The 47,773-nt window shown below is 63.6% G+C and carries 46 protein-coding genes; 33 read left to right on the forward strand and 13 right to left on the reverse strand.

Annotated elements, in window-relative coordinates:
- Positions 1-812 (reverse strand): oxidoreductase (locus tag ACYP01_RS17745; RefSeq protein WP_459681526.1); only part of this gene is annotated, 812 nt, incomplete at its 3' end.
- 195 nt (positions 813-1,007) lie between these two features.
- On the opposite strand from ACYP01_RS17745, the gene ACYP01_RS17750 reads away from it, so the two are divergent.
- From ACYP01_RS17750 to holA, 11 genes are all read left to right on the forward strand, one after another.
- Positions 1,008-2,294 (forward strand): glutamate-5-semialdehyde dehydrogenase, encoded by a 1,287-nt coding sequence (locus tag ACYP01_RS17750; protein ID WP_459681528.1) that lies wholly within the window; start codon positions 1,008-1,010, stop codon positions 2,292-2,294.
- Between the two features lie 40 nt (positions 2,295-2,334).
- The gene (locus ACYP01_RS17755; RefSeq protein ID WP_003944506.1) at positions 2,335-3,246 is read left to right on the forward strand and encodes an AAA family ATPase; all 912 of its coding nucleotides are present in this window, start codon (positions 2,335-2,337) and stop codon (positions 3,244-3,246) included.
- 8 nt (positions 3,247-3,254) lie between these two features.
- Entirely contained in the window at positions 3,255-4,718 is a 1,464-nt protein-coding gene (locus ACYP01_RS17760; RefSeq protein ID WP_064689238.1) for a vWA domain-containing protein, read from the forward strand.
- Between the two features lie 18 nt (positions 4,719-4,736).
- The gene (nadD, locus tag ACYP01_RS17765) at positions 4,737-5,453 is read left to right on the forward strand and encodes a nicotinate-nucleotide adenylyltransferase (RefSeq protein ID WP_003944462.1); all 717 of its coding nucleotides are present in this window, start codon (positions 4,737-4,739) and stop codon (positions 5,451-5,453) included.
- Positions 5,454-5,499: 46 nt separating this feature from the next.
- Entirely contained in the window at positions 5,500-5,946 is a 447-nt protein-coding gene (gene rsfS, locus ACYP01_RS17770) for a ribosome silencing factor (RefSeq protein WP_003944502.1), read from the forward strand.
- A complete protein-coding gene (locus ACYP01_RS17775) occupies positions 5,943-6,617 on the forward strand; it encodes a histidine phosphatase family protein (protein ID WP_019749053.1) in 675 nt (224 codons plus the stop codon). The genes rsfS and ACYP01_RS17775 overlap by 4 nt, the downstream gene beginning before the upstream one ends.
- Positions 6,604-7,386, forward strand: a complete 783-nt coding sequence (gene octT / locus ACYP01_RS17780; protein ID WP_459681533.1) for a diglucosylglycerate octanoyltransferase — start codon at positions 6,604-6,606, stop codon at positions 7,384-7,386. Before ACYP01_RS17775 ends, octT begins: the two co-directional genes overlap by 14 nt.
- 4 nt (positions 7,387-7,390) lie before the next feature.
- A complete protein-coding gene (locus tag ACYP01_RS17785) occupies positions 7,391-8,233 on the forward strand; it encodes a DegV family protein (RefSeq protein WP_003944515.1) in 843 nt (280 codons plus the stop codon).
- An 81-nt stretch (positions 8,234-8,314) separates the two neighbouring features.
- Positions 8,315-9,196, forward strand: coding sequence for a helix-hairpin-helix domain-containing protein (locus tag ACYP01_RS17790; RefSeq protein ID WP_054187681.1), 882 nt, complete (start codon positions 8,315-8,317; stop codon positions 9,194-9,196).
- Positions 9,193-11,553: a ComEC/Rec2 family competence protein gene (locus tag ACYP01_RS17795; RefSeq protein WP_459681536.1), complete on the forward strand. Its 2,361-nt coding sequence runs from the start codon at positions 9,193-9,195 to the stop codon at positions 11,551-11,553. Before ACYP01_RS17790 ends, ACYP01_RS17795 begins: the two co-directional genes overlap by 4 nt.
- Positions 11,550-12,527, forward strand: a complete 978-nt coding sequence (holA, locus tag ACYP01_RS17800) for a DNA polymerase III subunit delta (RefSeq protein ID WP_095969746.1) — start codon at positions 11,550-11,552, stop codon at positions 12,525-12,527. The genes ACYP01_RS17795 and holA overlap by 4 nt, the downstream gene beginning before the upstream one ends.
- Before the next feature lie 672 nt (positions 12,528-13,199).
- On the opposite strand, the gene rpsT is transcribed toward holA, so the two are convergent.
- Entirely contained in the window at positions 13,200-13,460 is a 261-nt protein-coding gene (gene rpsT / locus ACYP01_RS17805; RefSeq protein ID WP_003944567.1) for a 30S ribosomal protein S20, read from the reverse strand.
- 197 nt (positions 13,461-13,657) lie between these two features.
- Here rpsT and ACYP01_RS17810 point away from each other — a divergent pair, with 197 nt between their 5' ends.
- Genes ACYP01_RS17810 through ACYP01_RS17825 form a run of 4 tightly spaced genes read left to right on the forward strand, consistent with a single transcriptional unit; the run spans position 13,658 to position 17,983 of the window.
- Positions 13,658-15,283, forward strand: a complete 1,626-nt coding sequence (locus ACYP01_RS17810) for a circularly permuted type 2 ATP-grasp protein (protein ID WP_003944471.1) — start codon at positions 13,658-13,660, stop codon at positions 15,281-15,283.
- A 56-nt stretch (positions 15,284-15,339) separates the two neighbouring features.
- Positions 15,340-16,311, forward strand: a complete 972-nt coding sequence (locus tag ACYP01_RS17815) for an alpha-E domain-containing protein (RefSeq protein WP_003944483.1) — start codon at positions 15,340-15,342, stop codon at positions 16,309-16,311.
- A gap of 8 nt (positions 16,312-16,319) precedes the next feature.
- Positions 16,320-17,150: a transglutaminase family protein gene (locus ACYP01_RS17820; RefSeq protein WP_007731033.1), complete on the forward strand. Its 831-nt coding sequence runs from the start codon at positions 16,320-16,322 to the stop codon at positions 17,148-17,150.
- A gap of 59 nt (positions 17,151-17,209) precedes the next feature.
- Positions 17,210-17,983 (forward strand): aquaporin, encoded by a 774-nt coding sequence (locus ACYP01_RS17825; protein ID WP_003944482.1) that lies wholly within the window; start codon positions 17,210-17,212, stop codon positions 17,981-17,983.
- Positions 17,984-18,013: 30 nt separating this feature from the next.
- Here the strand turns inward: ACYP01_RS17825 and ACYP01_RS17830 are convergent, their stop codons facing one another.
- Positions 18,014-18,547 (reverse strand): type II toxin-antitoxin system PemK/MazF family toxin, encoded by a 534-nt coding sequence (locus tag ACYP01_RS17830; RefSeq protein WP_037131563.1) that lies wholly within the window; start codon positions 18,545-18,547, stop codon positions 18,014-18,016.
- A gap of 72 nt (positions 18,548-18,619) precedes the next feature.
- Between ACYP01_RS17830 and lepA the strand changes: the two genes are divergently transcribed.
- The 3 genes from lepA (at position 18,620) to ACYP01_RS17845 (ending at position 22,509) form a co-directional block, all read left to right on the forward strand.
- The gene (gene lepA, locus ACYP01_RS17835) at positions 18,620-20,512 is read left to right on the forward strand and encodes a translation elongation factor 4 (protein WP_003944564.1); all 1,893 of its coding nucleotides are present in this window, start codon (positions 18,620-18,622) and stop codon (positions 20,510-20,512) included.
- A 6-nt stretch (positions 20,513-20,518) separates the two neighbouring features.
- Positions 20,519-21,448, forward strand: a complete 930-nt coding sequence (locus tag ACYP01_RS17840; RefSeq protein ID WP_378504698.1) for an NAD(P)H-dependent flavin oxidoreductase — start codon at positions 20,519-20,521, stop codon at positions 21,446-21,448.
- Between the two features lie 80 nt (positions 21,449-21,528).
- A complete protein-coding gene (locus tag ACYP01_RS17845) occupies positions 21,529-22,509 on the forward strand; it encodes an ABC transporter substrate-binding protein (RefSeq protein WP_459682219.1) in 981 nt (326 codons plus the stop codon).
- Between the two features lie 57 nt (positions 22,510-22,566).
- Here ACYP01_RS17845 and ACYP01_RS17850 read toward each other — a convergent pair whose 3' ends face one another.
- Entirely contained in the window at positions 22,567-24,525 is a 1,959-nt protein-coding gene (locus ACYP01_RS17850) for a glycoside hydrolase family 15 protein (protein ID WP_003944557.1), read from the reverse strand.
- An 82-nt stretch (positions 24,526-24,607) separates the two neighbouring features.
- Here ACYP01_RS17850 and ACYP01_RS17855 point away from each other — a divergent pair, with 82 nt between their 5' ends.
- The 6 genes from ACYP01_RS17855 (at position 24,608) to ACYP01_RS17880 (ending at position 28,960) form a co-directional block, all read left to right on the forward strand.
- Positions 24,608-24,814: a hypothetical protein gene (locus ACYP01_RS17855; RefSeq protein ID WP_003944489.1), complete on the forward strand. Its 207-nt coding sequence runs from the start codon at positions 24,608-24,610 to the stop codon at positions 24,812-24,814.
- 123 nt (positions 24,815-24,937) lie between these two features.
- A complete protein-coding gene (locus ACYP01_RS17860) occupies positions 24,938-25,027 on the forward strand; it encodes an Ms4533A family Cys-rich leader peptide (protein ID WP_309599318.1) in 90 nt (29 codons plus the stop codon).
- 196 nt (positions 25,028-25,223) lie between these two features.
- Positions 25,224-26,255, forward strand: a complete 1,032-nt coding sequence (locus tag ACYP01_RS17865; RefSeq protein WP_003944569.1) for a sulfate ABC transporter substrate-binding protein — start codon at positions 25,224-25,226, stop codon at positions 26,253-26,255.
- 7 nt (positions 26,256-26,262) lie between these two features.
- On the forward strand, positions 26,263-27,111 hold the full coding sequence (cysT, locus tag ACYP01_RS17870) for a sulfate ABC transporter permease subunit CysT (RefSeq protein WP_003944556.1): 849 nt from the start codon (positions 26,263-26,265) through the stop codon (positions 27,109-27,111).
- Positions 27,108-27,914, forward strand: coding sequence for a sulfate ABC transporter permease subunit CysW (gene cysW / locus ACYP01_RS17875; protein ID WP_003944503.1), 807 nt, complete (start codon positions 27,108-27,110; stop codon positions 27,912-27,914). The genes cysT and cysW overlap by 4 nt, the downstream gene beginning before the upstream one ends.
- On the forward strand, positions 27,911-28,960 hold the full coding sequence (locus ACYP01_RS17880) for a sulfate/molybdate ABC transporter ATP-binding protein (protein ID WP_007731046.1): 1,050 nt from the start codon (positions 27,911-27,913) through the stop codon (positions 28,958-28,960). Before cysW ends, ACYP01_RS17880 begins: the two co-directional genes overlap by 4 nt.
- 125 nt (positions 28,961-29,085) lie before the next feature.
- On the opposite strand, the gene ACYP01_RS17885 is transcribed toward ACYP01_RS17880, so the two are convergent.
- The 7 genes from ACYP01_RS17885 to ACYP01_RS17915 all read right to left on the reverse strand — a co-directional run bounded on the left by ACYP01_RS17885 (position 29,086) and on the right by ACYP01_RS17915 (position 36,327).
- The gene (locus tag ACYP01_RS17885; protein WP_003944544.1) at positions 29,086-29,982 is read right to left on the reverse strand and encodes a universal stress protein; all 897 of its coding nucleotides are present in this window, start codon (positions 29,980-29,982) and stop codon (positions 29,086-29,088) included.
- A gap of 55 nt (positions 29,983-30,037) precedes the next feature.
- A complete protein-coding gene (locus ACYP01_RS17890; protein WP_054801921.1) occupies positions 30,038-30,814 on the reverse strand; it encodes a DUF998 domain-containing protein in 777 nt (258 codons plus the stop codon).
- 94 nt (positions 30,815-30,908) lie between these two features.
- Entirely contained in the window at positions 30,909-31,664 is a 756-nt protein-coding gene (locus tag ACYP01_RS17895) for a sirohydrochlorin chelatase (protein WP_007731050.1), read from the reverse strand.
- A gap of 4 nt (positions 31,665-31,668) precedes the next feature.
- Positions 31,669-32,955: a sulfate adenylyltransferase subunit 1 gene (locus tag ACYP01_RS17900; RefSeq protein WP_020969973.1), complete on the reverse strand. Its 1,287-nt coding sequence runs from the start codon at positions 32,953-32,955 to the stop codon at positions 31,669-31,671.
- Complete coding sequence (gene cysD, locus ACYP01_RS17905; RefSeq protein WP_007731054.1) at positions 32,955-33,890, reverse strand: sulfate adenylyltransferase subunit CysD; 936 nt, start codon at positions 33,888-33,890, stop codon at positions 32,955-32,957. The genes ACYP01_RS17900 and cysD overlap by 1 nt, the downstream gene beginning before the upstream one ends.
- The gene (locus ACYP01_RS17910) at positions 33,887-34,600 is read right to left on the reverse strand and encodes a phosphoadenylyl-sulfate reductase (protein ID WP_054831423.1); all 714 of its coding nucleotides are present in this window, start codon (positions 34,598-34,600) and stop codon (positions 33,887-33,889) included. Before ACYP01_RS17910 ends, cysD begins: the two co-directional genes overlap by 4 nt.
- On the reverse strand, positions 34,597-36,327 hold the full coding sequence (locus tag ACYP01_RS17915; protein WP_007731056.1) for a nitrite/sulfite reductase: 1,731 nt from the start codon (positions 36,325-36,327) through the stop codon (positions 34,597-34,599). Before ACYP01_RS17915 ends, ACYP01_RS17910 begins: the two co-directional genes overlap by 4 nt.
- 502 nt (positions 36,328-36,829) lie before the next feature.
- Between ACYP01_RS17915 and hemW the strand changes: the two genes are divergently transcribed.
- Positions 36,830-38,056 (forward strand): radical SAM family heme chaperone HemW, encoded by a 1,227-nt coding sequence (gene hemW / locus ACYP01_RS17920; protein ID WP_054831429.1) that lies wholly within the window; start codon positions 36,830-36,832, stop codon positions 38,054-38,056.
- Between the two features lie 35 nt (positions 38,057-38,091).
- Positions 38,092-38,712, forward strand: coding sequence for a CG0192-related protein (locus ACYP01_RS17925; protein ID WP_459681548.1), 621 nt, complete (start codon positions 38,092-38,094; stop codon positions 38,710-38,712).
- A 26-nt stretch (positions 38,713-38,738) separates the two neighbouring features.
- On the opposite strand, the gene ACYP01_RS17930 is transcribed toward ACYP01_RS17925, so the two are convergent.
- Positions 38,739-39,062, reverse strand: a complete 324-nt coding sequence (locus ACYP01_RS17930) for a type II toxin-antitoxin system VapB family antitoxin (protein WP_003944521.1) — start codon at positions 39,060-39,062, stop codon at positions 38,739-38,741.
- A gap of 157 nt (positions 39,063-39,219) precedes the next feature.
- Here ACYP01_RS17930 and hrcA point away from each other — a divergent pair, with 157 nt between their 5' ends.
- The 5 genes from hrcA to ACYP01_RS17955 all read left to right on the forward strand — a co-directional run bounded on the left by hrcA (position 39,220) and on the right by ACYP01_RS17955 (position 44,412).
- Positions 39,220-40,263, forward strand: a complete 1,044-nt coding sequence (gene hrcA, locus ACYP01_RS17935) for a heat-inducible transcriptional repressor HrcA (RefSeq protein ID WP_003944583.1) — start codon at positions 39,220-39,222, stop codon at positions 40,261-40,263.
- An 80-nt stretch (positions 40,264-40,343) separates the two neighbouring features.
- Entirely contained in the window at positions 40,344-41,495 is a 1,152-nt protein-coding gene (gene dnaJ, locus ACYP01_RS17940) for a molecular chaperone DnaJ (protein WP_003944460.1), read from the forward strand.
- Positions 41,496-41,497: 2 nt separating this feature from the next.
- Positions 41,498-42,259 carry a 16S rRNA (uracil(1498)-N(3))-methyltransferase gene (locus ACYP01_RS17945; protein ID WP_003944495.1) on the forward strand — a complete coding sequence of 254 codons (762 nt, stop codon included), beginning with the start codon at positions 41,498-41,500 and terminating at the stop codon, positions 42,257-42,259.
- 123 nt (positions 42,260-42,382) lie between these two features.
- Positions 42,383-43,621 (forward strand): L,D-transpeptidase, encoded by a 1,239-nt coding sequence (locus ACYP01_RS17950; RefSeq protein WP_003944568.1) that lies wholly within the window; start codon positions 42,383-42,385, stop codon positions 43,619-43,621.
- Positions 43,622-43,635: 14 nt separating this feature from the next.
- Positions 43,636-44,412 carry an alpha/beta hydrolase family protein gene (locus ACYP01_RS17955; protein ID WP_065352637.1) on the forward strand — a complete coding sequence of 259 codons (777 nt, stop codon included), beginning with the start codon at positions 43,636-43,638 and terminating at the stop codon, positions 44,410-44,412.
- Here ACYP01_RS17955 and ACYP01_RS17960 read toward each other — a convergent pair.
- A complete protein-coding gene (locus tag ACYP01_RS17960; RefSeq protein WP_065352636.1) occupies positions 44,404-46,008 on the reverse strand; it encodes an MFS transporter in 1,605 nt (534 codons plus the stop codon). The two genes, ACYP01_RS17955 and ACYP01_RS17960, sit on opposite strands and share 9 nt — an antisense overlap.
- Positions 46,009-46,136: 128 nt before the next feature.
- On the opposite strand from ACYP01_RS17960, the gene ACYP01_RS17965 reads away from it, so the two are divergent.
- Positions 46,137-46,832, forward strand: a complete 696-nt coding sequence (locus ACYP01_RS17965; RefSeq protein WP_007731067.1) for a TetR/AcrR family transcriptional regulator — start codon at positions 46,137-46,139, stop codon at positions 46,830-46,832.
- A 112-nt stretch (positions 46,833-46,944) separates the two neighbouring features.
- Positions 46,945-47,773 (forward strand): PhoH family protein (locus ACYP01_RS17970; protein ID WP_459681554.1); only part of this gene is annotated, 829 nt, incomplete at its 3' end.

Consider the following 47,773-nt stretch of genomic DNA (forward strand, 5'->3'; position numbering starts at 1 on the left):
AGATCGACGCCGTAGTCGGAGAGGATGTTGGCGAGGGCAACGGTCTGATCCGCGGTCCAGCTGTCGACCTCGAGCCCACGCTCTTCCGTCAGCCAATCGGTCGCCGAGACCCGGACGAAGAGCGGTAGCTCGGCCGGCCACACCTCGCGGACTGCGCTCAGGATTTCGAGGAGCAATCGGATGCGGTTCTCGAAGCTGCCTCCGTAGCGGTCCGTTCGCTTGTTGCTCTCGGGGGAGAGGAACTGATGGATCAGGTATCCGTGGGCCGCGTGAATTTCCACGACCTTGAATTCGGCCTTCAGTGCGCGGGTAGCCGCCGCTGCGAAGTCCGCGACGACCTTCTCGATGCCTTCCGTGGTGAGCTCGACCGGATCGGCAAGGTGACCGAACGGAGCCGCGCTCGGGGCAACCGTCTGCCACGAGAGTCGGTCGTCGGCGGGCAGACTCTTGCCGCCGCGCCACGGAACCTGCGTCGACGCTTTGCGTCCGGCGTGGGCCAGCTGAATTCCGGGCACTGCGCCGAAGTACGCGAGTTGCGCGTTGATCTCGGCGAAGGCTTGCGCCTGCGTGTCGTTCCAGATCCCCAGATCAGCTGCCGATATGCGGCCTTCGGGATTGACGGCCGTCGCCTCGGTGAGAATCAGGCCGGTGCCGCCGATTGCACGGCTCACCAGATGCGTGCGATGCCACTCGTTGGGCACTCCGACCTGGTCGCCGATGACGTCAGCGGAGTACTGGCACATCGGTGCCATCCAGACGCGGTTCGGGATGGTGACGCCGCGCAGGGTCAAAGGCTCGAACAACACACTCACGGATGGCTCCTGACTCGAAGAAGAAGGTCGGTGGGTGCAACAGTGTCGCGCGCCGGAATTGTTCCCCGGCGGTCCGCCGAAATGTTCGCAGGCGGTCCGCCTAAATGTTCGCAGGCGGTCCGCCGGAATGGTCCCGGGTGGTCACAGCCTCGTTCCGCCGAGCAGGCCGTCACGGTGGGTGGTTAATGTGTATTCATGACCGCTGTGACTTCCAACGCAGAAACCGTCGACTCGAACGCGTCCGACACCAAGTCCGTCGTGCACGACGCCGCACGCCGAGCCCGTAAGGCTTCGCGCGTCCTGGCTCTGCTGACCACGGCGCAGAAGGATGCTGCGCTCAACGCCGCAGCCGACGCGGTACTCGCGGCAAGTGATCGGATTCTCGCGGCCAACGCTCTCGATATCGACACCGCGAAGGCGGGCGGCACCGAGGAATCGCTGCTCGACCGTCTTCGTCTGACCGCTGAGCGGATCGAGGGCATCGCGTCGGGTTTGCGTCAGGTTGCCGGACTACCCGATCCGATCGGTGAAGTGCTTCGTGGATCTACTTTGCCGAACGGTTTGGAGCTACGCCAGCAGCGCGTTCCGCTCGGTGTCGTCGGCATGGTGTACGAGGCTCGCCCCAACGTTACCGTCGACGCTTTCGGGCTCACTCTCAAGTCGGGAAATGCTGCGCTGCTTCGTGGTTCGTCCTCGGCGGTCAAGTCCAACGAAGCGTTAGTGGCGGCTCTGCGCGCGTCGTTGATTGACCAGGGACTGCCCGAGGATTCCGTTCAACTTCTGCCGAGTGCGGATCGGTCGACGGTCACGCACCTCATCCAGGCCCGCGGCCTCGTCGATGTAGTCATCCCGCGCGGCGGTGCCGGCCTGATCAGCGCCGTAGTTCGCGATGCCACTGTCCCCACCATCGAGACCGGTGTCGGTAACTGCCACGTCTATGTTCACTCGGCCGCCGATCTACTGATGGCCGAGAAGATTCTTCTCAACTCCAAAACCCGTCGGCCCAGTGTCTGCAACACGGCAGAGACGGTGCTGGTCGACGCCGCTATTGCCGAGACGGCCGTGCCGAAGCTGCTCCAAGCGCTCCAGATGCACGACGTCGTCGTGCACGGTGATCTGCCGGGACTGGTTCCCGCGACCGAGGACGACTGGTCGAAGGAATACCTCACCCTCGACGTCGCCCTCAAGGTCGTCAAGGACTTGGACGCTGCCGTCGGGCACATCGACCAGTACGGGACCGGCCACACCGAAGCCATCGTGACGTCCGATCTCTCGGCTGCCCGCGAGTTCACCGCTCGAGTCGACGCTGCGGCAGTGATGGTCAATGCGTCGACTGCCTTCACCGACGGTGAGCAGTTCGGGTTCGGCGCCGAGATCGGCATCTCCACCCAGAAACTGCACGCGCGTGGCCCCATGGGGCTACCGGAACTGACGTCCACCAAGTGGATCGTCTGGGGCGACGGGCATACCCGACCCGCCTGAAAAGTTCACCAGACTTGCCCCACCTCTCAAGGAGTTAACCGTGGACCGAGCACTTCCCGACACGACGCCGTTCTTCTCGACCGTCGACGACGTGATCGAACGGCTGGCCGAAACCGGCTATCTGTCCGACAAGGCCACCGCGACGGCAGTCTTCCTGGCCGATCGTCTGGGCAAGCCGCTGCTCATCGAGGGCCCGGCCGGTGTCGGAAAGACGGAACTCGCCCGCGCAGTCGCCCAGACCACGGGCGCAGAACTGGTGCGTCTGCAGTGCTACGAGGGCGTCGACGAGGCTCGTGCGCTGTACGAGTGGAACCACGCGAAGCAGATTCTTCGGATTCAGTCGGGCGGGGCGAGCGGAGCGAGGGGTGATGTCGCGGTCGACCACAGCTGGGACTCGACGAAGGCGGATGTCTTCTCGGAGGAGTTCCTGCTCGCACGTCCACTGCTCAAGGCCATTCGCCGCGAGGACCCGACGGTGCTGTTGATCGACGAGACGGACAAGGCAGACGTCGAGATCGAAGGTCTGCTCCTCGAAGTGCTCAGCGACTTCGCGGTCACGATCCCCGAGCTCGGAACGATCACCGCCACCCGCAAGCCGTTCACGGTGTTGACCTCGAATGCCACTCGTGAACTCTCGGAGGCTCTGAAGCGTCGTTGCCTCTTCCTGCATCTCGATTTCCCGGACGCCGACCTCGAGCGTCGCATCCTCGCAAGCCGTGTGCCGGAGCTTCCTGAAGCGATTGCCGAGCAGCTGGTCAACACCATTCGTGTTCTTCGCGGAATGCAGCTCAAGAAGGTCCCTTCGGTATCCGAGACCATCGACTGGGGACGCACCCTTCTTGCTCTGGGCATGGACACTCTCGACGACGATGCCGTTCGCGCCACGCTCGGCGTGATCCTCAAGCACCAGTCGGACCAGGTGCGTGCTGCCGCTGAACTTCGGCTGAACTGAGGTCTGACATGGCTCCCGCAGCATCGACGTCGCCGCTCTCACCTGGCGGCCTGGCAGCGCCGCACGGGATTCCCGGTCACCTCGTCGATTTTGTCGAGGCTCTGCGACGACGCGGAATCATGGTCGGCCCGTCCGAGACAGTCGACGCCGGTCAGGTCATGTCTGTTCTCGACCTGCTCGATCGTGAAGCGCTTCGTGAAGGGCTGGCATGCTCGCTCCTGCGCAGGCCGACCCACCGGGCGACGTTCGACGCCGTCTTCGACCTGTGGTTCCCCAAGGCGATCGGTGACCGTGCGGTCGGCGACGTCGACGTCACACTGCCGCGCAAGCCAGACGGCTCGATCGACCTGCAGGCATTGCGTGAGCTGATCGCCGAACTGCTGACAGACGGCAGTGACAAGGCGATGGAGATGACCGAACTCCTGACCGCCGCGATGGTCGAGGAACTCGGGCAGTACCAGTCGAGCAACGGCCCGTCGTTCTCCGCCTACCAGGCGCTGCGCGACGTCGCCCCGGAGACGTTGCTCAACAAGATCCTGCAGGGCCTGCTCGGCAACCAGGAGGGTTCCGGGTCAGAGGGCAAGGACAACTCCGACTATCAGTCCGAGGTCGCCAAGCGCACGGCAGCGCAGCGCATCGCGGACTTCCGCAAGATGGTCGAGAAGGAAACGCGTCGACGCACAGCCGAGAATTTGGGCAAGGAGCGGGTCGCCACGTACGGCGTTCCGAAACTCGCCGAGGAAGTCGACTTCTTGCGAGCGTCCGATGCCGAACTCACCACGCTGAAGAAGAACGTCGCACCTCTGGCTCGCTTGTTGGCCAGTCGTCTCGCCGTGCGTCGTAGCCGCTCTCGCGCGGGTTCGATCGACCTACGTCGTACGTTGCGCAAGTCCATGTCGACGGGCGGAGTGCCGATCGATCTGGTGCAGCGCAAGCCGAAGCGGGCGCGGCCCGAACTTGTGGTGATGTGCGACGTGTCCGGCTCGGTGGCGGGGTTCAGCCATTTCACTCTGCTGCTCGTGAACGCTTTGCGTGAGCAGTTCTCGCGTGTGCGGGTGTTCGCGTTCATCGACACGACCGACGAGGTCACGCGGTTCTTCGACTCGAACGCAGACCTCGGATCAGCGATGTCACGGATGGTGCGTGAGGCCGAACTGATCACCTACGACGGCCACTCAGACTACGGACACGCCTTCGGAGTGTTCCAGGAGAAGTTCGCGCAGTCGATCACCAGTCGCACGTCGCTACTGGTACTCGGCGACGGTCGCAACAACTACCGCGATCCCAACCTTCAGTCGCTGTCGCAGATGGTGGCAGTAGCCAAGCACGCGCACTGGCTCAACCCCGAGCCGAAGGGGCAATGGGGAACGGGTGACTCCGCGGCGAAGGTCTACAACGAGGTCATCAGCATGCACGAGTGCCGCTCGGCCCAGCAGCTTGCCGACGTCGTGTCCCGTCTGCTGCCGGTCTGACCCGTAAGCTCGACACTCGTGCAGAAGGGACTATCGGTGGAACGTGCTCGACGCCTAGGAGTGATGGGTGGCACCTTCGACCCCATTCACCATGGCCACCTCGTTGCGGCCAGTGAGGTCGCCGACCGGTTCGGACTCGACGAAGTGATCTTCGTCCCCACCGGACGGCCTTGGCAGAAGCAGGGGAAGGGCGTCAGTCCTGCCGAGGACCGGTACCTCATGACGGTCATCGCCACCGCCTCCAACCCGCGGTTTTCCGTCTCTCGGGTCGACGTCGACCGTGAAAAAGTGACGTACACCGTGGACACGCTGCGAGACCTCCGGGCCTACCACCCTGACGCCGAACTCTTCTTCATCACCGGTGCCGATGCGCTGGCCAGCATCCTTTCCTGGCAAGATTGGGAAGAGTTGTTCGCATTGGCGAAGTTCGTCGGGGTATCGCGACCGGGTTTCGATCTCAATGCAGAGCACCTGGCCGGTCACCTCGACACCATGCCCGCCGACGCGGTCACGTTGATAGAGATTCCGGCACTTGCCATTTCGTCGACCGAATGTCGGCGTCGGGCAAGTGAAGACCGCCCCGTCTGGTACCTGGTGCCGGACGGAGTGGTGCAGTACATCTCGAAGCGGAACCTGTATCGACCTGTCGACGCGGAGCGGCGCGACGGAGCTACAACGATGTCGGAGCCCGCACCGGGGAAGTCGGAAGCCGTCCCGGGCGCCGAATCGAGCTAGCCGAGCACAACAAGTACTTTCTGAAGACGAAACTGGAGAACATCGAGTGAGCGCAAACACCGAAGCCATCGACATGGCACGCATCGCGGCCTTGGCAGCCGACGAGAAGCTGGCCACCGAAGTGGTGGTGCTCGATGTGTCCGAACAGCTGGTCATCACGGACTGCTTCGTCATCGCATCTGCGACGAACGAGCGTCAGGTCAACTCGATTGTCGAGAACATCGAAGACCGTCTCCGCGAAGCGGGACACAAGCCGGTCCGCCGTGAAGGCACCCGCGAGGGCCGCTGGGCACTGCTCGACTACGCCGACATCGTCGTCCACGTCCAGCATGACGAGGAGCGCAACTTCTACGCTCTCGATCGTCTGTGGAAGGACTGCCCGACGGTCGAGGTCGAAGGCCTCGGACAGAACCGTCCCGGCCCCGCCGACGCCAACACGGTGTTCGAGACCGACACGGTTTCCGAGCCGGACGCGCAGGATCCCTCGCTGTGACTTCGTCGGCGCCCAGTGCGGCGTCGAACCCTGTCCGCCGGCTCATCCTGCTGCGTCACGGACAGACCGAATACAACGCCGACTCTCGGATGCAGGGGCAACTCGACACCGACCTGTCGGAGTTGGGGCGCACGCAGGCCAAGAGTGCAGGTCCGGTGATCGCCGATCGCAGGCCGTTGACGATCGTGTCCTCGGATCTGCGTCGCGCGTATTTCACAGCCGTCGCTGTCGGTGATGCCGCCGGACTTCCGGTCCTCACCGACACGCGTCTGCGTGAGACACACCTGGGGGAATGGCAGGGCCTGACTCATCATGACGTCGACGAGCGCACTCCCGGTGTGCGATCTGCGTGGCGAGCGGATGCCACGTTGGCGCCGCCCGGCGGCGAAAGCCGAATCGACGTCGCGAATCGCAGCCTCCCCGTAGTTCACGAATTGCTCGACACGCACCCGGACTGGGCCGAGCGGCCCGTGGTTCTGGTGGCGCACGGAGGCTTGATCGCGGCACTGACAGCGGCATTGCTCGACCTACCCGTCGATCGCTGGGCCGTCCTCGGCGGATTGGGAAACACCAGTTGGGTGCAACTCAGTGGACATGGTGACGTCAAGTCGATCGAGTGGCGACTCGACGTATGGAATGCTTCTGCGAGTGTCGCAAATGACGTCCTCTGAAAGTGCCGACGGGCAGCGCCCCGTCCTCCTCGTACTCGCGGATTCGCTGTCGTATTTCGGCCCCAAAGGCGGCCTCGCGGCAGATCATCCACGCATCTGGCCGAACATCGTGGCCGACGAACTCGGCTGGGACGTCGAGTTGGTCGCCCGTATCGGATGGACGTGTCGCGACGCGTGGTGGGCACTGATTCAGGATCCTCGTGTGTGGGCGGCGGTGCCGCGGGCCGGCGCCGTCGTGTTCGCGGTCGGCGGGATGGACTCGCTGCCGTCCCCATTGCCTACCGCGCTCCGCGAGACCATCCGCTACGTTCGGCCACCCGCGCTTCGACGCGTGGTGCGCGAGGGTTATCAATGGCTGCAGCCGCGGCTTGCACCTCTGGGCCGCCCGGTCGCACTTCCGCCCAAGCTGAGCGTCGAGTATCTGGAAAGCTCGCGAAATGCGTTGGAGTACATGCGGCCGGAACTGCCGATGATCGCGACCCTGCCGTCAGTGCACCGCAGCGATGCCTACGCGAGCGTGCACGCCGGCCGGCCTGCCGCGGTGTCCGCGATCACCGAGTGGGCTACGGAGAAAGACGTTCCCGTAGTCGATCTCGCGGATGCAGTGCGTGACAACGTCTTTTCCGAGAACGGCAACCCCGACGGTATTCACTGGGGTTGGGACGGTCATGTCGGTGTAGCCCGCGCGATGATCGCTGCGATTCGCGGGGTGGAGTCGAAGAAAGTGGTTTCGCCGCAACTGGTATCACCGCCGAGCGAAGTCGGGTAGCAGAATGCCGGTCGTCGTCGTCACGGATTCCTCCGCCTGCATCCCGCAGGAGTCGGCCGACGCATGTGGGATTCAGGTGGTTCCGCTCCATGTGCTCCGTGACGGCTGCGACTTGCGTGAGGGTGTCGACGCAATGCCGAGCGACCTGTCAGGAGTGACAACGGCCGGAGCGTCGCCCGCCGAGTTGTCCGAAGCGTATGCACGCGCCCTGGACATGAGCGACGGTGACGGCGTTCTCGCCGTGCACATTTCACGGCAACTCTCGGGAACGTGGGAAGCCGGACGAGTCGCAGCCCAGGAATTCGGTGGCGCCGTCCGGATCGTCGATTCACAGTCCGCCGGTATGGGTTTGGGCTATCCGGCTCTCGAAGCTGCACGCTTGGCCGAGAAGGGCGCTTCACTCGAAGAGGCGTACGGCCGGGCGGTCGACGTAGCGAGCCGTGGGCGCTGCTACATCGTCGTCGACAAACTTGATCAATTGCGTAGGGGCGGACGAATCGGAACCGCGGCCGCACTGCTGGGCACTGCATTGGCCATGAAACCGATCCTGCATCTGGTGGACGGCAAGCTGGTGCTCGGCGAGAAAACACGTACCACCACCAAAGCTCTTGCGCGCTTGGTGGATTCGGCAGTCGAACGCGCCGGTCTCGGTCGTGTGGCGATAGCCGTGCATCACATGCGCGCGCGAGAGCGTGCGGACGGGATAGCCGAACAGTTGGCCGAGCGCATTCCCGATGTAGCGGAATCCGTCGTCACCGACTTCAGTGCGGTTATCGGAGCGCACGTCGGTGTCGGCGCGATCGGTGTTGTGGTGTGCCCGTTGCCGGAGATCGACACGAGCGCCTGATCGTTTCTCCACAATCCGCGAGTTCTCCACAGATACAAATTGTTCGTCGTTGGCGGCGAGGTCTCTCGTTAGCGTCCAGTCATGAGGATCAGCGAGGAGCGCGAGCGGGCGCGTGATCGCCTCGCGGCGATGGACGGCAACTACCGGCGGCGACACGAGGACGTCGACGAATTCGAGGATTCAGGGTCTTTCGAGAGGTCCCCCGAGTGGCTTCGGGACTTCGACGAGGACGACTACGACGCTCAGCCCGACTCGTCACGGTTCGACCGATTGCCCGAACACTGGCGCGGTACACGTTGGCGCCCGAGTCGGTCGGCGACCTGGGTGTTGGCGATCGTTGCAGTTCTGGCCACGGGAATCGGCTTGTTCGCCGTGTGGTGGGATTCTCCGAGCATGCAGGCGGTCCCACCGTTGCCCTCGCCCCAGAATGTCACGGAGAAGAATGTGACTGCCGGCGATGGTGAATCAGCCAGTCCTGTACCGACCGGCGTCGTGGCAGAGCAGCCGCCCGAGGCTGTGGTGGTCAGTGTCGTCGGGCTCGTGCGCACGCCTGGGCTTGTCAATCTTCATTCGGGCTCGCGCATCGCCGACGCGCTTGCTGCGGCAGGTGGCGTGCTCGACGGAGCGGAGACGGTGGGCCTGAATCTGGCTCAGAAACTTGTCGACGGCGATCAGATCGTGGTTGGTGCGGCCGATCAGTCCGGTGGTGTTTCTTCGAGTACCACTGCAGGAGGGACCAGCCCCGCAGCTACAGGGGAATCCGGCGGGGCTGGGCTGGTGAACCTCAATACCGCCACCGAGGCCGAACTGGACGAGCTTCCCGGGGTAGGGCCGGTAACGGCTGCGGCGATCATCTCCTGGCGCACATCCAACGGAAAATTCACGGACATAGAACAATTGGGGGAAGTCGACGGGATCGGCCCGGCAAGGTTGGCCAAATTGCGAGTGCTGGTGTCGGTGTGAACGAACCGGAAGCCTCGCCGGTCCTCGACGCTCGACTGCTTCTGTCGGCGGTCGCGGTGTGGGGGAGCAGTGCGGTGGGGATCCTGTTCGGCCCGGTCGCCGCGTGGGTACTGGCGGTGGCGTGTGCGGTTCCAGCGGCACTCCTCACTTACGTGGTTGTGCGCCGGACATCAGCGGGGTGGGTACGAATCATGTTGGTTGCATTGCTGTTCGGTGCCGGGTGTAGTGCCGTCGGCGGGTGGCGGGCGTCCGAGGCGGAGAGGCACCCACTGACCCGAGCCTCTCTCGAGGGAGCTTGGGTGAGTGTCGAAGTGGAACCCTCGGAGGATCCGCACGCGGTCTCCGGCGCGGTGGGTCAAGGTCAGGTCGTCTTCAGGGCAACCGTCAATTCGGTGACTGCCCAGAACCGCAGGTACTCCGGAGGCGGCTTGGTCACCATCCGGGCGCCCAGTTCGTCGTGGCTCGAAGTTGTTCCAGGGCAGAGCCTCACGGTTCGTGGCCGGGCGAGTCAGCCATGGCGTAGCGATTCCACGCTCGCCGTGATCACGTCCGAAGGGCCTCCCGTCGCGGTGGGAGAAGTGCCCTGGTATCAGCGATGGGCAAGTGTGGTGCGCATTCGTTTCGCGGCTGCGTGCTCGGCTGCACTCCCGCCGGATCAGGCGGGTCTGCTGCCTGGCCTCGTCGTCGGAGACACGTCGGCGCTGTCGCCGGTGGTGAAGGACAACTTCACCGTTGCCGGACTTTCCCATCTCACCGCGGTGTCCGGCGCCAACATCAGCATTCTGCTCGGGGCCGTTCTGCTGTTGGTCAGAGCCGCGGCGCTCAGTCCACGGGTCGGCGCCGCTTTGGCGGTGGTAGCCCTCGTTGCCTTTGTTGTCGTCGCGAGGCCGTCGCCGAGTGTTCTACGCGCGTCGGTGATGGGCTTGGTAGGCCTGCTCAGTCTGGTCACTGGTCGGCGCAAACAGGCGCTGCCTGCGCTTGCCGCCGCCGTCATCGTTCTGGTAGTCGTGAGGCCCGAGCTGGCCGTCGACTGGGGATTTGCGCTGTCGACTACTGCGACGGGCGCGCTGGTGATCATTGCTCCGGTGTGGGTGGACGTGCTTCGCCGAAGAGGCTGGCCCCGTTGGTTTTCGGAGATGACAGCTGTCTCGGGTGCTGCGTTTGTCGTGACTGCACCGTTGGTGGGCGCCATGGCGGGAACCTTCAGCGTGGTCACGATTGCCGCGAACATGGCGGTGGCGCCGGTGATCGGAATCATCACGGTGTTCGGTGCGGTGATTGCCTTGTGTGCGCTGATCTGTCCACCGATCGCGGTGTTCGTCGCGCCATTGGTGCGGCCGCCGATGGGGTGGCTGCTGTGCGTGTCCGAGCGGGCGGCGGCGCTTCCCGGAGCGTCGGTGGTAGTGCCGTCAGGACTCATCGGTGCCCTCGTCGTCGTGGGAGTCCTACTGGCGACGACCCTGACGCTGTGGAATCGGATTTCGAGATGGGTGCTCGGCGTTCTCGTTCTGGGAGTTGTTCTGGCCCTGATCTTTCAGCACGTGTTCGGGGGTGGCCGTATTGCTCCGGGGTGGGCACTGGTGATGTGCGACGTCGGCCAGGGGGACGGTCTTGTGCTCTCGACTGGAGACGGCAGGGTGATCGTGATCGATGTCGGTCCTGATCCCACGTCGATGGATCGTTGCCTGAACATGTTGGACGTCAACGACATCGCGTTGCTGATGATCAGTCATTTTCATGCCGATCACATCGGTGGATTGGAAGCAGTCCTGAGTGGGCGTTCGGTCGCTGTGATCGGAGTCGGGTCGATGTTGTTGCCGGAGTCAGGTTTTCGAGCGGTGAAGGATACCGCCGACTCGCAGGCCGTTCCGGTTGTCTCGTTGCGCGCAGGTATGGAGTTGACGCTGGGATCGGTGAACGTGGAGGTTCTCGGACCGTTGCTTCCGGCTCCCCGCGATGCGGGGGACGGCGCGGACGCCGCGAACGATCAGTCGCTGGTGGTGATGGCGCACACGGGCGCGGGTCGAATTCTGTTGACGGGCGACGCCGAAGTTGCGGGGGAGGAGGCCATGCTCCGATCGGGAGCGGACGTGAAGGCCGATGTGTTGAAGCTGCCCCATCACGGTTCTCGGACCACGTCGTCGGCATTTCTGGAAGCGGTGCGTCCGAGGTTGACGATGATCAGCGTCGGCGTCGGCAACAGTTTCGGGCACCCGAATGCGGAGGTTCTCGATGAACTGGATTCATTGGGCGGGGCGGTGGTTCGGACCGACGTCGACGGCACCGTCGCTGTGTACGGCGGGGGCGGCGGGTCTGTGTCGATCGTGTCGGTTCCTCGTGGGACCATCTTCGGGTGAGTAATCCGTCTGGAGTCGATCCGCTGCATCTTGTTCTCGGGGACGACGAGTTCCTGATCGACCGCACGGTATCGCAGCTCATCAGAGCCGTCCGCGGTGACCGCGGCCAGGGTATTTCGGATCTCCCGGTGACCAAGATGCGTGCGGGCGACACCAATGCTCCCGAGTTGGCCGAGTTGCTCAGCCCTTCTCTTTTTGCCGAAGACCGTGTGATCGTCTTGGAATCGGCTGCAGAAGCAGGCAAAGATGCCGTAGCGCTTGTCCTGGAGGCTGCACGCGAGCCGGCAGAAGGTGTGGTTCTGATCGTCGTGCACTCGGGCGGCGGTCGCGCGAAAGCGTTGGCGCCGGCCCTCGAGAAGCTCGGCGCGACGGTTCATGCGTGCGGAAAACTGAACAAGAGTCAGCTTGTCGACTTCGTCCGGGGTGAGTTTCGGACCGCAGACGTCAGGGTTGCGCCAGATGCGATCGCCGCGATGATCGAAAGCGTCGGCTCCAACCTCCGCGAACTCGCGTCGGCCTGCTCGCAATTGGCGGCAGATACGGGCGGCAAGATCGACGTGGATGCAGTCCACAAGTATTACTCGGGCAAGGCCGAGGTTTCCGGATTCGACGTGGCCGACAAAGTCATCGTCGGCGATACCCGGGGTGCGCTCGAGGCGCTCCGATGGGCAGATCAGATCGGAACAGCCCATGTTCTGCTCGCGGATGCCCTCGCCGACGCAGTCCACACCATCGCGAAGGTCGGCCCGTTTGCACGGGGCGGTGACCCGTTCCGGTTGGCGTCGGATCTCGGAATGCCGCCGTGGAAGGTCAAGAAGGCGATCAAGGAGGTCGGCGGCTGGGATCCCACGTCGATCGGCGCTGCGATGCAGATCGTCGCCGCCCTCAATGCCGACGTGAAGGGTGCCGCAGTCGACTCGTCCTTCGCCCTGGAGATGGCAGTGCGGAAAGTGTGCGCGTTGCGGAAGAACTGAGTACAACGTGGCCTACTGCGCGTCCGGCCAGAAGTAGTCCGACGACAGTGGCGGCCGTGGCCTCACCCGCCCGGTAGTCGAGGCGTTTCACGCAGGCTTGCTCCAACTGAGTATGCGGAATGGCCTGAGGCCGTGTCGTTGGTTCACCTGTTCTGATGTCGGTCACCCGTAGTGAGTCGTGCGACACCGGATTCACCACACTGCCGCAGACAATGGTTTCTTGTCCGATGCTGTCCACCGGCACCTTCACGGTGGTGAGTAGCGCTCGTCCAACGGCGAGAACCGCCAGAATCGCAACGAGTGAACACATCACGCCGAAGAAGATCCGGAATTCGCTACGTTGCCTGCGCTTACACCATCCGTAGCTTGCGGCACCTCCGACGACTGCAACCGTCAATGATTCCCACCAACGAGGGATTCCCAGGGCGGCCACTACGCCGAAAGCGACGACCGCCCAGAAGACAGTCGTGAACAACCAGCTGCGAGGGCGCTTCCCGTGCCCGTTGATCGCCATCATCAGATGGTTGCTGCCCGCTCCACATATTCGCTGCAAGACATGGATGGCGGGTCTTCGCACTGACCCGATTGAATACGCAAAATAGCCGCCTGGTCTTTCGACCTGGCGGCTATCGAGACGAACCAGTGTGACGGCGAACCGTCACAGTGGAAACGTCAGAGCTTGTTGGCAGCCTGCGAGAGTGCAGACTTCTTGTTGGCAGCCTGGTTGGCGTGAATGACGCCCTTGCTGGCTGCCTTGTCGAGCTTGCGGCTGGTGGAGACGAGGAGCTCGTTGGCCTTGTCCTTGTCACCGGCTGCCGCAGCCTCGCGGAATGAACGGATCGCGGTACGCAGCGAGGACTTCACCGACTGGTTACGGAGTCGGGCCGCCTCGTTGGTACGGATTCGCTTCACCTGGGACTTGATGTTGGCCACGCGTAAAATCCTTGTCGTCTTTAGCTGGTTACGGTCGAGAAAGCTGTGGGCGCACTGATGCACCGACTGGCAAGATTACCAGCCGAGGGCCCAAGAACCCAAACCGTCGCACGTTGCGTCTGTCGAGAAGGGTACACCGAGCGCCCGATTTCTCGCCGCGCTGCCGAATAGCCCCACTTGTAGCAGCATGTTGCCCTATGACGCCGCCGCCTTCGAAAAGTTCGAGTAAAACAGGTTCGACCACCACCCGAGCGCGTCCTGCCGCAGTGTTCGACGGATATTCAGACATCGGTCGCTACGAGTTGGCTTTCGACGAGATGTTCGAGCCCGACGGCTCGGTGCGTGGTCCGTACAAGGGTGTGTACAAAGCCCTGGCGCCGACGAGCAGCGCCGACCTTGCCGCGCGTGCCGACGCACTCGGACGCGCATTCATCGACCAGGGCGTGACGTTCTCGCTGTCCGGGCAGGAGCGACCGTTTCCGTTGGATCTGGTGCCGCGCGTCATCGCCGCGCAGGAGTGGTCGCGGCTGGAAAAGGGCATCAAGCAGCGAGTGAAGGCGCTCGAGTTGTTCCTCGCGGACATTTACGGCGAGCAGCGAATCCTGCGCGATCACGTGTTGCCGCGCCGCCTGGTGACCTCGTGCGAGCACTTCCACCGTGAAGCGGCCGGCATCGTGCCGCCCAACGGTGTGCGAATTCACGTCGCGGGTATCGACCTGGTCCGAGACGAGGCGGGAGAGTTCCGAGTCCTCGAGGACAATCTGCGATCTCCGTCCGGTGTCTCCTATGTGATGGAAAACCGTCGCACCATGACTCGGGTGTTCCCGGATCTGTTCATGTCCCACAAGGTGCGGGCGGTCGGTGATTACGCAACACACCTGCTGAGGGCGCTGCGTGCGGGTGCTGCACTCAACGAAGCGGACCCGACAGTGGTTGTTCTCACACCGGGTATCGCCAATTCCGCCTATTTCGAGCATTCGTTGCTCGCTCGTCAGATGGGTGTGGAACTCGTCGAAGGTCGCGACCTGTTCTGCCGCGACAACATGGTGTACATGCGCACTACGGAAGGCGAGCGCCAGGTCGATGTCATCTATCGCCGCATCGACGACGAGTATCTCGACCCGATGCACTTCCGTCCGGATTCGATTCTCGGCGTCGCAGGCCTACTGAATGCGGCGCGGGCGGGCAACGTGGTGATCTCGAGCGCCGTCGGCAACGGAGTCGGTGACGACAAACTCGTCTATACCTACGTTCCGCAGATCATCGACTACTACCTCGGTGAGAAGCCGCTCTTGCAGAACGTCGACACGTTCCGCTGTTGGTTGGACGAGGAGTGCGAGCAAGTCCTCGACCGCGTCGCCGAACTGGTCATCAAGCCGGTGGAAGGGTCCGGCGGCTACGGAATCGTCTTCGGACCCGACGCGAGCCCCAAGGAACTGGCCGCGATCACCCGCAAGATCAAGGCAGACCCGCGCGGGTGGATTGCGCAGCCACTCGTGCAGTTGTCCACGGTGCCGACCAAGATCGACGATGTTCTCTCGCCGCGCCACGTGGACTTGCGGCCCTTTGCCGTCAACGACGGTGAGGACGTGTGGGTGTTGCCCGGCGGCCTGACCCGGGTGGCACTTCCGGAAGGTTCGCTGGTGGTCAACTCCAGCCAGGGCGGCGGAAGCAAGGACACGTGGGTGCTTGCGAGTCGCACCTCTGACGAAGACCCAGAGTTGTCAGGCGAGGAACTGGTGTCCGAGCCCCCGGAATCCGCGGAGCCGGTGCAGGGTCCCGAACTGAGCACCTCGCAGCAACAACAGCAGCAGCAACAGTGAACACCTCGGAAGTGCCCAGCTACCAAGAACTATCAGTGAACGGAGCGTGGTGACCGATGCTTGCTCGCAACGCAGAGTCCCTCTACTGGATCGGCCGCTACGTCGAGCGCGCCGACGACACTGCTCGGATCCTCGACGTCGCCGTCCATCAATTGCTCGACGACGCCACCGTCGACCCGGACCGCACGTCGCGTCTGCTCCTGCGTGTCCTCGGCATCGAGGCGCCGGAGGGCAAGCTCGACGTGCGCTCGCTCACCGATCTGGTTGCGTTCAGCCGCAACCAGGTTGGTTCGATCGTCGACTCGCTGGCAAGTGCTCGTGAGAATGCTCGCGGGGCGCGTGAGGTCACGTCGAGTGAGATGTGGGAGTGCCTGAACACCACGTACAACGGACTGGCCGAGCGTGAACGTGCCTCACGCAGGCTGGGGCCACACGAGTTCTTCCGCTATGTGGAGGAACGCGCAGCGATGTTCGCGGGCCTGGCGGATTCCACGCTCAGTCGCGACGACGGCTATCGGTTCCTTCTGCTGGGCAGGTCGATCGAACGTGTCGACATGATCGTGCGGATGCTTCTGGCGCGCGCCGGTGACCGCCCGTCGTCGCCGGCATGGGTCAGCGTTCTTCGCTCGGCGGGCGCACATGACACGTATCTGCGTACGTATCGCGGAGCGCTCGACGCCAATCGCGTCGTCGAGTTCATCTTGTTGGACAGGCTCTTTCCGCGCTCGGTGTTCCACTCGATCAGGCAGGCCGAGAAGTGCCTGCAGGAGCTCGACCCGCAGCCGGGCAGTCGCGTCGGAATCCGGGCGGAGGCGCCGCGGCTTCTGGGCCGCGCACGCAGTGAGCTCGAGTTTCTGCCGCAGGGCGTGTTGCTCGAGGATCTGCAGGGACGGTTGCTCGGTTGGCAGGAGACATGCCGCGAACTGGGTGAGGCAATTGCATTGCAGTACTTCCACGCTGCGCCGTGGGTCGCGTGGACGGATGCCGGCGCCGCGTACGCGGAGTCGACGGTGGAGGGAGAGCTGTGAGCTGGCGGATGAGGGTCGTGCACACCACGGGATATGCGTACGACGCCCCGGTGACGTCGTCGTACAACGAAGCGCGATTGACACCTCGCGGCGACACCAGGCAGACGGTGATACTCACGCGCGTCGAAACCCAGCCGGCAACGCGTTCCTACCGATACACCGATTACTGGGGCACCGCGGTGACCGCCTTCGACTTGCACGCCCCGCATACGGAACTCGAAGTGACCGGGCTGTCGGTGGTGGAGACGGAACCGTTCGTTCAGCCCGAGGAAACCGTCGACTGGGATGAATTGTCGGGAAACGCGATTAAAGATCGATTCAACGAACAACTGAGTTTCACGAGATACGTTCCGCGTGATCGTAAGCTGGCGACAATTGCCAAGGAATTGCGCAAAGATAAATCACCTGAAGATGCAGTAGTGGCTGCGTCGCAATGGGTTTACGGCGAAATGTCATATGTTCCCGGTACGACCGGAGTGCATACGTCGGCGGTGGAGGCCTGGTCGGCCAGGAAAGGTGTCTGCCAGGACTATGCGCATCTGACCTTGGTGTTGCTTCGAACGATGGGGATACCGTGTCGATACGTTTCCGGCTATCTCCACCCCAAACGTGATGCGGCAGTCGGGGACACGGTGGTCGGGGAATCGCACGCGTGGATCGAAGCGTGGACCGGCGCGTGGTGGGGATACGACCCGACCAATGCGATAGCTGTGAATGAACAGCATGTCTCGGTCGGAATAGGAAGGGACTATTCGGATGTGCCGCCTTTGAAGGGAATCTTTTCCGGTGGACGCTCCACAGATCTCGAAGTTGTTGTGGAGATCACCAGGCTTGCGTAAAGTCCGGCAAATCTAGGCGCGTGAGCATTACTACCGTTCGATGAGAAGAAGGTGGGAATATGTCTCCAACTGCACAGGAATTGACTGAGATCGAACCGATCTCGGATGTGAAGAAGTATGCGGCCGAAGCGGTGGGAACATTTGTGCTCGTGTTCTCCGCAGTCGGAACTGCCGTCTTTGCAGGTGCGAAAGTCGGCAACCTCGGAGTTGCCTTCGCATTCGGCCTGACCCTGCTGTTCCTCGTATATGCGATCGGCCCGATTTCCGGTTGCCACGTCAACCCAGCCGTGACTCTCGGCCAATTCGTGATCGGGCGAATCTCAGCCGTCAATGCGGCGATTTACGTTGTCGCGCAAGTGATCGGCGGCTTGGTCGCAGGCGTCGTGATCTACACGGTGGCCAACAGTCTCCCGGCGTACAACCGTGCTGCTGACGGTTTGGGTGCAAACGGTTGGGGCGCACACAGTCCGTCTGCCGAGAAGAATCTTCTCGGAAACGTGGTTTCCGACGGCTACGGCATCGGTGCCGCCATGATCATCGAGATCCTGCTGACAGCACTGCTGGTATTCGTCGTTCTCGCGTCGACCGACCAGATCTCCGACGTGCCTCTCGCCGGGGTGTCCATCGGCTTCACCCTGGCCGTCATTCACCTGATCTCGATCCCGATCGACAACACCTCCGTCAACCCCGCTCGAAGCCTCGCTGTCGCGCCGTTCCAGGACGGTGCACTCGGTCAGGTGTGGTTGTTCATCGTGTTCCCGCTCATCGGCGGTGCGCTCGGTGCACTCATCTATCGAGCACTCTTCGGACGGTTCAACCGTATGGACAGCTGATCGACACTGTTTCCATCGTCCGGGTCGGCTTCAGCTCCAGCTGAAGTCGGCCCGAAGTTTTGCCGCGACCGCGTCGAACTTCTTGTGATCCATGACGGCGCCCTCGCGCCGGATCCCGCTCTCGGGAACGTCGAGCACCCGGTCGAGCCGGACCCAGCTGGGCCTTCCCTCTCCGTCCCATGGACCCGAACCGATTGCGAGCCAATCGCGCTCACCCTGGCGTTTACTCTGCGAAGACAACATCAGGCCGAGCAGCGTGTCGCCGTCGCGGCCGACAACCAGCACCGGGCGGTCTTTGCCCTGGGTCGGATCCTCCTCGTAGGCAACCCAGGTCCAGACGATTTCGCCCGGATCGGCCTTGCCGTCGAGGTCGGGGGAGTACTCGACCTTGCGGGCGCGATGTGCGGTCGGAGACGTCCGCGCGGCGATCGGGCGGCCGGACGGACCCGGCTTCGAGGCAGACGACTGGGACGTGGACGACTGCAGCTGGCGCAGCAACGCAGGGCCCTTCTCCACCGCGAGGGCGCCGAGGGTTCTGCCGATCTGCTTCCACATGCTTGCCATAGCGTTCGAGCATAATCACCCGCCCGTGGGAACCCCTGGTACGGCGGCGCCGAGACTTGGATATCCTGAGGGTTGACAGTGGCCCGGATCCGGGCCGGTGCCGGTCCGACTAAGGGGTCTCCCATCAGCAGCTTCGCCGACAAGACGTTCACGGATCCTGCGCAGATCCGGAACTTCTGCATCATCGCGCACATCGACCACGGTAAGTCGACGCTGGCAGATCGCATGCTTCAGCTCACCGGTGTGGTCGAAGAGCGGGCGATGCGTGCGCAGTACCTGGACCGCATGGACATCGAGCGTGAACGCGGCATCACCATCAAGGCTCAGAACGTTCGTCTGCCCTGGACCGTCGACGGCGAAGAGTTCGTCCTCCACCTCATCGACACTCCCGGCCACGTCGACTTCACGTACGAGGTCTCCCGTGCGCTCGAAGCATGCGAGGGCGCAATTCTGCTGGTCGATGCTGCTCAGGGCATCGAAGCTCAGACGCTGGCGAACCTCTACCTGGCGATGGAGAAGGATCTCAAGATCATTCCGGTCCTCAACAAGATCGACCTCCCGGCCGCGGATCCCGACCGCTATGCCGAAGAGATCGCGCACATCACGGGCTGCGAGCCCGGTGATGTCCTGCGCGTCTCGGGTAAGACCGGTATGGGCGTCAAGGAACTGCTCGACGAGGTGATCAAGCAGGTACCTGCGCCTGTCGGCGATGCTGACGGTCCCGCCCGCGCGATGATCTTCGACTCCGTCTACGACGCCTACCGCGGCGTGGTCACTTACGTGCGTGTGGTCGACGGTCGGATCCGTCCCCGCGAGAAGATCACGATGATGTCCACGGGCACTACACACGAACTGCTCGAGGTCGGCATCATTTCCCCCGAGCCGAAGGCCAGTATCGGTCTGGGCGTCGGCGAGGTGGGCTACCTCATCACCGGTGTGAAGGATGTCCGTCAGTCGCGCGTCGGTGACACCGTCACCACCACCCGCAACGGCGCGACCGAACCGCTGGTCGGCTACCGCGATCCCAAGCCGATGGTCTACTCGGGCCTCTACCCGATGGACGGCTCGGACTACCCCGTGCTGCGCGATGCCCTCGACAAGCTCCGTCTCAACGACGCGGCCCTGGCGTATGAACCCGAGACGTCGGTTGCCCTCGGATTCGGCTTCCGCTGCGGCTTCCTCGGCCTGCTCCACATGGAGATCACCCGCGACCGCCTCGAGCGTGAGTTCGGCCTCGAACTGATTTCCACCGCGCCCAACGTCGTCTACCGCGTCGTGATGGAGGACGGGGCCGAGGTCATCGTCACCAACCCGTCGTACTGGCCGGAAGGCAAGGTTCGCGAGGTCTACGAGCCCGTCGCCAAGTGCACCGTCATCGCCCCGAGTGAATACGTCGGCGCCATCATGGAGCTGTGCCAGTCCCGTCGCGGTGAGCTCGGCGGCATGGACTACCTCTCCGAGACTCGTGTCGAGTTGCGATACGAACTGCCCATGGGCGAGATCATGTTCGACTTCTTCGACGCCCTCAAGTCCCGCACCAAGGGTTATGCCAGCCTCGATTACGAGGAGGCAGGTGAGCAGCAGGCCGACCTGGTGAAGGTCGACATCCTGCTGCAGGGCGAGGCCGTCGACGCGTTCTCCTCGATCGTGCACCGTTCCAACGCCGGCGCTTACGGCGGACGCATGACGTCGAAGCTTCGTGAGCTGATTCCTCGCCAGCAGTTCGAGGTTCCGATCCAGGCCGCGATCGGCGCGAAGATCATCTCGCGCGAGAACATTCGCGCAATCCGCAAGGACGTTCTTGCCAAGTGCTACGGCGGCGACATCAGCCGTAAGCGCAAGCTGCTCGAGAAGCAGAAGGAAGGCAAGAAGCGCATGAAGACCATCGGTCGCGTCGAGGTGCCGCAGGAAGCATTCGTGGCGGCCCTGACGTCGGAATCGGTCGGCGAGAAGCCCAAGAAGTAGGAGCGCATGGTCACCACCTGGTTGTCCCGAGAGTTCGGAGTCGAAATCCCGGTTCTCGGGGCGCCCATGGGTGGTCGCGCGGGCGGCGCGCTCGCCGGAGCTGTATCGGCGGCCGGTGGGTTGGGTCTGCTTGGCGCGGCCCGGTACAACACGCCGGAGTGGATCGAGGCCGAAGCCGAGGTGGCCCGCTCGATCGGCGGAAAGTTCGGCGTCGGCCTGATGACGTGGTCGCTGCCCGAGAACGAGTTGATGCTCGACGCCGCGATTGCCGTCGAGCCGACCATGATCACCTTGTCGTTCGGTGATCCCGCCTCGTATGTCGGACGAATCCACGATGCGGGCATTCCCGTTGTGTCACAGATCAATACGCTCGAAGACCTTCGTATTGTCGAGGCCGCGGGCGTCGACGGCGTGATCGCGCAAGGCGGTGAGGCAGGCGGTCACACGGGCCGAATCGGAACCTTGCCGCTGCTGCAGGAGATCCTCGAAACGACATCACTTCCAGTACTGGCGGCCGGCGGAATCGGGACCGGCCGCGGTTTGGCCGCAGTCCTGGCGGCCGGCGGGGAAGGCGTGATGATCGGAACGGCGCTGCTCGCCAGCCCGGAGACGGTCGGGCCGGACTATGCCCGCGAGCGCGTCGTCGAAGCCGGAAGTGCCGACACGATTTACACCTCGGTGTTCGACCGAGCGCGCAGTCAACCGTGGCCGCAGCGGTGGGGTGGCCGCGCGGTGGCCAACGAGTTCACTGCCGCCTGGCACGGAGTCGATGCCGATGAGGAAATGCTGGCAAAGGCGTACGACCCGTCGGATCCGCACAGCGGAGTCGTCTACGCCGGAGAAGCTGTCGGACTCGTACACGGAACCCATCCGGCCGGCGACGTGGTTCGACGCATCGGCGCCGATGCGGAGCGTCTGCTCTCTCGTTTCGCCTGAAAGCAAGGTCGGACACAGCCGGGCCCCATATGAGAAGGTAAGCCTCTGCTAACTAGTGGAGGAGTATTTTCGTGCGTGCGATGAAGTTTTCGGCGGTGGCTCTCTTGGGAGCGCTGGTCGTAGGTATCAGCGGATGTTCGTCCTCGGACGCCGACGAGATCGCGGACGGTCGGGTCACCACGATCGACCACAAGTTCGGCGCCACCACGATCACCGGGACGCCGACGCGCATCGTCGCGGCCGACACCCAGTGGCTCGACGCTCTGCTCGAACTCGGAATCCAGCCGGTGGGGTACCTGGCTGCCGGCCCGATGGGCGACGAGCGTGGTCTGTTCCCGTGGGAGAGTGGCGTGGACGCGTCGGCGAAGGAACTCGATCGCTCGGCGATCCAGCAGTTCGGTGTCCCGCTCAAAGCTGAAGAAATTGCGGCCTTGGCTCCCGATCTGATTCTCGGCGGGTTCTCCGTCGCCGATCAGGACGATTTCGACCAGTTGAGCAAGATCGCTCCGACAATTGCCGGTCTGTCCGACGTCCAGGTCGATCCGTGGCAGGACCAGGTGGAGATTCTCGGCCGGGTTCTCGACAAGGAGTCGCGAGCCGACGAGATCGTCGAGGCGACAAACGGGCAGATCGATGCGCTCGCACAGCGGTTGCCGGGGCTGAAGGGTAAGACCGCTCTTTTGTCGCAGTACGTCTTCCCGACGTCGCAGTTGGTGATCGTCGCTGATCCCAAGGACGGTGCTTCGGGACTGTTCACGCGTCTGGGAATGTCGTTGCCGCCCAAGCTGGTCGACGAGGCCGGTGTGACCGGTGGCCGGCTGATACTCAGCCCGGAACGGGTAGACGCTCTGAGCGCCGACGTCGTGGTGTTGCTGCCGAACGGCGGAACGCTGGAAGACATGATGAAGCTGCCGGGGTTTGCCGACCTGCCTGCAGTCAAGGGTGGCGGATTGGCCATCGTCGACTATCCGACTGTTGCCGGCCTGAACACTCCGTCGTCGCTGTCGCTGAAGTACTCGCTCGAATCGATCACGCCGCAGCTCGAAGCGGTGGCCGGCTAGACCTGCTGTGCGCCTTTATTAACCGCGGGCGGTTAATAAAGGCGCACAGCAGGGGGTCTAGGTCGCGTTGTGCGCGGGCTGGAAAGCTCCGGCTTCGGCAGCTTCCTCGGCGCGGATCACGTGGACCACGGCGTTGATCAGCGCCAGGTGTGTGAACGCCTGCGGGAAGTTACCCAGATGGCGACCGGTGTGCGCGTCGATCTCCTCCGCGTACAGCTTGAGCGGGCTCGCGAACCCGAGCAGACGCTCGCAGAGATGCTTTGCCCGATCCAGTTCGCCGATCTCGACGAGGGCGGAGACGAGCCAGAAGGAGCAGATGGTGAACGTGCCCTCTTCTCCGCTCAATCCGTCGTCGGTGGTGTCGACGCGATAGCGCAGGACCAACCCCTCTTCGGTGAGCTCGTCGGCGATCGCCAGCACCGTCGCCCGGATGCGCGGATCATCGGCCGGCAGGAAGCGCAGCAGCGGTGCCAACAAGAGCGACGCGTCGAGTGAATCGTGGCCGTACCGCTGCGTCAGAACTCCACGCGAGTCGACTCCGTGCGCGAGGATGTCGGCCTTGATCTCGTCCGCGATGGCCGTCCATTGCTGCGCAAAGCTCTTCTCGCCCTGCATCTCCGCCAGCTTGGCGCCGCGATCGAGTGCGACCCAGCACATGATCTTCGACGACGTGAAGTGCTGTGGTTCACCGCGCACCTCCCAGATCCCACGGTCGGGTTGGCGCCAGTGCTTGATCGCTTCTTCGACCTGCTTCTTGAGTAGCGGCCACAGCGCTTCGGGGACACGCTCGCGGGTACGGATGTGGAGATACACCGAGTCGAGCATGGTGCCCCAGATGTCGTGCTGCTGTTGATCGAACGCCCCGTTGCCGATACGCACCGGACGGGCGCCGTCGTAGCCGGACAGATGGTTGAGTTCGGATTCCTCGAGCGTGCGCTCGCCGCCGATGCCGTACATCACCTGCAAGGGATGCGGCTGACCGTTGTCCGAACTCGACACGTCGTAGATGAAGTTGAAGAAGTCGTTGGCCTCACGGTCCAACCCGAGCGTGTAGAGGCCCCACAGTGCGAAGGTGGAATCGCGAACCCACGCGTAGCGGTAGTCCCAGTTGCGTTCTCCGCCTGGTGTTTCCGGTAGCGAGGTCGTCGAAGCCGCAAGCAGGGCTCCGGTCGGTGCGTAGGTGAGCCCCTTGAGTGTGAGCGCACTGCGCTGTAGGTATCCGCGCCACGGGTGATCGGGGAACTTGCCGATCGTCACCCACTCACGCCAGGACTTGGACGTCTGCCACATCTTGTCGGCGGCCTCGTCGAACGTCTGCGGCGCGGGAAGATCCGACCACGAGAGCGCGACGTACACGTTGTCGCCTTCGACCAGTCGCGTCCGCGCTCGTGCTTCACGACCTTCCAGACCCAGTCGTAGGTCGGTGGTCAAGCGCAGAGTGGGATGGTCTCCGGGCTTGGCGGAGCGACACGTTGCCGTTGCTTCCTCGTAGACCTTTCCGGTGTACTCCCAATTCGCCGTGCCACGGTGATAGTCGAACGCGGGCTCACAGCTCATCTCGAGTTCGACGGTGCCGCTGACGCATTTGACCGTACGGAGAAGGGTGTGTTCGGCATCCCAGTCGGTCGGTGTGCGCTTGTGCGTGTTCGATCGCTTGTCGACGTTGTGCCAGGGACCGAGAACCAGGGCGTCGCGTACGACGAGCCAGCCGGTCTCGGTCTGCCAGGTCGTCTCGAGAATGAGTCCACCCGGCAGATAGCGCCGAGCGGCCGGCACGTTCTGGCCGTAGGGGCCGATACGGAAATGGCCTGCGCTGCGGTCGAGGATGGCACCGAACACGCTGGGGGAGTCCGGGCGGGGAACGCACATCCACTCGACAGATCCGTTACGGGCAATCAGGCACGAGGTTTCGCAATCGGAAAGAAACGCATAGTCGTCGATCGGGGGAAAGTTGCTTCGATGGTGACCCGTGGAGGCGGGAGGAATCGTCTGCACCACTTCGTCGTCAGCACTCATTCGGCCATCATCCGGCCAGAATCGGCACACGTCCAATCCACACGCTGTCGGGACCGTATCGTCCGAAGGATAGGGTGTTGGCGTGGATCGGATAGCGGATTGGTGGGACAGCTTCGAGCTGTGGATGGCGGGGCTCCCGTTCATCCCGCAGGTCGCGTTGGTCCTGATCGTCGTCGTTCCGCTGTGCCGCCTGGTGGCCATCGGTCTGGATCGCGCGTTGGCCGCCGTTCTCGCTCTGCCGCTCTTCGGCTGGTTGCGTAGGAATTCTCGAGAAGTAGAGGAAAGCTGATGCCCCGCTCACGGGTCACTCTCGCCCTGATAGCCCTGATTCTCCTCGTGATCGTCGCGTGGCTTCTCACCCGTTAGTTCTCCCGATTAGAGCGGGCGCCGGTGCTCTGCTAAAGTCCACCGCGTGTCCGAAGCAACAGCTCCCGTAATCCGCCACCAGTTGGCGTTGATTGCTGTCGGCATGCTCGACGTCGCTGACGTCGCCTGTTGTTGATTTCCTGAGTTCGACCTCTCCGGTGGTGCTGCGCACCCCACTCGAACTTCTCTGCGCGTAACTCGCGCCCCCGATTCAGGGCTCATCGCCCGTCGGCTCTCCATGTCTGAACATCCCGATGGAATCAGCCCCAGAGGTCTCGGACTTGTCGTTTGACCAACCCTCGTTTGTCAGTCCTTTCAGGAAGGTATCTGCAATGAAACGCCGTTCCCGCACACTTCTCACTGCTATCGCGACCATGGGGGCCGTGGTACTCACAGCGTGCAGTGGTGGCTCGAGCGACACCGTGGGTGGTGACAGCGCCGCCAGCGACGGTAGCGCCGGCACGATCAACCTGTTCGCCTACGCCGTGCCGAAGCCTGGCTTCGACAAGCTCACCGCAGCCTTCCAGGCGACCGACGAGGGCAAGAACGTCAACTTCAATCCTTCCTACGGCGCCTCGGGCGACCAGTCGCGCAAGGTGAAGGACGGTGCCGAGGCAGACTTCGTCAACTTCTCCGTCGAGCCCGACATCACCCGTCTGGTCGATGCCGGTCTGGTCGATCAGAACTGGAACCAGGACGCCTACAACGGAATTCCGTTCGGATCGGTAGTCACCATCGTGACGCGTCCGGGCAACCCGAAGGGCATCAAGGACTGGGACGACCTGCTTCAGCCCGGCCTCGAGGTCGTCACGCCGAACCCGTTCAGCTCCGGCTCGGCCAAGTGGAACCTCTTGGCGCCGTACGCCGCCAAGAGCGACGGTGGCAAGAACCCGCAGGCGGGTCTCGACTACGTCACCGCCTTGGTCAACGACCACGTCAAGATCCAGCCCAAGTCGGGACGCGAGGCTTCGGAAGCCTTCCTGCAGGGTAGCGGTGACGTTCTGATCAGTTACGAGAACGAGGCACTGTTCATCGAAGGCAACGGCGACCCGGTCGAGCACGTCACCCCGCCCACGACCTTCAAGATCGAGAACCCCGTTGCCGTGATCTCGAACAGCAAGGTCCTCGACAAGGCGACCGCGTTCAAGGACTACCTGTACACGACCGAGGGGCAGACGCTCTGGGCCGAAGCAGGATTCCGTCCCGTGGATCCCGCCGTCGCTGCCAAGTTCACCGACAAGTTCCCCGAGCCGACCAAGCTGTGGACCATTGCAGACCTCGGCGGCTGGAAGGCCGTGGACAGTGCTCTGTTCACCAAGGACACCGGTTCGATCGCAGTGATCTACGACAACGCGACCAAGTAAGACTGACGTGACTGACACTATTGACCCCACCCCCGTGGCTCGTCGGCGAAAACTCGCGCGGGTCACGGGGAGTGTGGGGCCGCTCGGAATCGGAGTGGCCACTCTGTGGCTCTCCGTGATCGTTCTGCTTCCGCTCGCCGCGTTGACCGCCACCGCGTTCGACGAGGGGATCTCCGGATTCTGGGACGCCATCACCGCACCCGTCGCCTTGGCGTCGTTGCGCGTGACGTTGTTGGTCTCGGTGATCGTGGCACTGATCAACGTCGTGATGGGCACGATCATCGCATGGGTGCTGGTCCGGGACGACTTCCCGGGCAAGCGCATCGTCAACTCGATGATCGATCTGCCGTTCGCGCTACCGACCATCGTGGCATCGATCGTGCTGCTGTCCCTCTACGGCCCGCAGTCACCGATCGACATCCATCTCAATGCAACCCAGCCCGGACTGATCGTGGCATTGGCCTTCGTGACCTTGCCGTTCGTCGTCCGTTCCGTGCAGCCGGTGCTGATGGAGGTCGACCGCGAAGTCGAGGAAGCCGCTGCGTCGTTGGGAGCTTCCAACTGGACGATCTTTCGCTCGGTTGTTCTCCCGACGTTGGCGCCTGCCGTCATCTCCGGTGCGGGCCTCGCGTTCGCCAGAGCGATCGGTGAATACGGCTCGGTCGTTCTGATCGGCGGCAACATCCCACGCGTGACACAGATGACGTCGCAGTACATTCAGCAGCAGATCGAGATCGATCGTCCGACCAACGCCGCTGCCGTCTCGGTAGCGTTGCTGGCCATCGCATTCGTGACGCTGTTCGTCCTGCGAATCTTCGCCTCGCGGGGACAGCGACGTGAGGAGAGTTCCCGATGAACGTGTCCAGAGGATCGAAGATCGGTCTACGGACCATCGCTCTCGTCTACCTGTTCGTGTTGTTGGTCGTGCCGATCGGTGTGATCCTGACTCGAACGTTCGAGAACGGAATCGGCCCGTTTCTCGAATCGATCACGACACCGGCAGCGATCTCCGCGCTGAATCTTTCGCTGATCATCGTGGCGATCGTGGTCCCGATCAACGTCGTGTTCGGTGTGGTCACCGCACTCGCTCTTGTCCGTGGTCGGTTCCCGGGCCGCGGAGTTCTGCAGTCGGTGGTCGACCTGCCCTTCGCAGTCTCGCCCGTCGTCGTCGGTGTGTCCTTGATTCTTCTGTGGGGTGCCAACGGTTGGTTCGGCGGAATCGAATCGTTGGGGTTCAAGGTCATCTTCGGGTTGCCAGGCATGGTGATCGCGACGATTTTCGTGACGCTGCCCTTCGTCGTCCGGGAAGTCGAACCCGTACTTCACGAGATCGGCGACGAGCAGGAACAAGCAGCCGCGACGCTCGGTGCCTCGGGCTGGCAGACGTTCTGGCGGATCACCTTGCCCGCGATCCGTTGGGGCTTGACATACGGAATCGTGTTGACGGTGGCGCGTTCGCTCGGTGAATTCGGCGCAGTCATCATGGTCTCTTCCGGCTTCCCGGGGGTATCCCAGACACTGACGTTGCTGGTGCACTCGCGATACATCGACGACCACAACACCTTTGGTGCGTATTCGGCGGCAACGCTGCTGATGGGCATCGCCATCATTGTCCTGTTGCTGATGACGCTGCTGGACCGTAAGAGGAGCACCACATGATCACAGTGACCGGGGCCCGCAAGAACTACGGTGATTTCGCGGCGCTCGACGACGTGACGGTCAACATTCCCTCGGGTTCGTTGACGGCATTGCTCGGGCCCAGTGGCTCGGGAAAGTCGACGTTGCTGCGTTCGATCGCAGGGCTCGAAGAACTCGATTCGGGAACCATCACCATCGCAGGCAAGGACGTCACCGGCGTGTCGCCGCAGAAGCGTGACATCGGTTTCGTGTTCCAGCACTACGCAGCGTTCAAGCACATGACGGTGCGAGACAACGTGGCGTTCGGGCTCAAGATCCGCAAGCGCCCGAAGCCGGAGATCGAGAAGAAGGTCAACGAACTACTGGGGATCGTCGGCCTCGACGGCTTTCAGCATCGGTACCCCGCGCAGCTGTCCGGTGGTCAACGCCAGCGCATGGCGTTGGCGCGCGCTCTGGCGGTGGATCCGCAGGTGCTCCTGCTCGACGAGCCCTTCGGCGCCCTCGACGCGAAGGTCCGTGCCGACCTGCGCACGTGGTTGCGTCGCCTGCATGACGAGGTGCACGTCACCACCGTCCTGGTCACACACGACCAGGAAGAGGCTCTCGACGTCGCCGACCGCATCGCGGTGCTGAACAAGGGGCGGATCGAGCAGATCGGTGAACCTGCCGACCTGTACGACCGCCCGTCCAACGACTTCGTGATGTCCTTCCTCGGATCCGTCGCGAAGCTCAACGGGCAGTTGGTCCGTCCGCATGACATCCGTCTCGGCCGCGATCCGAGCATGGCTCTCGCGCAGGAATCCGGAACGGCCGAGTCGCTCGGCGTCACACGCGCAACCGTCGAGCGCGTCGTGTACCTCGGCTTCGAGGTTCGAGTGGACCTGCGCAACGAGGCAACCGGCGAGCTCTTCTCGGCTCAGGTCACGCGCGGTGACAGTGCAGCGCTGCACCTCGAGGCGGGGGAGACGGTATACGCGCGTGCTACCCGGGTGCCGGATCTGCCGGAGACCCCGGTGTCGACGCCGGTGCAGGAGCCGGTCACGGTGAGCGTGGTCGGCCAGGTATGACCCGCTCGCCCTGTTTGACCTGTTGTACCCCCACTCCTGTTTGAGCGAACGGCACTTTCGGCCTCCTGATGGCGCCGAAAGTGCCGTTCGCTCAGAGTTGGGGGCCGGGCAACAGCGAGACGAGTTCAGCCCTCTCGGCAGACGAGGACCGGGCATTGGGCGTGGTGGATGAGGCTCTGACTGGTCGAACCGACTATCGACGCCATGAACGGGCTGCGGCCGTGGCTACCGACGACTACGAGTTGGGCTTCCGCCGAGTGCTCGAGCAGTGCCTTCATCGGTCCGCTGCGCTGGACACTGCGGGTGACCTCGACATCGGGGTACTTCTCCGTCCAGCCGGCGAGGCACTCGGACAGCAGTGCATGCTCATGCTGCTCGTACGGACCCCAGTCGACGAAGCGCCTGGCTTCGGAATACCCGCCCAGCGAGGCGTGCTCGTTCCACGTGTGGACCGCAACCAAAGGTGCGCCGAGGAACGCGGCAAATTCGAAGGCATGCGCGACGGCGAGTTCGCTGAGCTTGCTCCCGTCGACGCCGACGACGATGGGCCTGGTGTCGGCCATCGCGTGATCACCCGTACCGCGGAATACGGCCACGGGACAGTGCGCGCGGTTGACCACCCGAATGGTGTCGGATCCGAGAAACACGGACTGCATTTCGCTGGTGCCGGCCTGACCCAGTGCAACGATGCGAGCCGACTTCGAGAGTTCGACGAGTGTGGTTGCGGGAGTACCGGTCACGAGGCCACGTTCGACGGTGACGTCGGTGTGATCATCGCGGATGGCGTCCTCGGCCTCGTCGAGCAGTTTTGCACCCTCGACGCGAAGGTGGTGGTCGAACATCTCTTCGTCGGTGACATTGGTACCGCCACCGGACTCGGGTTGTCCTGGCAGCACGTGGGTCAGGCGAAGTGGTTCGTCGAATCTCTTTGCAGCCGAAGCTGCCCACCTCGCGGCGTTGACCGCGCTTGCCGAGCCGTCGATACCGGCCACGATTCCGTGTCGAACAGATGCACTGGTCATGGAAGTCTCCTCGCGTCGCCTCCTTACCAGTGTGTCCCTGCTCACCCCCGGTTCGCTACAAACCGGTCAGCTCCCGTGGTGCGAGAACGTCGGTAGGCACAGCCGCGCGAGATCGACGCGGGCGCAACGACAACAGAGCGGTGATGAATCCGTTACCGGGCAGTGTCAGTTCCACGTTCTTCAACACGGTTCGGCGCATCAACGCGAGCAGGGCTGCGACGCCGGTGACGGCCATCCACATAGGCAGCGGGTACAGCGTCAGGCGTTCACCGAGGCCGAAAGTGAGGGTTCGTCCGAGAAGCAGTACGGCGCCGACGATTCCGGTAGCCGCGCACAGCCCCGACCACACTGCGATCCATTTGCTGTGCTTCCAGAATTGAATTGCCATGAGGACGAGAACGGCATGACGTGCGACGAAGCCGGGAAGTACGGCGGTCCAATGAACGAAGGTCCCGTCGTTCGCCGGGAAGAGGCCGGTGGCCGCGGTGCTCAATGCAACGACGACGGCAAGACCGAGAATCCACTTCTTCGCACGACCGTCCGGAATGTACTTGTGCAGCAAGGCCGCACCGAGGATGGTGAGCGCACCGAGGATCATGAAGGCCGCGTTCATCACGTCGTGCATCGGCGAACACGAATCCACGCTGCATGTCGTCACGCCCAGTGAACTGATGGAGTCGCGCGCGAAGCTGTACGGCGTCTTCCATGCTCCGGCTGTGAAGATTTCGACAAGCAGGTAGAGCACCGACAGGACCCATGCTATGCCGGCTGTGCCGAGGCGAAGATTGTGAGTGATGGTGTTCCCTCTCGCGGCGCTCTGAGGGGATTGCACCCAAAGATCTGTTTCGCAGGCGAAGGAGGTACCTTCGCGAGCTGGACAGATCCAACACTACGGTAACAATCTGATAACGGCCTGTGAAACCGGATCAGGCGGAGCGGACCAGACGGTCGGGTAGTGCATCAGCGACTTGTCGGTAACGGTCGATCATCGTTTCGATCAGTAGAGAGTGCCCACCGATCGTGTCGGCGAAACGCGCGCGCGGACATGCAGTTGCTGCGGCAGCGCTGAGTCGATCGGTCAGTAGGCCGGGAGCCAAGAACCACGGTGCGACGACAACACGTTCGGCGCCGTCCTGCTCGAGTGCGGAGATCGCCTGGGCAACTGTCGGTTCCGCGGATGTCGCGAAACAGATTCGAACGCCCGACCAGTTGGTTCCGCCGAGGAGAGTGGACGCCAATTCTGCGGTCGCGGCATTGGCGCGCGCGTCGGACGAGCCGACTGCCGCAAGAGCGACACCGACCGACGGATCGTCCGGCCGGGCACCCGCTTCGAGAATTCGCTCGCGTACTGCCTCGATCAGCCGAGCATCGCGACCCAGTACGTCTGCTTGGAACACGGTCAACTGGGGGTGGCGTGTCGCGGCAGCGGCCAAGAGTCCGGGCAGATCTACCCGGGCGTGGAAGGCATTGCCCAGCAGCATCGGAACAACAACGGCGTGAGTGTGGCCGTCGTGTGCAACCCCGTCCAGGACCTGATCGATGGACGGTGCATTGAGGTCGAGAAACGCCAGCCGGACATCGAGGTCTGGCCGGACTTCACGAAGAGCTGCCACAGCAGCCGCGATCACCCGAGCAGAACGGGGGTCACGGCTGCCGTGCGCAACAGCGATGAGCGGAACCATCGACTTAGACGCGCTCGCCCAATTCGACAGCGGAAATGACGTCGCCCACCAGGCCGGCTGCGAGAGTGTTTCCACCAGCGGGATCGATCAGCAGGAAGCTGCCGGTGTGGCGGTTGACGGCGTAGTCGTCAGCCACGATCGGCTCGGCCACCCGGATGGAGATCTTGCCGATCTCGTTGAGCTCGAGAGTGTCCGGGCCCTGATCCGTGGTGAGGTCCTGCTCGTTGAATCGCTCCACCAAGCTGCCCACGATGGCCTGCGTCGTTCGCGTGCCGTGCTTGAGCAGCAAGCGTGCACCGGGGCGCAGCGACTTCTCGGCCAGCCAGCAGACAGTGGCGTCGAATTCGCCGATCGGCTCGGGTGCGTCGGACGGCGATGCGATGGTGTCGCCGCGAGAGACGTCGACGTCGTCGGCCAGGATCAGCGTGACGCTGCGTCCGGCGTGGGCGACGTCCAGTTCGCCGTCGGCCGTGTCGATACGTGTGACGGTGGTGCGCGTACCTGAGGGCAGGATCACCACTTCGTCGCCGGGCACGACGGAACCGGCAGCGACCTGACCGGCGTAGCCGCGGTAGTCGAGGAACTCTGCGGTGCGGGGGCGGATCACGTACTGCACCGGGAAGCGCAGACCGACGCGATGCGGCTCGGCGTCGACCGGGATCGACTCGAGGTGCTCGATCAGTGTGGGGCCGGTGTAGTACGGGGTCTTGTCGGAGCGGATGGCGACGTTGTCACCGTGCAGTGCCGACACCGGGATCTCGACGACGTCTTCGCTTGCCCAGCCAAGTGAGCTGGTGAGTTCGTTGAACTCGGCGGAGATCGAGGTGAAGACCTCTTCGGGGTTCTCGACGAGGTCGATCTTGTTCACGGCGAGAACGAGCTTCGGGACACCGAGCAACGCGAGAACCGCTGCGTGCCTGCGAGTCTGCGCGATGACGCCCTTGCGAGCATCGACCAGCAGGATCACGAGCTGAGCCGTCGAGGCACCGGAGACAGTGTTGCGGGTGTACTGCACGTGGCCCGGTGTATCGGCGAGCACGAAGGTGCGCTTGGGGGTCGCGAAGTAGCGGTACGCCACGTCGATGGTGATGCCCTGCTCACGCTCGGCGCGCAGTCCGTCCACCAGGAGCGAGAGGTCAGGGGTGTCGAGACCGCGGTCTACCGACGCACGGGTCACGGCGTCGATCTGGTCGGCGAGAACGGATTTCGTGTCGTACAACAGACGGCCCACGAGGGTGGACTTTCCGTCGTCGACGCTGCCGGCAGTTGCCAGTCTGAGCAGATCGCTCATCAGAAGTAGCCCTCTCGCTTGCGGTCTTCCATGGCCGCTTCGGAAACTCGGTCGTCGCCACGGGTCGCGCCGCGCTCGGTCAAACGTGAAGCCGCAACCTCGGCCAGGATGGCCTCGTTGTCAGCGGCATCGGAGAGGACTGCGCCGGTGGTCGAACCGTCGCCGACGGTGCGGTAACGCACCGAAAGGGTCTGCAGCTCTTCGCCGTCAGCCGGCCCACCCCAGACTCCGGGGGTCATCCACATGCCGTCGCGCTGGTACACCGGACGCTGGTGGGCGTAGTAGATGCTGGCGAGTTCGACGTTGTCGCGGGCGATGTAACGCCAGATGTCCAGTTCGGTGAAGTTGCTGAGCGGGAAGACGCGCACCTGCTCGCCGGGGGAGTGGCGACCGTTGTACAGGTTCCACAGTTCCGGGCGCTGCTTCTTGGGGTCCCACTGGCCGAAAGCGTTGCGCAGCGAGAAGATCCGCTCCTTGGCGCGTGCCCGCTCCTCGTCGCGGCGAGCGCCACCGAAGACGGCGTCGAAGCGGTTCTCGGAGATCGCGTCCAGCAACGGCACGGTCTGCAGAGGATTGCGGATACCGTCGGGGCGCTCGGTGAGGCGGCCGTCCGCGATGTACTCCTCGACGCTGGCCACGTGCAGGCGCAGGTTGTACTTGGCCACCACGTGGTCGCGGAAGTCGAGGACTTCCTGCAGGTTGTGGCCGGTGTCGACATGCAGCAGGGTGAACGGCAACGGCGCAGGCCAGAAGGCCTTGATCGCCAGGTGCAGCAGCACGGTGGAGTCCTTACCGCCCGAGAAGAGAATGACCGGGCGTTCGAATTCGCCGGCCACCTCTCGGAAGATGTGGATCGCTTCGGACTCGAGGGCGTCGAGAGTATCGAACTGTGTGCCGTCGAGCTGAGGCCGTGAAGGTGTCAAGTCAACTGTCATGATGCGTGCAACCCGCATTCTGTCTTGGAGGCACCGGCCCAACGACCGCTACGCGGATCGCTGCCGGGGGCTGGCTTGCTGGTGCAGGGTGCGCAGCCGATGGACGGATATCCCTCGTCGACAAGGGGATTGACGAGGATGGAATTGGTGTCGATGTAGTTCTGCATCTCCTCGTCCGACCAGGGAGCGATCGGGTTGATCTTCACGAGTCCGAAGGCTTCGTCGAAGGAGATCAGGGGAGCGTTGGCGCGGGTGGGCGCTTCGACGCGGCGGATGCCGGTCACCCACGCGCTGTACCCGGACAGTGTCTGCTTGAGCGGCGCGACTTTGCGTAGTGCGCAGCAGCGGTTGGGATCACGGGCGAACAGATCCTTGCCCTCGGCGACATCCTGCTCGGCGACGCTTGCCAGCGCACGAGCGTTGATGACGTTGACGCCGTACACCTGCTCGACCGCGTCACGCGTGCCGATGGTTTCGGGGAAGTGGTAGCCGGTGTCGAGGAAGAGTACGTCGACGCCCGGATGAACTTGTGCGGCAAGGTGAACCAGCACTCCATCCTGCATGTTCGACGCCACGATGTACGAGTCACCGAACGTGTCCTCGGTCCACTGCAACAGTTCCTGCGCGCCGGCTCCGTCGAGTTCTACTGCACCGCGCTCGGCGATGGCCCGAAGCTCGTCGGCAGTTGCTCGCGAAATGTCCACTGTCATCGCAAATCTCCTTCGTCTGCGCGCACTGCCCATTCGGCGAACCGTTCACCTTCGTTGCGGTTCTTGACGAACTGACGTACGACGCGGTCGATGTAGTCACCCATCTCGACGCTGGTGACCTTGTGCTGGCGCAGCTTGCGTCCGAAGGCGCTGTCGAATCCGAGGCTGCCTCCCAGGTGAACCTGGAAACCCTCGACTTGATTCCCCTCACCGTCGTCGACGAGCTGGCCCTTGAAGCCGATGTCGGCGATCTGCGAGCGAGCGCAGGAGTTGGGGCAACCGTTGATGTTGATGGTGATCGGCACGTCGAGCTGGCTGTTGATGTCGGCGAGACGCTGTTCGAGTTCGGGCACGAGCACCTGCGAACGCTTGCGGGTCTCGGCGAACGAGAGCTTGCAGAACTCGATGCCGGAGCAGGCCATCAGGTTCTTGCGCCAGTGTGACGGTCGGGCGGGAAGGCCCAGCGCGTCGAGATCGGCGATGAGCGGCTCGAGCGTCTCGTCGGCGACGTCGAGGATGATCAGCTTCTGGTACGGAGTGAAGCGGATCCGGTCGCTGCCGGCCTTCTCCGCGGCGTCGGCGACCTGAGCCAGGATGTCTCCCGAGACGCGGCCGGCGATCGGAGCGAAACCGACTGCGTTGTGGCCGTTGCGGGTCTTCTGGATGCCGACGTGATCGATCGGGCGCTTGGGCTTCTCGGGCGCGGGGCCGTCGATGAGCGGGCGCTCGAGGTACTCGGTCTCGAGAACCTCGCGGAACTTCTCGATACCCCAGTCCTTGACGAGGAACTTGAGCCTGGCCTTCGCGCGCAGACGGCGGTAGCCGTAGTCACGGAAGATCGAGACGACACCCTCCCAGACATCGGGGACCTCGTCGAGCGGAATCCAGGCGCCGACGCGCTGCGCCAGCATCGGGTTGGTGGACAGTCCGCCGCCGACCCAGAGGTCGAGGCCCGGGCCGTGCTCGGGGTGGTTCACGCCGATGAAGGCGATGTCGTTGATCTCGTGAACCACGTCCTGCTGGCCGGAGATGGCGGTCTTGAACTTGCGCGGCAGGTTGGAGTACTTGGGGTCGCCGATGTAGCGGCGCACGATCTCGTCGATCGCCGGGGTGGGATCGAGGACCTCGTCGAGCGATTCGCCGGCCAGGGGAGAACCGAGGACGACGCGGGGGCAGTCACCGCACGCTTCGGTGGTCTTGAGTCCGACGGCTTCGAGGCGCTTCCAGATCTCCGGAACGTTCTCGACCTCGATCCAGTGGAACTGGACGTTTTCGCGGTCGGACAGGTCGGCGGTGTTCCGGCCGAATTCCTTCGAGATGCCGGCGATGGTGCGCAGCTGCTCGACGTTGAGAGCGCCGGCGTCGCAACGCACGCGCATCATGAAGTACTTGGCCTCGAGCAGGTCGATGTTCTCGTCGCCGGTGAAGGTGCCGTCGTAGCCTTCTTCGCGCTGGGTGTAGAGACCCCACCAGCGGAAGCGGCCGCGAAGGTCGCCCTTGTCGATGCTGTCGAATCCCTGCTTGGAGTAGATGTTCTCGATGCGGGCCCGAACGTTGAGCGGGTTGTCGTCCTTCTTGGCCTGCTCGTTGGCGTTGAGCGGCTCGCGGTAACCGAGGGCCCACTGACCTTCGGCGCGACGCTTGGCGGGACGCGCAGCGCGTGCAGGCCGGGCTTCGGCAGCTGCTGCCGAATCGGCGGGTGTGGCGGCGTCGGTGGTCGACGTCATCGATGAACTCCTGGATCTGGGCGGTTGATCGGCACGCGGCACGCACTATCGATGAACTGTGGCGGTGTCTGATCGGGACGCACCGGTCCGTGTCGGAAATCGAGGGGGCTGTCCTCGGTCTCGGAAAGCTCGCGGCCGGCAGGTGTGCTCACGAAAACGAACAGCTGGAGAAGCTGCGTCCCTGAAAAGGCATGTCTCTGCAGAGAGTGTTTCGGTGAAGCAGATGGAGATGAGCGGGAAAGGCTGGAAGATCAGTGAAAGATCAACAGCTACACAGGTGCAGACACGACGAGCTGCACACACGCTTGAAGTCGACATGGCGACGCGCCACAAGTCGCACTCCGAGTCCGGTCATGCGGACCATTGTGCCACGTCAACTCGATAATTCCGACTCGGGCGCATATTTCCACGAAAAACGGGGGAAATATCGAGTTCAAGCCGTACGCCGACCTGCATCGCAGGCTGAATAGGTGTGCGTTCCGGATGCTGGGACACTGGAGGCGTGAATGCCACCAGCACGACTCCCACTCGACAGAGCGAGGCGACGCCCTTCGCCTTGCCCGCGCGATCGCTCGAGGGTGTCGGGAAACGGCCGTTCGGGATCTACATCCACGTCCCGTTCTGTGCCACCAGGTGTGGGTACTGCGATTTCAACACCTACACGGCCGGAGAGCTCGGAACTTCCGCCTCGCCGCAATCGTGGTTGGAAGGTCTGCGGCGCGAACTCGATCTCGCGGCCGAGATGACGGGCGCCCCGGCGGCGGAGACCGTGTTCGTGGGCGGTGGAACGCCGTCGCTGCTCGGTGGTGACGGATTGGCCGACGTGCTGTCGGCGGTGCGGAGCAGCTTCGGCCTGGCGTCCGGCGCCGAAGTGACCACGGAATCGAACCCCGAATCGACGTCGCCGGAGTTCTTCGGTGCTCTCCGCAGCGCTGGATTCACCCGAATTTCCCTCGGCATGCAGTCGGCCGCCCAGCACGTTCTGAAGATCCTCGACCGCACGCACACCCCCGGTCGCGCCGTCGCTGCCGCGAAAGAGGCTCGCGCAGCTGGTTTTTCGCACGTGAATCTCGATTTGATCTATGGAACCCCGGGGGAGCGCGATCAAGACCTGGACGCCTCACTCGATGCGGTCCTCTCCGCCGATGTCGATCACGTCTCGGCCTACGCGTTGATCGTCGAGGACGGCACCGCCATGGCTCGCAAGGTCAGGCGCGGCGAGCTGCCCGCCCCGGACGACGACGTGCTGGCCTCGCGGTACGAACGAATCGATTCACGCCTGTCCGAGGCAGGCTTGCGGTGGTACGAGGTCTCCAACTGGGCAAAGGCGGAAACCGCGGACTCCGGTGACACCCGGTGCCGTCACAACCTCGGCTACTGGGACGGCGGTGACTGGTGGGGTGCCGGTCCGGGCGCGCACAGCCACGTCGGCGGAGTGCGGTGGTGGAACGTCAAGCACCCGGCGCGGTACGCGGAACAGTTGGCGCTCGGCGAACTTCCCGTCGGCGGCAGCGAAGAACTGACCGCCGAGGACGAACACATGGAGCGCGTCATGCTGACCGCACGGTTGCGTACGGGACTTCCGTTGTCGGAACTGTCTGCATCCGAACGTCTTTCGGCCGAACAGGTGGTAGTCGACGGGTTGGCCGTGATCGAGAACGATCACGTGGTTCTCACCGACCGTGGTCGCCTGCTCGCCGATGCGGTGATTCGCACGATCCTGACCTGACGCGCAACCATCCTTCGCCGCGTAATGTGGCCGTGGTGGCCATCATTCATCGTGCGCAGCTGAATCCGTCCAAGAACGACCTGCTCCAAGCGTGGGTGCCCAAGCAGCCGTGGCTCGGGTCGGTCGACTGTTCGACGCTCGAACGCGTCGACGCCTATCGTTTCGACGACCCGGACGGCGAGGTCGGAATCGAGACGCACCTGATGCGCTCTGCCGACGGTCGAATTCTTCAGGTCCCGCTCACTTATCGTGGTGCTCCGCTGGACGGGGCGGAGACCGCGCTGATCGCGACCATGGATCATTCGGTACTCGGCGAACGGTGGGTGTACGACGCATGCTGTGATCCGGTCTACGTCAGCGCGGTGGCGACCGCGATTCTGACGGGTGGGGCCGGAGTCGAACTGGTCTTCGCGGACACCGCCGATCACATCCCCGTGACGGCTCACGTAGTAGGCAGCGGTACGGCCCGCGCTTCCGTACCGGCAGTCGAATTCGTGACCTGCTCGACAGTCGGCACCGACACGACCATCAGCGCGGGAGATCTGGAATTGACCGTGGTGAGAGTGATCGACGCAGATCGAGTGTCAGGCGCGGCAACGCTCACCGGAACCTGGCCGGGGCAGGCGAATCCCGCACTGCTCGCGTTCGTCGGTTGAGTCTCGGTACCCGAGTCGCGTGAGCGTCAGCGGACTCCCTCGATGACACCGGGCATCGCGTCGAAGTCGAAGACACGCGCGTGCAGCACGACGCGGTTTCGCAGGGCCGAACGAACCGCTCGGTGCAGACCGTCCTCGAGGTAGAGAGTGCCGCGCCACTGCACTGCGTGCGGGAACAGATCGCCGTAGAAGGTCGAGTCCTCCGACAGCAGGCGATCGAGTTCGAGGACCTTCGTGGTGGTCACGATCTCGTCGAGTCGAACCTGACGTGGAGGGAACTTCGACCAGTCGCGTAGAGACAGTCCGTGATCGGGATACGGTTTGCCGTCCATCACGCCTTTGAAGATCATGTGCCGCCTTGTCCATGGTTGTGCGATCGACCTTTCGCCGATCTCACTCCACAGTAAGGGCAACAGCCGTCTCTGGCGCTCGGGCGATTAGACTGCCAGTGGAAACCGATGTGTAAATGTCGGTGTTCGTTCTTTTCAGGAAACGGAGGTGGCAACGATGTCGAGTACCGACGACAGGCGTTTCGAGGTCTTACGTGCAATCGTGGCCGATTACGTCTCCACCCAGGACCCGGTGGGATCCAAGGCACTGGTCGAGCGTCACAACCTCGGAGTGTCAAGCGCCACTGTGCGCAACGACATGGCATTCCTCGAGGCCGAGGGCTACATCGCCCAACCGCACACCAGTTCCGGCCGCGTCCCCACCGACAAGGGATACCGCGAATTCGTCGATCGCATCGCCGACGTCAAGCCCATGTCCGGGCCCGAGCGTCGAGCGATCCTCGAGTTCTTGGAGTCGGGTGTCGACCTCGACGACGTTCTGCGCCGCGGTGTGCGACTGCTCGCGCAACTGACCCGTCAGGTCGCGGTTGTCCAGTACCCGTCGCTGTCCGCGTCGTCGGTTCGCCACCTCGAGGTGGTCGCTTTGACGCCGGCGCGCCTGCTTCTCGTTCTCATCACCGATTCCGGCCGCGTCGATCAGCGAATCGTCGAACTCGGAGACGTCCTCGAAGACGAAGACCTTTCCCGGTTGCGCACGCTTCTCGGCGGAGCACTGGAAGGCAAGCGCCTGGCCGCCGCGTCGATTGCCGTGGCGGAACTGGCCGACGAGTCTCCGGCCGACCTTCGCGACGCCGTGATCCGCTCGGCAACGGTGCTGGTCGAGACCCTGGTCGAACATCCGGAAGATCGCCTCGTTCTGGGCGGAACCTCGAATCTCACGCGCAACGCCGCCGATTTCTCCGGTCTGGCCGGCTTCCCCGGTTCGCTGCGCGCAGTGCTCGAAGCACTGGAAGAGCAGGTAGTGGTCCTCAAACTGCTCGCTGCGACGCAGAACTCCGGCACGGTCACCGTTCAGATCGGTGAAGAGACGCAGGTCGAACAGATGCGCGGAACCTCCGTGATTTCGACTGGCTACGGCGCGGCCGGTACCGTTTTCGGTGGTGTCGGTGTGCTCGGACCCACTCGGATGGACTATCCGGGAACAATTGCATCGGTTGCCGCCGTTGCCAGATACATCGGCGAAGTTCTCTCCGAGCGATGACGGACGTCGACATTCGTCGGCACGCCTCCTCGCGAGGACTGAGGAAAACCTAGAAGTAAGAGAAGGACGAGAGACTCAACGTGGCACGGGATTACTACGGATTGCTCGGCGTCGACAAGAACGCGACAGACCAGGAGCTCAAGCGCGCTTACCGCAAGCTGGCACGCGAACTGCACCCGGACGTCAACCCTGACGAGGCGGCGCAGGCCAAGTTCAAGGAGATCTCGACGGCCTACGAGGTCCTGACCGACCCGGAGAAGCGTCGCATCGTCGATCTCGGCGGAGACCCACTCGAGTCCGGTGGTGGCGGCGGTGGTGGCTTCGGCGGCGGCTTCGGTGGCGGTGGCCTCGGCGACGTCTTCGAAGCATTCTTCGGCGGCGGTGGCGGCGCAGGTCGTGGGCCGCGCGGTCGCGTTCAGCCCGGAGCCGACTCGTTGCTTCGCACCAAGCTGACCCTCGCAGAATGTGCGACGGGAGTCAGCAAGCACGTGACCGTCGAGACGGCCATTCTGTGCGACAGCTGCACCGGAGCCGGAACCAACGGCGACTCCAAGCCTGTCCGCTGTGAGACCTGCAACGGTGCCGGCGAAGTTCAGTCCATCCAGCGCTCGTTCCTCGGTCAGGTCATGACCTCGCGTCCCTGCCCGACGTGCCGCGGTGCCGGTGAGACCATCCCGGATCCCTGCCACAAGTGTGGCGGCGACGGCCGAGTTCGGGCCAAGCGTGACATCACCGTGAAGGTTCCCGCGGGTGTCGCCGGTGGCATGCGTATCCGTTTGACCGCGCAGGGTGAAGTGGGCCCAGGCGGCGGACACCCCGGCGACCTCTACGTCGAGATCGTCGAGCAGCAGCACGACGTCTTCGTTCGAGACGGTGAAGACCTGCACTGCACGATCCGCGTTCCGATGGTCGACGCAGCGCTCGGTACGACTGTCACCGTCGACACCATCATCGACGGCCCCAAGGAAATCACCATCGAGCCAGGCACCCAGCCCGGACACGTTGCTGTTCTTCGCGGTCATGGCATGCCGAAACTGCGGTCGGGAGTGCGCGGCGACGTGCACGCTCACCTCGAGGTGGTCATCCCGAGCCGTCTCGATCACAAGCAGTCCAAGCTGCTCAAGGAATTCAAGCTGCTCCGCGATCGTGACGAGGCCGAGGTTGTCTCGACGGCCTCGCAGAACAGCGGTGGATTGTTCTCGCGTCTTCGCGAAGCATTCAGCGGCCGCTGACGGTGGCCGCAACGGTCTTCTTTCTCGACCCGGTTCCCGGCGTCGGTGAAATCGCAGTTCTGGACGGACAGGAGGGTCGCCACGCGGCCACTGTCCGCCGGATCGGCGTCGGTGAGCGATTGGTGTTGGCCGACGGCCGTGGCCGGGTGGCCGACGCCGAGGTGACGAGCGTCGGCAAGGACCGCCTGGAACTGTTGGTCAGTGACGTTCAGGTTCTCGAGCAGCCCAAGCCGTTGGTGACCCTCGTTCAGGCACTTCCCAAGGCCGAGCGTTCCGAGTTGGCCGTCGAACTGGCGACCGAGGCGGGGATCGACGCGGTGATCCCGTGGCAGTCCTTGCGTTGTGTCGCCAAGTGGGAGGGCCCCAAGCTCGCCAAGGGCGTCGCACGCTGGCGAAGTGCGGCAGTGTCTGCGGCAAAGCAGTCCAGACGCGCGTTCGTCCCGGAAATTGCGGAACTGCACAAGACGCCGGCGGTGATCGCGTTGGTTCGTGACGCCGTTGCCCGTGGCGCTGTGGTTGCGGTGCTTCACGAATCGGCGACGACGCCGTTGGCCGGTTTGCCGCTGGCGAGCGCGGACGAGGTATTTCTGGTTGTCGGTCCCGAAGGTGGGCTCGACGATTCGGAGATCAGCGCGTTGTCGGAGGCCGGGGCCACTCCGGTGCTTCTCGGCCCGACGGTCCTGCGCACGTCGACCGCCGGGGCTGTTGCTCTGGGCGCGATCGGAGTGCTGACCGATCGCTGGGGACCACGGCCACTGCACTGATCTTGTTGTGATCCCGAGCTGAATCGGATCCGGCGCTCAGCGAAGTGTCAGATTTGCGCACTATCGTAAGGACGTCGGGGGTCGCCTTCGGCGTGAGTTGGTTCGGGGATTTCAGGAGGCCAGATGTTGTCACGTGCGCATATGCGAATCGTTGGAGCGGTGTGTGCCGCGGCGGCGTTGATGCTCGTCGCGGGGTGCACGGTCTCCACCGGAGACAACACGGGTTCCTCCAGCAGCGCAGTCACCACTACCCCGACCAGCGAGGCTCTAGTCACCGTCACCCCGGCGGACGGCGGAACTCCGGTGAGTCCACTCGACCCCATCGAGGTCCAGGTCGCGAAGGGAACACTGACGACCGTCGCGCTGACCAATCCCGAGGGTAAGGAAGTCGCCGGTATCACCACGCCGGACAAGACGTCCTGGAAACCGAGCGAACCACTCGGATACGGCAAGACCTACAAGTTGGTCGTCGACGCCGTCGACGCGAATGGTGTTGCCACGACCAAGAACACGACGCTGACCACCGTCGCGCCGAGTAACCAGACCCGGGCGTACATCAACACCACCGGTGGCGCCTCGATATCGGACGGTGGCACGTACGGTGTCGGCACCGTCGTCGCCGTTCATTTCGACGAGTTGATCGGTGACAAGGCCGCGGCCGAGAAGTCTCTGCTGGTCACAACCAATCCGCCCGTACAGGGTTCGTGGTACTGGGTCGACGGTCAGAACGTTCACTGGCGACCGCAGAACTACTACGCACCAGGCACGACGGTCTCGGTGAACGCGAACATCTACGGCAAGCAACTCGGCAACGGACTGTACGGCCAGCAGGACGACACCGTGTCCTTCAAGATCGGCGACTCCCACGTCTCGGTCGCCGACGACAACACCAAGATGGTGACCGTCTACGAAAACGGTCAGGTGATCAAGGAAATGCCGACCTCGATGGGAATGGGCGGCACCGAGACGATCGGCGGCACGACGCTCTCGTTCTGGACCCAGCCCGGCACGTACACCGTGATGGACAAGGCCAACCCCGTCATCATGGATTCGTCGACCTACGGTCTGCCGATCAACTCGCGCCTCGGCTACAAGGAATCCATCAACTGGGCCACCCGCATCAGCACCGACGGTATCTATCTTCACGAGTTGGAGAGCACCGTCTGGGCGCAGGGAAACACCGACACCTCGCACGGTTGCCTCAATCTCAGTGCGGCCAATGCCAAATGGTTCTTCGATTTCTCGCAGCCGGGAGATGTCGTCGAGATCAAGAACACCGGCGGCGCTCCGCTGGAGGTGTGGCAGAACGGCGACTGGACCCTTTCCTGGGCAGACTGGGCCGCAGGCAGCGCCCTCGCCTGAGATAGATTTCCTCGGTGCCTCGATTCAAGATTCCGTACGGCCGACACGAGCAGCAGTTCGGGCATCTCTACGTTCCCGACGGAGTCGCTGACGGCCCGATCCCGGTCGTCATGCAGATCCACGGCGGCTTCTGGAGCGGGCAGTACGGATTGACTCTGGGCACCGCATTTGCCGTCGAACTCGCGCGGCACGGCGTCGCGGTGTGGAACATCGAATACCGCCGTCTCGGGGCGGGCGGTGGTTGGCCGGAGATGTCCGCCGACGTGAAAACGGCGTACGACGAAATCCCCGGACTGGTTGCCGGGAAGTCCTCGGCCGAATTGGATCTGAATCAGATTCGCTTGCTCGGGCATTCGGCCGGAGGACATCTTGCAGTGTGGCTGGCGGGGGAGAAGGACACGTTCACCCGGCCTGAACGGGTCATCGCACAGGCGGCCGCACTCGATCTGGCGTCGGCAGGCGAGCGTGGACGACGGATCAGCTTCATCGAGGATCTGTTCGGCGTTCCGTTCGACGCGGACCCGGATCTGTATCGCAGTGCGTCGCCGCAGCATCGATTGCCGATCGGCGTCCCCGTTGTGTGCGTCACGGGTGCGGACGATCTGCAGGTGCCGGCCAAGGTGAGCTCCCGGTACGCGAAAGCCGCGGAAGCGGCTGGTGATCCCGTGGCACTGCGTGTGATCGAGGGCGAAGGACACGACGCGTTTCTCTCACCCTCGACCGAGTCGTGGCGGGTCTCCCGCGAGTTGGTTCTCGCCGAAGACCCGCTGGCTCCGTGCACGTCAGACTGACGCGGGGTCTACTTCCACAGGGGCCTTCTTGCCCGGCAGGATGAACGCCACGACAACTGCCCCCACGAACAGTGCAAGACCGCCCGCCCAACTGGCCGCCGAAATCGCGTCGGCGTAGGCACTGCCTGCGGCGTCGAGCAACGGCCCTGCCTGAGCTGCAGCCAACGGGTTGCCTGCCATCTCTTCGGCGACCAACGAAGCGCCGCCGACGGATTCGCCCGACACCTCCATCGCGTACGCGGCCTGTTGCGCAAGTTCGCCCGTCAACTGCGGAACCTGCATTCCATTGATGAATCCGGCAATCGAATCCTTGTAGCTCGCAGCGAGGATCGAGCCGAGGATCGCGATACCCAGCGAGCCGCCGAGTTCGATGGCGGTGTCGTTGAGGCCACCCGCAGCACCGAGATCGTCCTCGGAGAAGTTGTCCATGATGGCGTCGGTGGCCGGCGGTTCGCTGAGACCGATGCCCAGGCCGAGCAGGATCAGTGGGACTGCGAACATCCAGTAGCCCGAATCGCCGTCGACCTGCGTGAGAATCAGAACGCCGATCGCGGCGACCACCATGCCGCCGACGATGGATGCCCGGACGCCGATCAGCGGAGTGATCCGCCCACTGACAACGGCGCCGATCGAAACGGCAATTGCCAAGGGCAGCAGACGAACACCGGTTTCGAGTGCGCCGTAGCCGAGGATGAACTGGAACTGCTGTGAGATGAAGTAGATGGCGCCGAAGGCGGCCAGGAACAGCAGAAGTACGGCGAGCGTCGCGCCGCCGACCATGCGCTGGCCGAGCTTACGGACGTCGAGCAGTGGCTGCGGGTGACGCAGTTCCCAGACGACGAACGAGACGAGGCCGATCGCAGCGAGTACGGCGGCACCGATGGGTCCGCCGGTCCACCCGAAGTGGAATCCGTTGATGATCGAGTACACGAGCGAGCCAATGGTGACCACCGAGAGTGCGCCGCCGATCCAGTCGATCCGGCCCAGGTGCTCGGCCTTGCTCGGCGGCACCAGAAATACGGCGGCGACGGCAGCGACTGCGGCGATCGGGACGTTGATCAGGAAAGTGATGCTCCAGGAATGACTGTCGAGAATCCATCCGGCCAACAGCGGACCGAGTGCAATCGCGAGACCCGATGTCGCCGCCCACGCCGCGATGGCGCGTGATCGCTCCGCTTTGGGAAAGGTAGCGACCAGAAGCGAAAGCGTCGCGGGCATGATGATCGCGGCGCCGACGCCCATGATCATTCGTGCCGCGATGACGGCGTTGGTGGTGTCCGCGATGCTGCCGAAGACGGCGCCGCCGGCGAACACGGCCAGTCCGGCGAGAAGTGCGCCGCGGCGACTGTACTTGTCACCGATCACGCCGAACAGCAGCATCAATGCGGCGTAGGGAACGGTGTAGCCGTCGATGACCCATTGAAGTTGCGTGCTGGTGAGGCCGAGGTCTCTGGTCATGTCCGGCGCCGCGACGATCAGCGCGGTATTCGCCATCACGACGATCAGCAGACTCAGGCACAACACCCCGAGCGCGGCCCACCGCCGTGAGTACGGCTGGTCCATCTCCGAGACAGGTTTGCTCATGAGTGTCGTCATGACGCGACTCCGTTCCTGATGATCGAAGACACTCCTCGATCTATTTGCACACTGATGTGTAAGTTAATAACTTGCACACCGATGTGCAACTATGATTGACCTAGATCACAGTTGGGCAGTCGAAAGAGGTGGAACGCGCGTTGACGCATTCGGGCACAGTCGTTTCGGGAACTGCCGAATCGGGCGGACGGCAGCGTCGTAGTCAGGCCGCGGCCAATCGCAATCGCATCATCGAGGCGGCGATCACGGCGTTCGCTGCTGATCCGGATGCGAGCATGGACGACGTCGCAAAGGCCGCCGGTGTGGTCAGGCGAACCGTGTACGCGCACTTCGACAGCCGAGAGGCGCTGATCAACGGCATCGTGGACGAGGCGTCGACCGATCTCGTAGCTGCGCTGAGCCAAGCCGGCGAGCCGCCCGAGCGCCCGGATCTGGCGACTGCCGTACTGGCATTGCTGTCATGGCCGGTCGGTGATCGCTTCCGGATGCTGCTCAGCTTTGCTCGCAAAGAGTTGGGGGAGCAGCGGATTCTCGATCTGATGGAGCCCGCGCGTGCCGTGAGTATCAGCGTCGTCGAGCGCGGTCAGCGTGACGGAACCTTCTCGAAATACCTGCCGGCCGAGACTCTGGTAGCGATGACCGAGGCGATCACGATCACTTTGTTCGATCAGGCCAACAGTGGGCTCATCACGGACTCGGGCGAATCCTTTGCCGCCGTGTGCCTGGTCATCGCGGGTATCAGTCCGGACAGAAGCTCCGAGATCGTCGCCGAAGCGTCGGAGTGGATCCGCGAATCGCTGCCGTCCGGTCGCCGCGAGGATTAGGCCGGGACGATTAACAAGTGGGCCGTGTCCGACTCTGGCGCTAGACTTCGAAGTATCGAGGCTCACGAGTCGAGTGGGCTGATCGGACCAGAAAGCAGGCCATATTCACCACGTGAGTGAACACAGTGAACTCGACGGGAACCGTGTAACCACCATCACCGAGCGCGCTCTGCCCGCAGAGCGCACCGTCCGTTCGAGTATGGATCTGGCGCCGGAGACCGTGCGTCAAGTCCTGGGGGCGACGGACGAGAATCTCACCGCGATCGAACGTGAGCTTCGTGCCGACATTCATGTACGTGGCGGAACCATCTCCTTGTCGGGGACGGCTGCAGACGTGGCGCTGGCAGAACGTGTGTTCAGTGAATTGGCGTCGCTGGCCGGTCGAGGGCAGCCCATTGCCCCGGACGCTGTTCGACGAACCATCGGCATGCTCACCAACGAGGTCGGCGAGTCTCCGGCCGAGGTGCTCTCCCTCGACATTCTTTCGCGTCGGGGCAAGACGATTCGGCCGAAGACCCTCAACCAGAAACGCTACGTCGACGCCATCGACGAGAACACCATCGTGTTCGGAGTCGGCCCGGCCGGTACCGGCAAGACCTACCTCGCCATGGCCAAGGCCGTTCAGGCGTTGCAGGCCAAGCAGGTCTCTCGGATCATCTTGACCAGGCCGGCAGTCGAGGCCGGGGAGCGACTGGGCTTTCTGCCCGGCACGCTGCACGAGAAGATCGATCCGTATCTCCGCCCGCTGCACGACGCATTGCACGACATGATGGATCCCGAGGCGATTCCGAAGTTGATGCAGGCCGGAGTCATCGAGGTCGCTCCGCTCGCCTACATGCGTGGCCGGACGCTCAACGACGCCTTCATCATCTTGGACGAAGCGCAGAACACCACGGCCGAGCAGATGAAGATGTTCCTGACCCGCCTCGGGTTCGGTTCCA

Source organism: Rhodococcus sp. no. 34 (genome assembly GCF_054589475.1).

Excerpts from the sequence above, each read along its gene's own strand:
- ACYP01_RS17750 (WP_459681528.1), top strand. The coding sequence starts at position 1,008 with ATGACCGCTGTGACTTCCAACGCAGAAACCGTCGACTCGAACGCGTCC.
- ACYP01_RS17760 (WP_064689238.1), top strand. The coding sequence starts at position 3,255 with ATGGCTCCCGCAGCATCGACGTCGCCGCTCTCACCTGGCGGCCTGGCA.
- octT (WP_459681533.1), top strand. The coding sequence starts at position 6,604 with ATGACGTCCTCTGAAAGTGCCGACGGGCAGCGCCCCGTCCTCCTCGTA.
- ACYP01_RS17785 (WP_003944515.1), top strand. The coding sequence starts at position 7,391 with ATGCCGGTCGTCGTCGTCACGGATTCCTCCGCCTGCATCCCGCAGGAG.
- ACYP01_RS17790 (WP_054187681.1), top strand. The coding sequence starts at position 8,315 with ATGAGGATCAGCGAGGAGCGCGAGCGGGCGCGTGATCGCCTCGCGGCG.
- ACYP01_RS17810 (WP_003944471.1), top strand. The coding sequence starts at position 13,658 with ATGACGCCGCCGCCTTCGAAAAGTTCGAGTAAAACAGGTTCGACCACC.
- ACYP01_RS17815 (WP_003944483.1), top strand. The coding sequence starts at position 15,340 with ATGCTTGCTCGCAACGCAGAGTCCCTCTACTGGATCGGCCGCTACGTC.
- ACYP01_RS17820 (WP_007731033.1), top strand. The coding sequence starts at position 16,320 with ATGAGGGTCGTGCACACCACGGGATATGCGTACGACGCCCCGGTGACG.
- ACYP01_RS17825 (WP_003944482.1), top strand. The coding sequence starts at position 17,210 with ATGTCTCCAACTGCACAGGAATTGACTGAGATCGAACCGATCTCGGAT.
- ACYP01_RS17830 (WP_037131563.1), bottom strand. The coding sequence starts at position 18,547 with ATGGCAAGCATGTGGAAGCAGATCGGCAGAACCCTCGGCGCCCTCGCG.
- ACYP01_RS17840 (WP_378504698.1), top strand. The coding sequence starts at position 20,519 with ATGGTCACCACCTGGTTGTCCCGAGAGTTCGGAGTCGAAATCCCGGTT.
- ACYP01_RS17845 (WP_459682219.1), top strand. The coding sequence starts at position 21,529 with ATGAAGTTTTCGGCGGTGGCTCTCTTGGGAGCGCTGGTCGTAGGTATC.
- ACYP01_RS17850 (WP_003944557.1), bottom strand. The coding sequence starts at position 24,525 with ATGAGTGCTGACGACGAAGTGGTGCAGACGATTCCTCCCGCCTCCACG.
- ACYP01_RS17865 (WP_003944569.1), top strand. The coding sequence starts at position 25,224 with ATGAAACGCCGTTCCCGCACACTTCTCACTGCTATCGCGACCATGGGG.
- cysW (WP_003944503.1), top strand. The coding sequence starts at position 27,108 with ATGAACGTGTCCAGAGGATCGAAGATCGGTCTACGGACCATCGCTCTC.
- ACYP01_RS17880 (WP_007731046.1), top strand. The coding sequence starts at position 27,911 with ATGATCACAGTGACCGGGGCCCGCAAGAACTACGGTGATTTCGCGGCG.
- ACYP01_RS17885 (WP_003944544.1), bottom strand. The coding sequence starts at position 29,982 with ATGACCAGTGCATCTGTTCGACACGGAATCGTGGCCGGTATCGACGGC.
- ACYP01_RS17895 (WP_007731050.1), bottom strand. The coding sequence starts at position 31,664 with ATGGTTCCGCTCATCGCTGTTGCGCACGGCAGCCGTGACCCCCGTTCT.
- ACYP01_RS17900 (WP_020969973.1), bottom strand. The coding sequence starts at position 32,955 with ATGAGCGATCTGCTCAGACTGGCAACTGCCGGCAGCGTCGACGACGGA.
- cysD (WP_007731054.1), bottom strand. The coding sequence starts at position 33,890 with ATGACAGTTGACTTGACACCTTCACGGCCTCAGCTCGACGGCACACAG.
- ACYP01_RS17910 (WP_054831423.1), bottom strand. The coding sequence starts at position 34,600 with ATGACAGTGGACATTTCGCGAGCAACTGCCGACGAGCTTCGGGCCATC.
- ACYP01_RS17915 (WP_007731056.1), bottom strand. The coding sequence starts at position 36,327 with ATGACGTCGACCACCGACGCCGCCACACCCGCCGATTCGGCAGCAGCT.
- ACYP01_RS17930 (WP_003944521.1), bottom strand. The coding sequence starts at position 39,062 with ATGATCTTCAAAGGCGTGATGGACGGCAAACCGTATCCCGATCACGGA.
- hrcA (WP_003944583.1), top strand. The coding sequence starts at position 39,220 with ATGTCGAGTACCGACGACAGGCGTTTCGAGGTCTTACGTGCAATCGTG.
- ACYP01_RS17950 (WP_003944568.1), top strand. The coding sequence starts at position 42,383 with ATGTTGTCACGTGCGCATATGCGAATCGTTGGAGCGGTGTGTGCCGCG.
- ACYP01_RS17960 (WP_065352636.1), bottom strand. The coding sequence starts at position 46,008 with ATGACGACACTCATGAGCAAACCTGTCTCGGAGATGGACCAGCCGTAC.